At 68.4% G+C, this 56,178-nt stretch carries 55 protein-coding genes and 4 pseudogenes (1 of these 59 cut by a window edge); 38 read left to right on the forward strand and 21 right to left on the reverse strand.

Annotated features, from left to right (window positions below; all coding sequences use genetic code 11):
- Window positions 1-558: the start of a helix-turn-helix domain-containing protein gene (locus tag ABT063_RS30540; RefSeq protein WP_351062719.1), read on the reverse strand. It extends 1,014 nt beyond the left edge of the window; only the first 558 of its 1,572 coding nucleotides appear in the window; it begins with the start codon at window positions 556-558; the stop codon falls past the left edge of the window.
- Entirely contained in the window at window positions 555-845 is a 291-nt protein-coding gene (locus ABT063_RS30545) for a helix-turn-helix transcriptional regulator (RefSeq protein WP_351062721.1), read from the reverse strand. Before ABT063_RS30545 ends, ABT063_RS30540 begins: the two co-directional genes overlap by 4 nt.
- Before the next feature lie 382 nt (window positions 846-1,227).
- On the opposite strand from ABT063_RS30545, the gene ABT063_RS30550 reads away from it, so the two are divergent.
- On the forward strand, window positions 1,228-1,467 hold the full coding sequence (locus ABT063_RS30550; protein ID WP_351062723.1) for a hypothetical protein: 240 nt from the start codon (window positions 1,228-1,230) through the stop codon (window positions 1,465-1,467).
- On the opposite strand, the gene ABT063_RS30555 is transcribed toward ABT063_RS30550, so the two are convergent.
- On the reverse strand, window positions 1,424-2,452 hold the full coding sequence (locus ABT063_RS30555; protein ID WP_351062725.1) for a PIN domain-containing protein: 1,029 nt from the start codon (window positions 2,450-2,452) through the stop codon (window positions 1,424-1,426). The two genes, ABT063_RS30550 and ABT063_RS30555, sit on opposite strands and share 44 nt — an antisense overlap.
- Window positions 2,453-2,939: 487 nt before the next feature.
- Here ABT063_RS30555 and ABT063_RS30560 point away from each other — a divergent pair, with 487 nt between their 5' ends.
- Both ABT063_RS30560 and ABT063_RS30565 read left to right on the forward strand, forming a co-directional pair.
- Window positions 2,940-3,695, forward strand: a complete 756-nt coding sequence (locus ABT063_RS30560; RefSeq protein WP_351062726.1) for a replication-relaxation family protein — start codon at window positions 2,940-2,942, stop codon at window positions 3,693-3,695.
- Window positions 3,586-3,939, forward strand: coding sequence for a hypothetical protein (locus ABT063_RS30565; RefSeq protein ID WP_351062728.1), 354 nt, complete (start codon window positions 3,586-3,588; stop codon window positions 3,937-3,939). The genes ABT063_RS30560 and ABT063_RS30565 overlap by 110 nt, the downstream gene beginning before the upstream one ends.
- Before the next feature lie 147 nt (window positions 3,940-4,086).
- On the opposite strand, the gene ABT063_RS30570 is transcribed toward ABT063_RS30565, so the two are convergent.
- Window positions 4,087-5,073: a sensor histidine kinase gene (locus ABT063_RS30570; RefSeq protein WP_351062730.1), complete on the reverse strand. Its 987-nt coding sequence runs from the start codon at window positions 5,071-5,073 to the stop codon at window positions 4,087-4,089.
- A 353-nt stretch (window positions 5,074-5,426) separates the two neighbouring features.
- On the reverse strand, window positions 5,427-6,113 hold the full coding sequence (locus ABT063_RS30575; protein WP_351062732.1) for a response regulator transcription factor: 687 nt from the start codon (window positions 6,111-6,113) through the stop codon (window positions 5,427-5,429).
- 248 nt (window positions 6,114-6,361) lie between these two features.
- On the opposite strand from ABT063_RS30575, the gene ABT063_RS30580 reads away from it, so the two are divergent.
- From ABT063_RS30580 to ABT063_RS30620, 9 genes and pseudogenes are all read left to right on the forward strand, one after another.
- On the forward strand, window positions 6,362-6,922 hold the full coding sequence (locus tag ABT063_RS30580; RefSeq protein ID WP_351062734.1) for a peptidoglycan-binding domain-containing protein: 561 nt from the start codon (window positions 6,362-6,364) through the stop codon (window positions 6,920-6,922).
- A 345-nt stretch (window positions 6,923-7,267) separates the two neighbouring features.
- Window positions 7,268-7,681, forward strand: a pseudogene (locus ABT063_RS30585) (tetratricopeptide repeat protein); the annotation flags it as partial.
- Window positions 7,682-7,929: 248 nt separating this feature from the next.
- On the forward strand, window positions 7,930-8,778 hold the full coding sequence (locus tag ABT063_RS30590; RefSeq protein WP_351062735.1) for an IS5 family transposase: 849 nt from the start codon (window positions 7,930-7,932) through the stop codon (window positions 8,776-8,778).
- A 112-nt stretch (window positions 8,779-8,890) separates the two neighbouring features.
- Window positions 8,891-9,172, forward strand: coding sequence for a hypothetical protein (locus ABT063_RS30595; RefSeq protein WP_351062737.1), 282 nt, complete (start codon window positions 8,891-8,893; stop codon window positions 9,170-9,172).
- A gap of 66 nt (window positions 9,173-9,238) precedes the next feature.
- Window positions 9,239-9,619 (forward strand): annotated as a pseudogene (locus ABT063_RS30600) (MFS transporter); the annotation flags it as partial.
- 125 nt (window positions 9,620-9,744) lie between these two features.
- Window positions 9,745-10,245 carry a hypothetical protein gene (locus ABT063_RS30605; RefSeq protein ID WP_351062851.1) on the forward strand — a complete coding sequence of 167 codons (501 nt, stop codon included), beginning with the start codon at window positions 9,745-9,747 and terminating at the stop codon, window positions 10,243-10,245.
- On the forward strand, window positions 10,242-10,586 hold the full coding sequence (locus ABT063_RS30610) for a transcriptional regulator (RefSeq protein ID WP_351062738.1): 345 nt from the start codon (window positions 10,242-10,244) through the stop codon (window positions 10,584-10,586). Before ABT063_RS30605 ends, ABT063_RS30610 begins: the two co-directional genes overlap by 4 nt.
- Entirely contained in the window at window positions 10,583-11,515 is a 933-nt protein-coding gene (locus ABT063_RS30615) for an ABC transporter ATP-binding protein (RefSeq protein ID WP_351062740.1), read from the forward strand. The genes ABT063_RS30610 and ABT063_RS30615 overlap by 4 nt, the downstream gene beginning before the upstream one ends.
- Window positions 11,516-11,526: 11 nt before the next feature.
- Entirely contained in the window at window positions 11,527-12,387 is an 861-nt protein-coding gene (locus ABT063_RS30620; RefSeq protein WP_351062742.1) for an ABC transporter permease, read from the forward strand.
- Between the two features lie 54 nt (window positions 12,388-12,441).
- On the opposite strand, the pseudogene ABT063_RS30625 reads toward ABT063_RS30620, so the two are convergent.
- Both ABT063_RS30625 and ABT063_RS30630 read right to left on the reverse strand, forming a co-directional pair.
- A pseudogene (locus ABT063_RS30625) lies at window positions 12,442-12,785 on the reverse strand (GNAT family N-acetyltransferase); the annotation flags it as partial.
- Window positions 12,786-12,970: 185 nt separating this feature from the next.
- Complete coding sequence (locus ABT063_RS30630; protein ID WP_351062744.1) at window positions 12,971-13,174, reverse strand: NUDIX domain-containing protein; 204 nt, start codon at window positions 13,172-13,174, stop codon at window positions 12,971-12,973.
- Window positions 13,175-13,447: 273 nt separating this feature from the next.
- On the opposite strand from ABT063_RS30630, the gene ABT063_RS30635 reads away from it, so the two are divergent.
- Window positions 13,448-14,452, forward strand: a complete 1,005-nt coding sequence (locus ABT063_RS30635) for a sigma-70 family RNA polymerase sigma factor (RefSeq protein WP_351062746.1) — start codon at window positions 13,448-13,450, stop codon at window positions 14,450-14,452.
- Between the two features lie 519 nt (window positions 14,453-14,971).
- A complete protein-coding gene (locus tag ABT063_RS30640; protein ID WP_351062747.1) occupies window positions 14,972-15,544 on the forward strand; it encodes a dihydrofolate reductase family protein in 573 nt (190 codons plus the stop codon).
- A 265-nt stretch (window positions 15,545-15,809) separates the two neighbouring features.
- Here ABT063_RS30640 and ABT063_RS30645 read toward each other — a convergent pair.
- A pseudogene (locus tag ABT063_RS30645) lies at window positions 15,810-16,616 on the reverse strand (transposase family protein).
- Window positions 16,617-16,754: 138 nt separating this feature from the next.
- Complete coding sequence (locus tag ABT063_RS30650; protein WP_351062749.1) at window positions 16,755-17,129, reverse strand: transposase; 375 nt, start codon at window positions 17,127-17,129, stop codon at window positions 16,755-16,757.
- A gap of 449 nt (window positions 17,130-17,578) precedes the next feature.
- On the opposite strand from ABT063_RS30650, the gene ABT063_RS30655 reads away from it, so the two are divergent.
- From ABT063_RS30655 to ABT063_RS30670, 4 genes are all read left to right on the forward strand, one after another.
- Window positions 17,579-19,213: a nucleotidyltransferase family protein gene (locus ABT063_RS30655; RefSeq protein WP_351062751.1), complete on the forward strand. Its 1,635-nt coding sequence runs from the start codon at window positions 17,579-17,581 to the stop codon at window positions 19,211-19,213.
- A gap of 301 nt (window positions 19,214-19,514) precedes the next feature.
- Complete coding sequence (locus ABT063_RS30660) at window positions 19,515-21,185, forward strand: ABC transporter ATP-binding protein (RefSeq protein WP_351062753.1); 1,671 nt, start codon at window positions 19,515-19,517, stop codon at window positions 21,183-21,185.
- Window positions 21,182-22,960, forward strand: coding sequence for an ABC transporter ATP-binding protein (locus ABT063_RS30665; RefSeq protein WP_351062755.1), 1,779 nt, complete (start codon window positions 21,182-21,184; stop codon window positions 22,958-22,960). Before ABT063_RS30660 ends, ABT063_RS30665 begins: the two co-directional genes overlap by 4 nt.
- 104 nt (window positions 22,961-23,064) lie before the next feature.
- On the forward strand, window positions 23,065-23,493 hold the full coding sequence (locus ABT063_RS30670) for a hypothetical protein (protein ID WP_351062757.1): 429 nt from the start codon (window positions 23,065-23,067) through the stop codon (window positions 23,491-23,493).
- A 689-nt stretch (window positions 23,494-24,182) separates the two neighbouring features.
- Here ABT063_RS30670 and ABT063_RS30675 read toward each other — a convergent pair.
- Genes ABT063_RS30675 through ABT063_RS30700 form a run of 6 tightly spaced genes read right to left on the reverse strand, consistent with a single transcriptional unit; the run spans window position 24,183 to window position 30,445 of the window.
- The gene (locus ABT063_RS30675) at window positions 24,183-25,142 is read right to left on the reverse strand and encodes a GTP cyclohydrolase, FolE2/MptA family (protein ID WP_351062758.1); all 960 of its coding nucleotides are present in this window, start codon (window positions 25,140-25,142) and stop codon (window positions 24,183-24,185) included.
- Window positions 25,139-25,843, reverse strand: coding sequence for a dTMP kinase (locus tag ABT063_RS30680; RefSeq protein WP_351062760.1), 705 nt, complete (start codon window positions 25,841-25,843; stop codon window positions 25,139-25,141). Before ABT063_RS30680 ends, ABT063_RS30675 begins: the two co-directional genes overlap by 4 nt.
- A gap of 47 nt (window positions 25,844-25,890) precedes the next feature.
- Complete coding sequence (locus tag ABT063_RS30685) at window positions 25,891-26,859, reverse strand: isopenicillin N synthase family dioxygenase (protein WP_351062762.1); 969 nt, start codon at window positions 26,857-26,859, stop codon at window positions 25,891-25,893.
- The gene (locus tag ABT063_RS30690; RefSeq protein ID WP_351062764.1) at window positions 26,859-28,607 is read right to left on the reverse strand and encodes a carbamoyltransferase family protein; all 1,749 of its coding nucleotides are present in this window, start codon (window positions 28,605-28,607) and stop codon (window positions 26,859-26,861) included. Before ABT063_RS30690 ends, ABT063_RS30685 begins: the two co-directional genes overlap by 1 nt.
- A 9-nt stretch (window positions 28,608-28,616) precedes the next feature.
- Window positions 28,617-29,420: a dimethylarginine dimethylaminohydrolase family protein gene (locus tag ABT063_RS30695; RefSeq protein WP_351062765.1), complete on the reverse strand. Its 804-nt coding sequence runs from the start codon at window positions 29,418-29,420 to the stop codon at window positions 28,617-28,619.
- Entirely contained in the window at window positions 29,417-30,445 is a 1,029-nt protein-coding gene (locus ABT063_RS30700; RefSeq protein ID WP_351062767.1) for an amidohydrolase family protein, read from the reverse strand. The genes ABT063_RS30695 and ABT063_RS30700 overlap by 4 nt, the downstream gene beginning before the upstream one ends.
- Before the next feature lie 320 nt (window positions 30,446-30,765).
- Between ABT063_RS30700 and ABT063_RS30705 the strand changes: the two genes are divergently transcribed.
- Window positions 30,766-31,173, forward strand: a complete 408-nt coding sequence (locus ABT063_RS30705; protein ID WP_351062769.1) for a TIGR03618 family F420-dependent PPOX class oxidoreductase — start codon at window positions 30,766-30,768, stop codon at window positions 31,171-31,173.
- Window positions 31,174-31,214: 41 nt separating this feature from the next.
- Window positions 31,215-31,499 carry a DUF1543 domain-containing protein gene (locus ABT063_RS30710; RefSeq protein WP_351062771.1) on the forward strand — a complete coding sequence of 95 codons (285 nt, stop codon included), beginning with the start codon at window positions 31,215-31,217 and terminating at the stop codon, window positions 31,497-31,499.
- 147 nt (window positions 31,500-31,646) lie between these two features.
- Here ABT063_RS30710 and ABT063_RS30715 read toward each other — a convergent pair whose 3' ends face one another.
- Window positions 31,647-32,528, reverse strand: a complete 882-nt coding sequence (locus tag ABT063_RS30715; protein WP_351062773.1) for a purine-nucleoside phosphorylase — start codon at window positions 32,526-32,528, stop codon at window positions 31,647-31,649.
- Window positions 32,529-33,026: 498 nt separating this feature from the next.
- On the opposite strand from ABT063_RS30715, the gene ABT063_RS30720 reads away from it, so the two are divergent.
- The 11 genes from ABT063_RS30720 to ABT063_RS30770 all read left to right on the forward strand — a co-directional run bounded on the left by ABT063_RS30720 (window position 33,027) and on the right by ABT063_RS30770 (window position 42,397).
- Window positions 33,027-33,881, forward strand: a complete 855-nt coding sequence (locus ABT063_RS30720; RefSeq protein ID WP_351062775.1) for a hypothetical protein — start codon at window positions 33,027-33,029, stop codon at window positions 33,879-33,881.
- A gap of 5 nt (window positions 33,882-33,886) precedes the next feature.
- Window positions 33,887-34,876 carry a carbohydrate kinase family protein gene (locus tag ABT063_RS30725; RefSeq protein WP_351062776.1) on the forward strand — a complete coding sequence of 330 codons (990 nt, stop codon included), beginning with the start codon at window positions 33,887-33,889 and terminating at the stop codon, window positions 34,874-34,876.
- On the forward strand, window positions 34,873-35,649 hold the full coding sequence (locus ABT063_RS30730; protein ID WP_351062778.1) for an SDR family NAD(P)-dependent oxidoreductase: 777 nt from the start codon (window positions 34,873-34,875) through the stop codon (window positions 35,647-35,649). Before ABT063_RS30725 ends, ABT063_RS30730 begins: the two co-directional genes overlap by 4 nt.
- A 10-nt stretch (window positions 35,650-35,659) precedes the next feature.
- Window positions 35,660-36,013, forward strand: a complete 354-nt coding sequence (locus tag ABT063_RS30735) for a cupin domain-containing protein (protein WP_351062780.1) — start codon at window positions 35,660-35,662, stop codon at window positions 36,011-36,013.
- 125 nt (window positions 36,014-36,138) lie between these two features.
- On the forward strand, window positions 36,139-37,152 hold the full coding sequence (locus ABT063_RS30740; RefSeq protein ID WP_351062782.1) for a Gfo/Idh/MocA family protein: 1,014 nt from the start codon (window positions 36,139-36,141) through the stop codon (window positions 37,150-37,152).
- A gap of 92 nt (window positions 37,153-37,244) precedes the next feature.
- Window positions 37,245-38,348 (forward strand): inositol-3-phosphate synthase, encoded by a 1,104-nt coding sequence (locus ABT063_RS30745; RefSeq protein WP_351062783.1) that lies wholly within the window; start codon window positions 37,245-37,247, stop codon window positions 38,346-38,348.
- A gap of 33 nt (window positions 38,349-38,381) precedes the next feature.
- A complete protein-coding gene (locus ABT063_RS30750; protein WP_351062785.1) occupies window positions 38,382-38,987 on the forward strand; it encodes a DJ-1/PfpI family protein in 606 nt (201 codons plus the stop codon).
- Complete coding sequence (locus tag ABT063_RS30755) at window positions 38,984-39,724, forward strand: SDR family NAD(P)-dependent oxidoreductase (protein WP_351062786.1); 741 nt, start codon at window positions 38,984-38,986, stop codon at window positions 39,722-39,724. The genes ABT063_RS30750 and ABT063_RS30755 overlap by 4 nt, the downstream gene beginning before the upstream one ends.
- A complete protein-coding gene (locus ABT063_RS30760) occupies window positions 39,724-40,155 on the forward strand; it encodes a RidA family protein (protein WP_351062788.1) in 432 nt (143 codons plus the stop codon). Before ABT063_RS30755 ends, ABT063_RS30760 begins: the two co-directional genes overlap by 1 nt.
- A gap of 77 nt (window positions 40,156-40,232) precedes the next feature.
- Window positions 40,233-41,687 (forward strand): hypothetical protein, encoded by a 1,455-nt coding sequence (locus ABT063_RS30765; RefSeq protein ID WP_351062852.1) that lies wholly within the window; start codon window positions 40,233-40,235, stop codon window positions 41,685-41,687.
- Entirely contained in the window at window positions 41,684-42,397 is a 714-nt protein-coding gene (locus ABT063_RS30770; RefSeq protein ID WP_351062790.1) for a histidine phosphatase family protein, read from the forward strand. Before ABT063_RS30765 ends, ABT063_RS30770 begins: the two co-directional genes overlap by 4 nt.
- On the opposite strand, the gene ABT063_RS30775 is transcribed toward ABT063_RS30770, so the two are convergent.
- Window positions 42,387-43,850 carry a condensation domain-containing protein gene (locus ABT063_RS30775; protein ID WP_351062792.1) on the reverse strand — a complete coding sequence of 488 codons (1,464 nt, stop codon included), beginning with the start codon at window positions 43,848-43,850 and terminating at the stop codon, window positions 42,387-42,389. The genes ABT063_RS30770 and ABT063_RS30775 overlap by 11 nt on opposite strands.
- Window positions 43,843-44,496: a TylF/MycF/NovP-related O-methyltransferase gene (locus ABT063_RS30780; RefSeq protein ID WP_351062794.1), complete on the reverse strand. Its 654-nt coding sequence runs from the start codon at window positions 44,494-44,496 to the stop codon at window positions 43,843-43,845. The genes ABT063_RS30775 and ABT063_RS30780 overlap by 8 nt, the downstream gene beginning before the upstream one ends.
- A gap of 247 nt (window positions 44,497-44,743) precedes the next feature.
- Between ABT063_RS30780 and ABT063_RS30785 the strand changes: the two genes are divergently transcribed.
- The 6 genes from ABT063_RS30785 (at window position 44,744) to ABT063_RS30810 (ending at window position 49,479) form a co-directional block, all read left to right on the forward strand.
- On the forward strand, window positions 44,744-45,022 hold the full coding sequence (locus tag ABT063_RS30785; RefSeq protein WP_351062796.1) for a phosphopantetheine-binding protein: 279 nt from the start codon (window positions 44,744-44,746) through the stop codon (window positions 45,020-45,022).
- 63 nt (window positions 45,023-45,085) lie between these two features.
- The gene (locus ABT063_RS30790) at window positions 45,086-45,955 is read left to right on the forward strand and encodes a class-II aminoacyl-tRNA synthetase family protein (protein ID WP_351062798.1); all 870 of its coding nucleotides are present in this window, start codon (window positions 45,086-45,088) and stop codon (window positions 45,953-45,955) included.
- 68 nt (window positions 45,956-46,023) lie between these two features.
- Window positions 46,024-47,151, forward strand: coding sequence for a nucleotidyltransferase domain-containing protein (locus ABT063_RS30795; protein WP_351062799.1), 1,128 nt, complete (start codon window positions 46,024-46,026; stop codon window positions 47,149-47,151).
- 196 nt (window positions 47,152-47,347) lie between these two features.
- Window positions 47,348-47,845: a hypothetical protein gene (locus ABT063_RS30800; protein ID WP_351062801.1), complete on the forward strand. Its 498-nt coding sequence runs from the start codon at window positions 47,348-47,350 to the stop codon at window positions 47,843-47,845.
- Between the two features lie 3 nt (window positions 47,846-47,848).
- Window positions 47,849-48,661, forward strand: coding sequence for an ABC-2 family transporter protein (locus tag ABT063_RS30805; protein WP_351062803.1), 813 nt, complete (start codon window positions 47,849-47,851; stop codon window positions 48,659-48,661).
- Window positions 48,662-48,732: 71 nt separating this feature from the next.
- Window positions 48,733-49,479 carry an ABC transporter permease gene (locus tag ABT063_RS30810; RefSeq protein WP_351062854.1) on the forward strand — a complete coding sequence of 249 codons (747 nt, stop codon included), beginning with the start codon at window positions 48,733-48,735 and terminating at the stop codon, window positions 49,477-49,479.
- 54 nt (window positions 49,480-49,533) lie between these two features.
- On the opposite strand, the gene ABT063_RS30815 is transcribed toward ABT063_RS30810, so the two are convergent.
- From ABT063_RS30815 to ABT063_RS30825, 3 genes are all read right to left on the reverse strand, one after another.
- Window positions 49,534-51,171 (reverse strand): GMC oxidoreductase, encoded by a 1,638-nt coding sequence (locus ABT063_RS30815; RefSeq protein ID WP_351062805.1) that lies wholly within the window; start codon window positions 51,169-51,171, stop codon window positions 49,534-49,536.
- 106 nt (window positions 51,172-51,277) lie between these two features.
- Window positions 51,278-52,552: a DegT/DnrJ/EryC1/StrS family aminotransferase gene (locus ABT063_RS30820; protein ID WP_351062807.1), complete on the reverse strand. Its 1,275-nt coding sequence runs from the start codon at window positions 52,550-52,552 to the stop codon at window positions 51,278-51,280.
- 314 nt (window positions 52,553-52,866) lie between these two features.
- The gene (locus ABT063_RS30825) at window positions 52,867-54,051 is read right to left on the reverse strand and encodes a condensation domain-containing protein (protein ID WP_351062809.1); all 1,185 of its coding nucleotides are present in this window, start codon (window positions 54,049-54,051) and stop codon (window positions 52,867-52,869) included.
- Window positions 54,052-54,468: 417 nt separating this feature from the next.
- Here ABT063_RS30825 and ABT063_RS30830 point away from each other — a divergent pair, with 417 nt between their 5' ends.
- Complete coding sequence (locus tag ABT063_RS30830; RefSeq protein WP_351062811.1) at window positions 54,469-55,782, forward strand: MFS transporter; 1,314 nt, start codon at window positions 54,469-54,471, stop codon at window positions 55,780-55,782.
- Window positions 55,783-56,178 lie beyond the last annotated feature (396 nt).

The following is a 56,178-nucleotide window of genomic DNA, read 5'->3' on the forward strand; positions in this document are numbered from 1 at the left end:
CACCGGCGCGGCGGGGCGGGACGGACGGCTCGCCGGGACAGCCGTGGCCGGCGGGGCCGGTTGCGGCGCGCACGCGGCGGGGTCCAGGTGCTGCGGGAATCCGGCGACCTGGTGGCGGGCGGGCTGCCCGCACAGGACGCACGGCCGGGGCACTCCCAGGTCCTCGACGTCGTCGGCTTCCGGCGCCGGGTACGGCTGATCAGCCGTACCCGGCTGCTCCGCAGCCCTCGCAGCGTCGCCGCCCGACGTGGCCGGCCCGGCTTGAGGGAGATCGGTGTGAGCAGCGGTTTCGGCCTGCCGGGCGGCATCCAGGTCGGCGAGCTTGGCCTGAGCGCCTTTGAGGAAGTAGGCGTAGCGCTCACGGACGTCACCGGCCGGGTCGCGGCCCGCTTCCCAGCCGCCGACCGTGGAGGGGCTCACCCCCAGCGCCCGGGCCACCTGCGCGCGGGAGAGCTCCAGCGCTTCACGCAGGGCGCGGCGCTGCTCAGCCGGGGGCAGTTCGGCCTCTTTGCGGGCCGCGGCGAGCAGGGCGTCGATCGCCTCGAACTGCGGCTTCACCGCGCCTCTCCCTTCACGGGCGGCCGTCGCCGTCCGGCACGGCGCTCGTCGGGCAATGCCTCGCACGCCCGGGTCGGGCCCGCCAGGAAGTCCAGGACATCCATGCCGTAGTGCACGGCCAGCGCCTCGCAGTCGGCCAAACTCCAGGCTGCGACTCCCGACTGACGGCGGCTCACCTGCGCCTGCGTCACTCCCAGCGCCTCAGCCAGTCTCGCCTGCGACTCACCCGAGGCATGCATCAGTGCCGCCACCACCAGCCGCACCCGTTCCGGCAAGGACATTCCCATGGCTCTCACCCTACCAGGGTCATGCGATTTATGCATCATTTATGAGTGATTCGCATAGCTTTCTTGCGGTGGCCCGCGGCCCGGGAGCGCTGGGCACGGCCGGGCGGCAGGAGGCGGGCGCCGCGGTGCATCGGGGCTCCGCGCCCGGGCACACCGCCGCGGCCAGGTGTCCGAGAGCGGAGTCTGTCCCCACTGTGATCGCGTGGTACGGGTCAGGGCACCAGCGGATTGTCCCGAGTGAGCTCGATGGTGTGCATCTGGCGGCGCAGCTGCGCGGGCAGGGATGGCAGGTCGTTGTCGACGATGATGACCTGGTGCGGGCGTGCGTGCGGCGTGTCGCTGCGGGCGCCGGCGATGTGGTCGAGGAAGTGCGCGTACAGCCGTGCGATCAGCTGCTGGTCCTCGTTGCCGTATTCCCTCCAAGGCGCACATCGCCACCGTGCTGGGGCACTTCGCGCCGCTGACCGCCGCCGACCTGAGCGGGGAGATCGGCGCCGAGATCCCCGAAGACCTCTGCGATCTGCTGATCACCACCGACATGCTCGCCGAAGGCGTCAACCTCCAGCAGGCCGGCGTCGTTATCCACTACGCCCGGCGCGGAAACGCAGTTGGGCCTCGATGAAGTGCAGGCCCTGCTGCCCGCCGCGCGGGAGAGCGCCGCGGAGACGCTGCCCGACGCCGTCGTGGACCCGGCCCGGATGCGCCGGTCCGCACCGCCCACCACGGAACTGCGTCTGAGCGCCGAAGGCCCCCACGACCAGCCCTCCCCCGGTCTCGGGACGCTGATCAACATGGAGGCAACAGGGCGGAGGCCACGAAGCGGTCGTCGGGCACGTCCAGGTCGAGCCAGTTCGGCAGCCCGTCGCCCTTGGGTTCGATGTGCTCGAAGATGGCGTGCACATCACCGGCCACCCGTCCCGTACGCCTCGCAGCACGTTTCCGTTGGTTCGCAGGCCTTTCAGGCGGCGCTCGGCCTTCTTCGCCGCATCCCGGATGTCGGGGTTGCGGCCGGCGAGCTTGTGGTCGTCCAGCTCCCGCAGGACAACGGGCAGCAGGTGGACCATGTACCGCTTCCCGAGCAGCGGCGTGTAGATCACCACGTCGGGGTCATCGAGCAGCATGTTCGTGTCGACCGCTACACGCACCGCCCAGGCGTCATCCGGCAGGAGCTCGCCCAGCTTCCGGAGCGTGGCTACGGCCGCCTTGACCTTGTCGATGGCCTTGTCGATGGCCTTGTCGATGGCCTTGTCGATGCTGGCCGGCACGGTGGTGTCCCGGGGACGTTCAAGCCAGCGCTGCAGCAGGGCAAGGCTCCCGTCGAGGCGCTTGGTGACCTCGGGCGTCGGGTGCGGGAACAACAGCCGGAACAACGGTTCCCACTCCCGTACGCGCCCCAGCAGTTGCATCCTTCGCGCCTCGAGTTCGGGGCCGCTGGGTACCCAGCCCCACTTCGCGGCACCGACGTACACGATGCCGCTGGACCGGCGGTTCGGGTCGATGTTCCGGATCTGCGAGTCCGCGAGGATTGCCAGGAAGTCAGCTTCGATCAGCTCCAGGTCCGCCATGAGACGGTCCAGATACGTCGGCGGGGCTTGCGTCGATGCCATCAGCCGATGATGCCGCACGCCTCTGACAGCCGTTTCCGTCCACGAGATTCCCGTCCGCAGCCGCCCGCCCAGGCCCTCCCACGACGATCCCGCCGCTCTGCCGGCGGGCTGGCGCGGAGGCCCCGCCGACGCGCAACCGAGACACGCGCGCGCGATCCCCTCGCCCGCCGCCGGGCCTGTCCCAACCCACCCACTTCTCTGTTCTTCCTGCTGCGGGGCGTGGACTCGGGGGCGTAGAGGGGATGTCGGCCTGCCGACCACGACCTCACCAGCGTGGTGACCCGCTGGTTTGCGGGCCGGTGCGCCCGAGTGCGCGGCCGGTTGTCGGCCGGGTTGTCGGTGGGGATGTCGGCCTGGTCGACGGCATGTCGCTTCGTAACCGTGGTCGGGCCTCAGGGCTCTGGTCGGGGCCGGCTGCTGGCCTGTCCGGGACGCGCGGCGCCGGGCAGGACGGCGCCGCACCGGACGGGAAGCGGGCGGATCCGTGATGATCGGCGTGGATGCGGGCAGCGGGGACCGGCTGGCGCTGGGCGTGCTGACGCAGTACCGGATGGCCACCACCGAGCAGACGCACCGGGTGATCGCCCCCTCGGTGCGCATCGAGCAGACGAGGCGCAGGCTTGCCAGGCTGCGTGCCGAGGGGCTGGTCGACCGCATCACCCTGCCGCAGGCCGGACGGACCCGGGTGCGGTTCCCCACCCTGTACGGCGTGCAGCTCGCCTCCGAGTGGCCCGAGCTGCGCGGGCACCGGCCCTCCAGGACCGTGTCCGATCCGACCGCCGTACGGCTGAAGGCCGGCCACACGCTGACCGTGACCGAGACCGCGCTCATCTTCCTCGAGGGCGCCCGCCGCCGCGGCGAGCTGTGCCGGCCGCTGGACTGGATCCCCGAGGTCCACCACCCGATCGGGAGCGGCGAGGCCGTCATCCCCGACGCCCTGCTGTACTACCGGCGCGGCCCCGTCGACGGCGACAACGGGTCGATGCTGCGGGCGCTCGTGGAAGTCGACCGGGCCACCATGGGCCCCGAACGCCTCGCCGCCAAGCTGACCTCGTACGCCCGCCTCTACCGCAAGAAGGAGTCACCCCCTGATGCCGGTGTCCGCCAGGACCGCCACCAATCTCCGCGAGGCCATGGCCCGGCTGCTGGCCGGCGAGCCCCTGCACACCGACGGCGCCCTCACCAAGGAGAACCTCGCCCGAGAAGCCCAGGTCAGTCACGCGACCGTCCACCGCGCCGATGACATCCTCGCCGAGTGGAACGCCAAGGTCACCCGACCCGTCCTCCGCACCCCCGGCGAGGTCGCCCGGGACGAGACGATCGCCGAGCTCCGCAAGCAGCTTCGCGAGGCCAGAGCCGAGATCACGCAGCTCAACGGCAAACTCGACGCCCTCGCTACGGTATCCACGGACCTCTACCACGAGAACCTCGCCCTGAAGAAGCGCGACAGCGACCGCAGACTCGCCCCTCTCCCCTCCGCCAACTGACAAGCTGCGTAAGTGCCCGCTTCTCAACTCGTCCGAGGATCTTGCCGTCCCGCTCGCGCAATGAAGCCGGAGCTGGTCGCAGGTGCCCATCCCTGCCGGCTCACAGTGGTGTCCGGCACGGCTCCTTCTGAGGATCTCGCCCATCGCTCACGGCAGAGTGTCCTGGGTGGGGAGGCGGAGGGTGAAGTGCGCACCGTGAACGCTGGGTGTGAGGGTGAGGGTGAGGGTGCCGTGGTGCGCGGTGGCGATGCGGTGGGCTATGGCCAGGCCGAGGCCGGAGCCGCCGGCGTCGCGGGTGCGGGCGTCGTCGAGGCGGGTGAAGCGCTCGAAGACCCGCTGGTGGTCCTCGACCGGGATGCCGGGGCCGTCGTCCTGGACGTCCAGCACGGCTTCGCCACCGTCAGGGTCGTGGCTTAGGCGGACGGTAATGGTGCTGTTGGCGTGGCGTTCGGCGTTGTCGAGGAGATTGCCCAGGACGCGGGCGAGCAGGCTGTAGCTGCCGTACACAAGGACAGGGTCGGTCGCGATGTGCGGGAGGAGGGTGAGGTGGGAGGGGGTGGGCCGGCGCGTGAGTTCGTCGCGGACCAGCTCGGCAAGGTCGAGCACGCGGCTGTGGGGTGGGGTGGCGTTGGTGGCGTCCAGGCGGGCCAGCAGGAGTAGGTCGGTGGTCAGATGCTGCAGGCGCAGGGTGTCGCCCAGGGCGTCGGTGATGACTTGCGGCCAGTTGGCGTTCTCTGGCCGGTTCAGGGCGAGCTCGAGTTCGGCGCGCAAGGCTGCCAGAGGTGTCCGCAGTTCGTGGGAAGCATCGGCGACAAACTGGCGCTGCTGGTCGACCGCAGCCTGGAGCCGATCCAGAGTGTCGTTCATCGTGGTGGCCAGCCGGGCGATCTCGTTTCCGGCCCGGGGTACCGGGACCCGCCGGTCGAGGTGATGGGCGCTGAGGTCGGCGAATTCAGAGCGGATGGCTTCGACGGGGCGCAGCACCCGACCGACCGCGAGCCATGTGCTGCCTGTGATCAATAGGGTGAGCCCCAGAGTGCCTCCGGCCAGGGACCACATGATGGTGTTCAACCGGGTCTGGTAGACGTCGAGGGAATGAACCACCTGCATGTCTTCGTCGAAGTGGCCTCGCATGGGCGGGGATTCCTGGGGGTCGGTCCACGGTATGAGTGACAGTGCAGGTTCGAGTCCTTCGTCTGTATCGCCTGCTGAGAGACAGATGGTGAATCTGTGTTCGCCTTCTGTCATGTCGAGAACCGGATGCCGACTACAGGGCGGGGCGACTCCCGGGGTGTAACCGCCCGGCGGACTGAGCGAGATGGTCTTTTGCTGGGCCTCCTGGAAGAGCGTCATCTTGACGGTGATACCGACCGAAACGACACACGCGGTCAGCGGGACCAGCGTGATGCATGCGGTTAGCAGGGTGATCCGTATGCGCATCGTGCGCGGACGGAGCCACCGCAATATCGGCCGGAGACGCGGCCGTCTCATGGGTGGGCGCCTTCTACGGCCTCCAGGCGGTAGCCGATGCCGCGGACAGTGTGGATGGTGCGGCGCCTGAAAGGGGTGTCGACTTTGCGGCGCAGGGTGCTGACGTAGACCTCGACCACGTTCACGTCGCCGCCGAAGGTGTGGTCCCACACGTGCTCCAGGACTTCGGTCTTGGAGACGGTCTCGCCCCTGCGGCGGGCCAGGTATTCCAGGACCGCGAACTCCCGCGCGGTCAGCGGCACCGGCGTGCTCCCGCGCCGGCAGCTGCGGGCCGCGGGGTCGATCTCCAGGTCGCCGACCCGGATGACGGCGGGGCGTTCGGGGCTGCCGCGGCGCAGCAGGGCCCTCAGCCGGGCGGTGAGGGCGACGAAGGAGAACGGCTTGGTGACGTAGTCGTCGGCGCCAGTGTCCAGGCCCTCGGCCTCGTCGTACTCGCCGTCCTTAGCGGTCAGCATGAGCACCGGAGTCCATACTCGGGCTTCCCGCAGCCGCTTGCAGAGCCGGTAGCCGTTCAGGCCGGGCAGCATCACGTCCAGGACGATGGCGTCGTAATCACTGTCCAGCGCCAACTCCAGCCCGTTAAGCCCGTCATGGGCCATGTCGACGGCGTACCCCTCGCCCACGAGCCCGCGCCGCAGCAGTTCAGCCAGCCGCGGGTCGTCCTCCACCACCAATATCCGCATGGCACACAGGATGACCCACAGGCGCGGCGGGGTTCCTGAAGAAGTCTTCAGGGACCTTCAGGGTCCTCACAGCTCCCTCATGGCACCGTTCCTCCACAGCAATGGGGGAAAGCAGCAGGGCGTTTTGAGGACCACTCGCCCGCTTCGGTACCAACGTCGCTCGTGCGTCCCAGCGGGGAGGCGCAGCCTCGGTTTTACCCCGTCGCGTGAACAACACACCGCACGACGTCAACGGGAGGGAACCACCCATGAGTCTTCGATCAGTACGCGTCCGCTTCGCCACCGGCGTAGTCGGCGCCTTGGCGGCCGGCGCGCTCACCCTGAGCGCGTCCCCGGCCTCCGCCGCAAAGAGCGATGGTTTCGTGCGCGGCTACGACACCTACAAGGGCGACTGGGGCGACGAGGGACCCATGGCCTTTGGCTTCCAGGAGCACAACGAATCGAACGCTGTGTGCCTGTGGCAGAAGATCCTGTGGGCGGAGGGCGCCACGGAGGAGAACGGCACATCCTTTGACCAAGCAGACGTCGACGGCGAGTTCGGCCCGAACACGGATGCTGCGACCAGGTCGCTGCAGGCCAAGTGGAAGCTGACCATTGACGGCGAGGTAGGCAACAACACCTTCGGCCGCGCCGACGACGAGCTCAGGGTGACGGGCGGCAGCGAGGCCAGGGGGAAGCAGCTCAACATGACGTACTACGGCGACAGCCACAGCTTCTCCGTGGTGCGCAACAGCGAGGGCAAGTACTCCTTCAGGGACGGTGACGACATCTGGCGCATCGCCGGATACGACTACCGAACCTGTAGCTGACGCTCGTCCCTTAACCGCGTAATCCGCCGGGCGGCAGGGAAGGTTCCGCGCAACCTGCGGCAGGCCATGGGCGCTGACAGCCCCTGGCCGGACTTCAAAAGGACAGACTCCCAGAGTCCGGCAGTTACAGACTCCGGGAACTGACTGGTGCCCGTACCGGACGTAGCCGGTACGGGCCCTGACGTGTAACTGGCCACCTCCCCCAGCAACCGCGCCCCCGCCTCTTTTGCCTTTGCCTTCTTCGTGGCCCCGGGCCTGGGGTTCCCGGCTTCCGGACCAGGCGTGACTTTTGCCCATGTCGGCCATGCCCTGGACGTGGGTGGTCACCGGGCCGGGAGGCACCGGTTGACCGCTGATAGGGGCACGAGCGTCAGTCCATCTGGCAAGGTTGCCGACAGCTGGTGCCACGTCGAGGGCGGCGCGGAGGCCCTGACTCAGTACCGTGCCCTGGTCGATGACCGCACCCGCGTCCACGGCCCCACTCACCCCGAGACCCTGCGCGCCCGTCACGGCGTAGGTGTCGACCTCGGCCGCCTCGACCTCTGGGAGGAGGCCCTCGCCGAGTCCCGCGACGTCTGCGCCCTCCGCGAGCGGGTCCTCGGCCCGGACCACCCCGACGCGCTGGGTGGCCACAGTGACGAGGCCCATTGCCTGGAGCAACTCGGGCGCGAGCACGAGGCAGCTGAGCTGTACGGGAGGGTAGCGGCGTTGCGGCAGCGGGCGGCCGACGAGAGGATTGAACGCTTTGAGGGCGAATAGGTTGCCGTACTTCGTCAGCCCGGTACCCCCAGCTCCGCCACGAAGGATGAAGTTGGCCAACGCTTTCTGAGACAGATCGCTCAGTGGTTGAGTCGGTACTCATGCCTCGGCACCGTCGTCTCAGGTGAGACAGCACAACCTCTGAGTGGGCGGTTCGTGAGTCTTTGAGTGGCTCTGCTGTCGCCTGATGGTGTGGCGGCGGGGCGGAATCTGCCGGTCCGCGCTTGTTGGTCTGGTGATGCGACCGGGTGAGTGAACGCAAGCCGTACCCGAGTGACTTATCGGACGAGCAGTGGGCGTTGACCGAGCCGGTGATCACTGCGTGGAAGGACCGGCACCGCTCGGTCAGCGGCCACCAGGGCGCCTCCGACATGCGGGAGATCGTGAACGCGATCCTCTATCAGGGGCGGACCGGCTGCCAGTGGGCCTACCTCCCGCACGACCTGCCGCAGAAGAGCGCGACCTACTACTGCCTCGCCGCCTGGCGGGACGACGGGACCGACCAGGTCATCCATGAACTCCTGCGATGCCAGGTCCGTGAACGCTCCCGGCGATTAGAGGACCCGACCCTGGTGGTCCTGGACACCCAGAGTGTCCACGTGGCCGCCGGGGTCCCCGCCGCCACGAGTGGCCACGATCCGGCCAAGCGGGTGCCCGGCCGCAAGCGCGGCCTGGCCGTGGACGCCCTCGGCCTGGTCATCGCAGTCGCCGTCCTCGCCGCGAACACCCATGACAACGCCGCGGGCATCGTCCTGCTGGACCAGGTCGCCGAGCACGCCGGCGGAACCGTCCGCAAGTCCCTGGTTGACCAGGGCTTCAAGAACCAGGGCGTCCTGCACGGCGCCGGCCTGGGGATCGACGTCGAGATCGTCGAACGCAACCCGCAGGACAAGGGGTTCGTGCCGCAGCCGAAGCGGTGGAGGGTCGAGCAGACCTACGGGATCCTGATACTGCACCGGCGCCTGGTCCGCGACTACGAGCACCGCCCCTCCTCCTCCGCCTCCCGCGTCTACTGGGCCATGACCCACGTCATGACCCGACGCCTCACCGGCGCGAACGCCCCCACCTGGCGCGAAGAACGGGCGGTGGCAGCGTGAACCTCCGACCCCTGCTCGATGCCCTGGACCTCCAGGAAGACGCCGCCCGGGCCTGGCCGAGGACCTTCGCACGCAGATCGACGGCCTGCAGACCCGGTCGCGGGAGGCCGAGATGCACCTGGAGCACCTCGCGATCACCCGCAAGACCGTCACCGGCCTCGCCGACCGGCTCCCGGCCGTCGCGCCGGACCTGCCCGAGCACCCGGACTACCCCCGCATCCTCGCCGCCTTCAACCACGCGACCGGACCGCTACGGGCCAAGGACGTCTGCGAAGCCCTCGGCCACGAACTGCTGCCGAAGAACGTCGAAGGCACCCGCGCCAAGCTGAAACGCCCGGTCAAACTCGGCATCCTCACCGAGGCCGATACTGGCAACTTCGCCCGGAAGCAATAGCCGACGGAACCTCCGCCAGCAACCTTGCTCCAACCTCAGCCGGACACGGACATCACCTTACGAACCGCCATCTCACTGTGGCTGTTCGCCCTGCTCATGGTCCCGATCGGCATGTTCGGCATGACGATCAACGTCACCGCCAACAGCAGTGTCCAGATGAGCACCGACCCGGCCATGCGGGGCCGTGTGATGGCCCTGCACATGATGGTGTTCATGGGCGGCGCACCCCTGGGCGCGCCGATCGCGGGCTGGATCACCGACGCGTACGGCGTCCGGGCGGGCCTGGCGGTCGGCGGCGCGATCGCGGCGACCGCGGCCGTCGCGATCGGCCTGGTCCTGGCGCGGGTGGGGGGCCTGCGGCTGTCGGCGGGCTGGAACCACGGGCATCCGCGGGTGCGCTTCGTGCCGCGGGAGCGGCGGGACGAGCGGCTGGTGACCGTGGCCTGACCGTCGTAAACGTCGCGGCTCCCGCCCCCCAGTACCGGCAAACCTCCGACTTGCCTATCAGGAAAGCCAAGAGTAACTTTCCTGGTAGGAAAGTAATCGGGGACGGGAGGGCGATGGCCGTGAGCATGCCGGTGGATGCCGAACAGGCATGGAAGGATCTCCAGCGCATCCGAGTGCCGCAGGAGCGGGTGTACGACGAGTTCGAGCGCTCCGTGTCCGGCGGGCGCGGCATGACCTACGGCACGGCCGCGCTCATGTGGGTGTTCCTTGCCGGCGTGGGCATGGACCTGCCCCAGTGGGGCGTCGGACTGTTCATAGCCGCCTACGCCGGCCTGTTGAGCGTGCTGGTCGTGATGAGCAGCCGCAGGAGCCGGATGCAACTGCACCACACTCGCTGCCCCGGGCGTACGTGGGCCGCGTTCGGTGCGGCGGCGGTGCTGGTCGGCGGGACGATCGTGCTGTCGGACCACCTGACCGAGCCACTGGAGCCGATCTACGCCGGCCCCATCCAGGCCACGGCCGCGGTGGCCGTGTACCTGCTCTCCCTCGGTCCCGCCAACCGCTGGGCGGCCGACTCGGTGCGGAGCGGCGGCGAACCGGCGGCCGACGAGGAGGCGGGCCGATGAGCACCCCCGCCGGCTTCGACGAGCTGATCCACCCCGCCACCCGACTGTCGGTGGTCGCGCTGCTCGCCGCCACCGAGTGGGCGGACTTCGCGTTCGTCCGCGACAGCCTCTCGCTCAGCGACTCCGCGCTCTCCAAGCAGCTGCACACCTTGGAGAGGGCCGGATACCTGGAGACCCAGAAGGAGGGCGGCGGCCGCAACCGCCGTACGAAGGTACGGCTGACGGACCGCGGTCGCACCGCCTTCGAGGGACATGTGGCGGCACTCCGGGCCATCGTCGACAGCGCCGGACCCGCGACCGGGGCGGCACCACAGCAGCCCCACGCGGAGGCGGGCCGATGACGACGTTCGGGCGCACCGACGTCCAGCCCGTGATCCAGGTACGCGATCTGACCATGGCGTACGGCGATGTCGACGTCCTGCGCGGCATCGATCTGGACATCCACCGCGGCGAGGTCTTCGCGCTGCTCGGGCCCAACGGCGCGGGGAAGACCACCACCGTCGAGATCCTGGAGGGCTTCCGGCAGCGCTCCGGCGGGGAGGTGAGCGTCCTCGCTACGGATCCCGAGCGGGGCGGCGACGCGTGGCGAGCCCGGATCGGCCTGGTCCTTCAGTCCTGGCGCGACCACCGCCGCTGGCGGGTCGCCGAGCTGCTGAGGCACTTCGCGACCTACTACCCCGACCCGCGCGACCCGGCCGAACTGCTGGCCCTGGTCGGCCTCACCGACCAGGCCGGCCGGCAGGTGGACCGGCTGTCCGGCGGCCAGCGCCGGCGCCTCGACGTCGCGCTCGGCATCGTCGGCCGCCCCGAACTCCTCTTCCTGGACGAGCCGACCACCGGCTTCGACCCTCAGGCGCGGCACGAGTTCCACGTCCTGGTCGAACGGCTGGCCCGCGACGAGGGCGTCACCGTCCTGCTCACCACCCATGACCTGGCGGAGGCCGAGCGGCTCGCCGACCGGATCGCCATGCTGGTCGGCGGCCGGATCAGGGCCTGTGGCACACCCGCGGAACTGGCCCGGCGAGCCGCCGCCCAGGCCAAGGTCCGCTGGACGGCCGACGACGGGACGCCCCGCCGCGAACGCACCGAGGACCCCTCACGGCTGGTCTGGGAACTCCACCGGCACGCGGCCGGCCCGATCGCCGACCTGGAGGTCCGCCGCCCGACGCTGGAGGACACCTATCTGCACATGGTGCACCGGGAGGCCGATGGCACGGATGGGGCCGACGGCACGGACAGGGCCGCGGACGAGGAGGCACCGGCCGCATGAGGGGGACGCACATGACGAACAGGACGAACAGCTGGCGTGCCGGGCTGCAGCGCGGCGGCATCGAGCTGCGGCACCTCCTGCGCAACGGCAAGGAGATGTCCGGCCATCTGGCCAACGTGGTCGTCGCGCTGCTCGTCGCCGCCTACATCGACGACGACGTGCCCGGCACCGGGACCCCGATGACTCATCTGGTGCTGGCGGGCTTCGCCGCCTACCTGCTGTTCCAGGTCGGGCTGATCAACCTCCCCCAGATCCTCGTGACCGAGCGGGAGGAGGGCGCCCTGCTGCGGCTGCGCGCCACGCCCGGCGGGATACCGGCCTACCTCGTCGCCAAGTGCCTGGTGGTGGTCGTCGTGGCGGTCGGCACCCTGGCGCTGCTCCTGGTCGCCGGGGCGCTGCTGGTGGACGGACCGCTGCCGCACGGGCCGGGCGCCTGGCTGACGCTGCTGTGGGTCACCACGCTCGGGCTGCTCGCCGTCGTACCGCTCGGCGCGGCCATAGGCGCCGTACTGCCCAACCCCCGCGAAGCGCTGGCGTTGATCATGCTGCCGACGATGGGGCTGCTGCTCACCTCAGGGGCGGTGTTCCCGATCACCGCGCTGCCCGTGCCGGTGCAGCACGTGGCCGCGGTCTTCCCGCTCAAGTGGATGGCGCAGGGCCTGCGTTCGGCGCTGCTCCCGGACTCGGCACGGACCGCCGAGGCGGCAGGCTCCTGGGAACTGCCCATGGTCGCCCTGGTCCTGACCGCCTGGGCAGCCCTAGGGTTCCTCCTCGCGGTGCCCCTCCTGCGCCGCGCCGCCCGCCGCGAGTCCGGCTCCCGCCTGTCCGCGCGCCACCGCAAGGCGGCGCAGAGCGGCGCGCTGCCCGCGTAGGCGGCCTTGCGGCCACCGGGCTACGCCGTGGCCTGCCTCGACGGCACGGCCCACCTAGACCCTGCGGGCCAGCACCTGCCCCGGCCAGTCGTTCGTCCCCCTGTAGGTCTCGGTGCGGACGAAGCCGTTGCTCTCGTAGGAGCGGACGAGCTTGCCGCCGTCGCCCGCGTAGCAGTCCACCCGCAGCAGCGCGACGCCCGCCCGCCCGCCGGGTCACCTCGGCGGCGTGCGCGAGCAGGGCGCTGCCCACGCCGAGCCCTGTGAAGCGGCGGTCGGGGGGTGGCGGCGGGCACGCCGTCGACCTCGGCGATGAAAACGTTGCCCTCGTCCATGTGCCGGGCGACCGACTCCACCGTCTTCGGGCGCTCCGAGAGGGGCGTCGTCCCCCACTGCCCCGTGCCTATAGGCGCGCCAACTACCCTGCGCAAAAACCGCCACCACACTCAGCTCACTGCGCAGTACAAACAGCCAGCTCAGCCCACGTACCACCCGTGGCCGGCCCCTCAGCCCCGCACCGGCTGCCTCCACGAGGCGAACACACTGCCCAGTACAGCTGAGCAACAGCACGCCACAATCAAGATCATTAAGTAAGCGCAACAGCCACGACACACCGCAGTTCGCGACGCAGTGCGGCAAGCGGCGTCTCGTCCTGCTCGATCCCTCCGCCCGGAGCTGCCCACACCACCGTTCCCGCCAGCTCCGGAGTCGCGAACCGACAGAGAAGGATGCGGTCGTCCTCGTCGAGGATTGTCGCGCGTACTGAGTGACGCAGGTTCACGGATGGCATCCGGACACGCTAACCGCCTGGGTCAAGGGTGATGCGATCAGACAGGTGGGCCGAGCCCAGTAGCTCACCGTCACTGGCCACAGAAGCTGAGCCAGAACCCGAGAACGGACAGCACTTGTCCGCGGATCTGGCAGGCAGTCGGCGTCCGCCGGGAATCGAAATGTTCACGGATTCGGACAGCACCGGCAGGCAGCGGTTCTGCTGATGCGACTTCACGGCGTGGATCGAGCCGTTGAAGTGCTGATCTTGTCAGATCTGGCTAGGGTGTCGGCGGTGTCTGTGACCAGGGATCGTGACGACGTGGCCGAGCGGCTGGAACCCTTCCGCCGGGAGCTGACGGCCTTTTGCTACCGCATGCTCGGCTCGGCCTTCGAGGCCGAGGACGCCGTCCAGGAAACCCTGGTCCGGGCCTGGACGAAATTCGACGGCTTCGAGGGCCGCGCGGCGCTGCGCACATGGCTGTACCGGATCGCCACCAACGTCTGCCTGGACATGGCCCCGGCCGCCCAGCGCCGGGCCCGGCCGATGGATCTGTTCTCGCCGGGCTCGGCCACCGCGCCGAAACTCGCCCAGCTGGAGGAGAACATCTGGGTAGGGCCGATCCCCGACGAGCGGGTGCTCTCCGGGAATCCCGCCGAGGTCGCGGTGGGCCGGGAGACGATCCGTCTGGCCTTCGTCTCGGCGCTGCAGAAGCTCCCGGCCCGCCAGCGCGCAGTCCTGATCCGGCGCGAGGTACTGGCCTGGTCGGCGGCCGAGACCGCCGAGCTGCTGGAGGCTTCCGTCGCCTCGGTGAACAGCGCCCTGCAGCGAGCGCGAGCCACGCTCGCCGCAGGCGGCGGCGTGCCGGAAACCGACACCTTCAAGCCGCTGGACGAGACACAGCAGGCCCTGCTGGCGAGGTACGTCAGGGCGTTCGAGGCGTTAGACATCGACGGGCTGAAGAGGCTCCTGCACGAGGACACTGTCCTCAACATGCCTCCCTACCAGATGTGGGTGCGGGGAGTCGTGGAGCTGGGCGAGTGGTGGCTCGGCGCCGGCTGCGGCTGCGGCTGCGGCTGCCGGGGATCGCGGATGCTCCCCGTGGAGGCGAACGGCACGCCCGCGTTCGCCCAGTGCCGGCCAGCCGAGGACGGCAACGGTTGGACCCCGTGGGGCATCACACTGCTGGAGATCACCGACGGCCGGATCAGCACCATGACCAACCACATGAATGTCGAGCGGTTGTTCCCGCTATGGGGGCTGCCCATGCGCCTCACCGCCCACACCGCGGGGATCTGACGACTCGCCGCCCCCGCCTTCGGCACCTCACTCAGCCCGGTCAGCGCCAGCAGCCGCAGCAGAGGCCAGACACCGCGCAGCACCAGGTCCCGACCGACGCGCCGCGCGGCCAGGCGTAGCTGGGTGAGGTGGTCGAGATCGGCCGGCCTGGGCCGCTCGAGAGCGGACACGTCACAGACGACGACCGCCACGTCCGGACGGTTCGCCACCAACGCGGCCAGCTGGTCACAGAGGGCCAGCCCAGCCCCGGGAGGGAGCCGACCGAGGGTGAGCTCCACGGTCTTCATACCGGCTCAGACTGCCGACCGGGCGGGGATTCACCGGCCGCACGACCGCCTGCTCGGCGGCCCGCCGAAAAAATTTTTGGGATTCTCCGTCCGATTGCGATGAGTTCCGTCGGCGCGCCCCGTCTGACCCGGTGCAGCAACCGAGATGGTTGGTGCGCTGCGGCCGCGAGTGCGGCCAGAGCGTGCACGACCGAATCCGCTTGGAACAGAAACAAGCCACGGAGGAACTTCCATGCGTACCTTGATCAGCACCGCGTTCATCTCGCTCGATGGCGTTCTGGAAGCCCCGGGCGGCGAGCCCGGTTACCGGAACTCTGGGTGGACCTTCAAGGACATCGAGTTCCTCCCCGAGGCGTTCGACATCAAGGGCCGTGAGCAGAAGGAAGCCACCGCGATACTGATGGGCCGCGTCAGCTACGAGGCGTTCAGCCCGGTGTGGCCGGACATGGAGGATTTCGCCGACTACAAGCTGATGCCGAAGTACGTCGTCTCCACCACTCTCACTGAGGACGACCTGGTGTCGAACTGGGGCGAGACCACGATCCTGCGCTCGCTCGACGACGTCACCGCGCTGAAGAAGACCGAGGGCGGCCCGATCATCGTCCACGGCAGCGCCGCCCTGAACCAGAGCCTTTCGGACGCCGGCCTGATCGACCGTTACCACCTGCTCGTCTTCCCGCTCCTGCTCGGAGCGGGCAAGCGTCTGTTCAGCGCCACGGACAAGGACACCCAGAAACTGAAGCTTGTCGAGCACGAGGCCTACGCCAACGGCCTTCAGAAGAACGTCTTCGACGTCGTCCGCTGACAAGACTCCCGCGCCCGCCCTGCCGCCGAAGTGATCGATGCAATCGCCTGGAGGTTTCAGACCGGGGGCGCGTGGGCGCGGAGTGTCCCGCAGAACCCACGCTCGGCCCCGTGCTGTCCGTTCCCATGAACATCGAACACGCCGACCGCGGGGCGCCTCCCAAACTCATGAACGACCCCTGTCGAATCTCGGAACAGAACCAGTGAAGTGATGTCCGTTTCCCGGTGAGGTTGGTGCAGGGCAGCTGGTCGCGGGGCTTGGTCGGCTACTGCTTCCTGGTGAAGCTGCCGGTGAGCCTTTTCCATCCTCGGTCTGAGCTGGTGCGATGCAGGCAGAGGACGGCCCGGACAAGGCTCGTGACGCGGGTGGTCGAGCATCGGAGCTTGCGTAGGAGCCGCCAGGACTTGAGGGCGGCGACGGCTTGTTCGACGAGGGCAGGGATCTTCGCGTGGGAACGGTTGACCGCCCGCTGTCCTGTGGACAGGGTCTCCCATCCGCCCCAGAAGGGGACGCGGACCGTGCCGCCGACTCCGCGGTATCCCTTGTCGGCCCAGCAGGGGACGCCAGTCTCGGCAAGTGCGTCGATGATGCCGTGCTCGCGGGCGGCTCTTACGTCGTGTACGGCTCCGGGCAGGGCGGGTGAGGCCCACAGCAGACGGCCGCAAGGGTCGGCGATGACCTGGACGTTCATCCCGTGCCTCTTGTGCTTGCCGGCGAAGAAGGGCTGGTCGGCGGTGATCCGGTCGATCGGCGGGAGTGTGCCGTCCAGCAGGACGTACGCCTTCGTCGAAGCCGTACGGGCCGCCTCTGCCAGGGTCGGGGGCGAGCGAGGCCAGAAGGCCGACAGCCTCGGTGTTGTAGCGGTAGGCGGTGGTGGTGCCGATGTCGAATCCAGCAGCGAGCCGGGCGTAGGGGTGGCCGTTGCGGAGGGGGGCGAGGGCGAGCAGGGCCTGTCGCCCGGCGCTCAGGCGCCGCCGTCGGGTGCCGAGCACCGGCGGTGTTCTCGCAGGCGGGTGGTGAGGAAGCGCAGGGCAGAGCTGGACAGGTCCAGCCCGGACGGGTAGACAAACACGCGAAGCCTCTGGTGGAGACGGTTCTTCTTGGTCGGAAACCCATCTACCAGGGGCTTCACCGTCCTGTCAGCCCAACTACCCGGCTCGCCCCGCAGGTTGGAAACGCCTCACTCCCACCGCTCAACGTGTTCCCCAGGTCAAGCGTCAAAGTTTTGCTGGAGTACTAGCCGGTCGCGGAAGTCGGACAGCACACTGTGGTGAAAGCCGGGGTCGTCCAGCTTCAGGGCGAGCGCGTACTTGAAGTCGATGCGGCAGCGCACTGCCTCGGCCGCCTGACGGTCCGACAAGTTGAGCAGGCACGCCGACGGTGGAGAGCTGCGCAGGCGATGACCCGGGTCTGCCGTCGCGCGGGTACCACGCCTCGAAGTCCTCGTCGTGCCAGAGACCGTCCAGCCGTCACGCACCCAAATCGCTGTCGTACCACGCGGGTTGCTCGCCCCCGCGACCTGCGCGGTCAGGGACGGGACCTGCTCACCAGAACGGGGACGGACGGACACCGGACACCTCGACATCTACCCTCCTGATCATGCGGTCGCGCCCGGGAATCTCAAGATCCCCGGCAGAGTCGCTCAACGGAGGCCGCAACGCTCGCGCTCATCGCCGCGCAGAGCGCAGAACGGTGTCGGGGTGGTGTCGATGGCATGCGCGCCTGGCCGAATCCTGTGCTTGACAAAAGCCTCGGATCTCTTGCAACAAACCTGCCGGGTGACTGAATTAGAGATCGCCGCAAGTGATACGGATCACACCTCTGTGCGACATGCTGCAGTCCGAAAGTACGGCAGGTAATTTCCATGACGTCGAGTTTCTGAAAGTGTATTGTTTCGCTGAGTTTCGACGCGCCAGGCTTGACAGGGTCCTGTCAAACTGTACATGAGAGTTGAGTCGGCTTACGCGTAGTGCTTATTGATTGAAGGTGCGGCTGTGCCGCACCCTCCCGTCCTCCCCACCGACAGGAGATTCTATGGCGACCGATACCGTACAGATTCTGTCAGCAGTGGCATTCCCCAGTCAGACTTCTCGGGATTCGCCCCATAGCGCTCTTCGTTCGACTCCGCTAACGCAGAATATCCTGGACGTGTGCCATCGGCATCGCCTCATCGGTCGTCTCGCTCGGGAACTGGAGGCAGCGCAGACCGCCTCCGCAGAAATCGTCACCGCGGCGCGAGAACAGCAGCGGAATATCGAGTCAAGGGCTAAGGAGCACATCAGGGAAGTCGTTCGGGTGCAGGAACACCTTCACGCCATGGGGCACAGATCCGCCCTCCTGAAGGGCCCCAGTGCGCATCTGGTGAGCGGCTCTTCCATACCGTTACGCCATTTCGGGGACATGGATCTCCTGGTGCTTGGTACCGCGAGGGCTGACGCGTCCTCGGTGATCGAGCCGCTTGGCCAGTTGGGGTATGAGCTTATTCCCGAGTGGCCCTGCGGAATACACGAGGCAGGTCACTTCGTCCGGGGTGACAGCGCAGTCAGTTACAGGATGGATGGAGAAGGCCTGAAGCAGGATGCCTTCATGCTCGACGTTCATCACGGCTTTCCCTTCTGGGGATTCCCGGATGTTCCTCCGGTGGACCTGACTTCTCCCGGACGTATTGACATCGATCCGCAGGGGCTGGGGCAGCGAACGGATCGCTGTCTCGTAGACTATGCGGCGCTGGCGGAAGAGGTGCGTTGCATTGAGACGCCCTTCGGTGACGTTACGGCGCTTTCCCCGGAGGCCACCGCGCTGATCTCTTGCGGAAACGTCTTCAAGGACTGTCTCAAACCGCATTGGCTGGTGCAATCCTGCGTCCTGCTCGGTGAGGTGGCGGAGATTGTGGACCTGGTCGGCCTTCCGGGTTTCCGTTCTGACCGTTTTGCGAAACTTGCGGTTGCCTGGTCTGCCACGGATGCGATCGCCTTTGTCACGGAGGTATACGAGAGCCTCGTTGGCGATGCTCCCGACGTCCTGCGGCGCAGTGCCAGCGGTACCGCCCACTGTCTGACGGTGTGGAACCGGGACCACCACCCGGTGATCTTGCGTACCACGAAACAGCTGAACAGCATCGAAAATCGAATCGAGCGGTTTCTCACGATGCGGGACTACGTGGCGGAACTCGGCGAGAACGTCGTCACGGCAGCGAGCACGTTCGGGCCAGGCTCGGTGATCACTCTGGGAAGCGAGGGTGCCCGGGCGTTCACCCACCGGCGACGTGGTAGGACCCTTGAGACGGAGATCTCGCTGGCCTGGGGTACTGATGCGCTGGTCATGAAGATGACCATCTTGAATCAGGACGCGGAAGGGAGCGAGTGCGTACTGCTGAACTTCGGTGATCCAGCTCTGGAGATATACCGACCAGAAGACGGCTCGTCGCCGCGAGTACGCAATCGCGCGCCCAGCGGGGCGCCCGTGGCTGAGCAGGTGACGGCCAACTGGAGGAGCGGCGGGGACGGAACGTCGATTCTTCAGGTGGCGATCGGCTGGGACGTCCTGCCGAGCCGTTCTGACGGTGAGGTCAGCTTCATTTGTGGGCTGCAGGATCTGGTCGCTGACGACCACAGTCGGAACGTCTCCGTTTTCGCACCGGTGAGAGTCGTTCGGACGTCGGAGCAGTGAGCTCTCTGACAACAGCCGTGCCCCGGCCCCGCCGCACCAACGTGACGGGCCTGGTCAACGCCGTCCACCAGCACCACAGTCAACCTCACCCCGTCAGATGGAGGGTTCGCCTGTGAGTAGCGCCCCGCCCGCCCCGTCCCGTCTGGATTTGCGGTGGTCCTCCGCTCGCAGGGTCGTCGAAGAACGCCGCAGCCTTCTGCGGTTGTTGCGCTATTCGGGCCGGTGGGCTTTGGCGGGTGTCGGGGTGACCATGGTGGTCGGTGTGGCGGCTGGTCCGCTCACTGCGGTGTTCTCTCGGCACATGGTGGACTCGATGGTCGCGGGGGACGAGCTGGCGGCGCTGGTCTGGCCCGCTGCCGGGTTCGCCGCCGCCATGCTGGTCCGCCAGGCCGGCGAGATTTTCAGCGTGGCGATCAGGGCGGTCGCGAGCAAGCGTATCGACGGCCACGTCCGTTCCGAGGTCCGGCGGATCGCGCTGCGCGGCGAGACCATCAGGCACCTGGAGGACCCAGGCTTCCACGACGTGGCCACGCGCGCCGGGGACCAGGGCCTCACCTGGCGGGTGCGTTCCCCGGGGACTGCCGCCGTGGGACAGGCTGAGGTCACCACCCGCATACTTGCGGCCCTGTCCATGGCCGTGGTCCTGGCCGCCTACTTCCCGCTGTTGGCCGTCTCGTGCCTGGTGCTTTCGCTTGTGGTGCGGTGGATGATCCGCCGGCAGTGGATGTATCTGGAGTCGGTGAAGGACGCGGCCACTCCCGAGCGGCGCAAGGTGGATTTCTGGGCCGATCTCGGCGCGAGCCCGAAGGCGGCGCTGGAAGTCCGGCTGTTCGGCCTGGCGGGCTGGGTGAGCGAACGGCGGCTGGCTGCGCACTACGCGTGGATGGCCGACTACTGGAAGATCCGTCGTAAGGTGCTGCGGAGTCAGAAGACCGCCGCTGTGCTCGCGGGCCTGTCGGCGGGCCCGGCGCTGTTGGTGCCCGGTCTCGCCGCGGTCGACGGCGACATTACCACCGGTGAGCTGACCTCCTGTCTGGTGGCGGCCTGGGGGATTTTCGCGATCGCCAACATGGGCCCTGAGGCGTTCGACATCGAGTACGGGAAGACGGCTGTGTCGGCGCTGGGCACCCTGCGGCGCATGTCTCCCGAGCGGCGGGCCGGCCCTCGGGCAGCCCCGCCTGTGGCCCCGGTGGTGCGTTTCGAGCGTGTGTCCTTCACCTACCCGGGGGCCGAACGGGCCGTGCTGGAGGACCTGGACCTGACCATCCGTCCCGGTGAGCGGCTGGGCGTGGTGGGCGTCAGCGGCGCGGGCAAGACCACCTTGACGAAGCTGCTGGCCGGGCTCTACGAACCGACCTGTGGCCAGATCACCGTGGACGGCGTGGATCTGCGCACGTTCGAGGCGGACGCCTGGCGGCGCGGAATGACCGCCCTGTTCCAGGACTTCGTGCGCTACCCGCTGTCCGCACGGGACAACGTCACGCTCTCCGCGCCGGGAGACCCCGGCCGTGACGACGAGATCGCGAAGCTGGCTCAGGCCGCGGGCGCGCAGGCTGTCCTCGACAACCTGGAGTCGGGCCTGGATACCGTGCTGTGGCGGACCGGCAGCGACGGGCGCGACCTGTCCGGCGGCCAGTGGCAGAAGCTCGCGATCCTCCGGGCGCTCTACGCTGTGGCCAGGGGCCGGCGGCTGGTCGTGCTGGATGAACCCACCGCGCACGTTGACGTGCGGGCCGAGGCCGAGTTCTACGAGAAGGTGATCGGCTCGGTCGGCGACGCCTCGGTCGTGCTCATCTCCCACCGCCTCTCCACGGTGCGGCACGCAGACCGGGTCGTGCTGCTCAAGGACGGTCACATCGCCGAAGAAGGCACGCACGCGGAGCTGCTGTCCGTGAACGGGGAGTATGCCCGGCTGTTCCGGCTCCAGGCGTCGCGGTTCCAGCAAGGCGAGGCGACGGAGGGACACGCATGAGCATGCGGGACAGCGCACGGATGGTCCGGCACACGATGCGCCTCAGCGTCCGGGCCGACCGGCGGACCACCGTGACGGTCGGGGTGTTCGTGATGCTGCAGGCCGGGCTTGCGGCGGCCATCGCCTACTCCCAGCGCCTCGTCGTCGACGCAGTCGGCACCGAACCGGCCACCGGCCTGTTGGCCGCCGTGGCCATCGGCACCGTCGCCTACACACTCCAGCTGGTGGGGGCACGCGTCTCCCACAACTACCGCAACGACCTGTGCAACCGCGTCCAGATGCAGCTGGAGCAGGAGATCACCGAGGCGACAGCCCGCATACCCACCGTCGTCCACCTGGAACGGGCCGACTACCTCAACCGCGTCACCATGCTGCGCCGCGGCACGCTCGCGCTCACCAACACCGGCTGGGCCGCGGCCTACGGCCTGTCCGCCCTGACCAGCATAGTGCTGAGCTTCTGGCTGCTGGCGGGAGTCCATCCCCTGCTCGCCGTGCTGGCGGTGTGCGCCGTGCCCATCCTCCCCCTGACCGACCGGGCCAGACGGATACAACGCAAGGCGATCGACGCCACCTCCGAACCACTCCGGAAGGAGGCAGCCCTCCACGACCTGTGCCTCGACCCGGAGCCGGCCAAAGAGGTCTGGATCTCCGGAAACGGCCGGGAGCTGGACCGCCGCGCGGTCGGCCTGTGGCAGGAGGCAGCCCGCCAGGAATCACGCGCCCAGTTCCGCGGCGTGCTCGCGGAACTGGCGGGCTGGACGTTCTACTTCGCCGCGCTCGGCGGGGCGCTACTCCTGGTCGGACACCTGCTGAGCACCGGAAGCGCCACGGCGGGCGACGCCGTCCTCGTCATCTCCCTGGCCGGTCAGCTCCGCCTCCAGCAGTGGACGGCCGTCCAGGGCATCACACAGGTCGCCGACGGCGGGCGCGTCGCCGAGCACCACCGCTGGCTTCTCGACCACGCGCGGACGACGGCGCACGGCAGCCTGCCCGCCCCACGGCGCCTTCGACAGGGCATCGAGCTGCGGAACGTGTCCTTCACCTACCCCGGAACCCGCACGCCCGTACTCCAGGTGCTGAACCTCAACATTCCGGCGGGCTCCTCCCTCGGTATCGTCGGGCTGAACGGGGCCGGCAAGAGCACCCTGATCAAACTGCTCACCGGGGTACACGAGCCGACCTCAGGCAGCATCCTGGTGGACGGCACCGACCTGCGGACCCTCGATCCCGCGCAGTGGCGGGCGGTGAGCACCGGCGTCCTGCAGGACTTCGCCAAGCTCCAGGTACCCGTCCGGGAAGCCGTCGGCGTTGGCGACCTGCCCAGGATCGACGACACCCACGCCACGGCCGGGGCACTGCGGCGAGCCGGCGCCACCCACATCGTCGACCAACTGCCCCACGGCGCCGACACCCAGCTGGGCAGAGTCTTCGCAGGAGTGGAGCTGTCCCACGGCCAGTGGCAGCGCATTGCACTCGCCCGCGGCCTCATGCGCCAGACCCCACTGCTGCTGCTCTTGGACGAACCCACCGCAGCGCTCGACCCGCAGGCCGAGCACGACCTGTTCGAGCAGTTCGCCGAGCAGACGAGGGACTCCGCCGCTCGCGGCGCCGTCACCGTCCTGGTCTCGCACCGGTTCTCCACCATGCACATGGCGGAGCAGATCGTCGTCGTGTCGCAGGGCCGTATCAGTGAATACGGCACGCACGCCGAACTACTCGCGGCGGGAGGAGAGTACGCCGACCTTTACCGCACGCAGGCACACGCCTACCAATAACCCCGACATTCTGGGATCAAGAGCCGCACTGGTTTTCTCAACGGTGATCATTCCCGGTCCTGTTGTGGAGGACGGAAGTGAGGCGGGCGGTCTACTGCCCTTGAATGCGTGGTGCCGTCATGGTGGCTCGTTGGTACGTGCTGTGGACGCGCCTCGCCTGCTTCCGGCAGTCCGGGCACCGGCCCGGACGAGCCGTCGACACCGTCTCGGCCACCCAACTGCCGGACGAGTCGCACACCCGGTCCACCCGCACATCGATCCCGGAAAACAGCGCATCCTCAACCGTCGTGCTCGCCACGGCAGAGAACACCTTGCCGAAACGAATCCTCGTTCCCGCCGCTGACCTGGACATTCACGGAACTGCGGACAGAGCCGGAAACCAAGAATCCTCATCAGCCCTGGGCTGCGTCGAGGACGATGGCCAGCAGCGCGGCGGTGAGGAGTCCCAGGGTCTGCTTGGTCACGGGGTCCGTGGCCTGCTGCCAACCGGCCGAATCGGCGGCGCCGATGCGCACCGCGGCAGCGGCGGGTGACAGGCCTTAGGCGGGCCAGCACAGGCCAGGTACGAGCAATAGCACGGCGAACAGGACGCGCGAGCCCTTGCCGGCTTCAGCACCTCCCGTGGCAGAAAGAGCGGCAGGGCAGCCATGGCGAGCACCGGGTACGCGCTCGCGGCGGTCACGGGCGCAGGTGACGTCCGCTCGGCCGCCCGCCGGAGTCCGCGTTCCCCCGCCGACGGCCGGGAAGTGACCGCCAGCTCCTGGTGCCGAGGAGCGGCGGGACTGCTGCTGACCACCGTGGGCAGACGCGTACTGACCGGCGACGACGAGCACGACCCGAGTTTCGACCTGCGCGGTGTGGAGCAGGTCCTCGTATCGGGAGTTCGGCAACGACTCCCTGTGCCGCGGCACGCTGGGGCTCGTCGAAGCCCTGCACACCGCAGGCCGGCCTTCTGTTGCGGTGGGACGACCTGCTGACCAGAACACGCCACGAGGCCGACGTGGTGGCGGTGCATGCTCGATGGAAGAGTGCGCACCGGAATGCCCGGAACACCTGGTCTCCAGGTCTCATGGACGGCGCCGCAGACGCCTTGCCGGCGGCCCTGCCAGCGGCCGTGGCCGCGTGACATCAACTGCGTCCTGCTCGGGGCGGTGGCCTCGCAGCAGGTGCCCGCCGCCTGCCGGTGTGGACGCCGGGCCGCTGAATCGGCCGGACCAGCGTGTCACTCCGCCGTGCGGAAGTCGTCGAGGGTCCCCTCCAGAACGGAATGCACGGCATGCGAATGAATGCTCTCCACCGCACGCGACTCCACCCGCACGCGGCACGAACCGGGCCAGGCGGCGTCCGACCGTTCCAGCAGCGCGGAGACCACGTCGCGCACCACGTCCTCGGAGAACTGCGGCCGCGTGTGCGACCGTTGGACAAGATAGTGCTCGTCGGGGCGTTTAAGCAGCTCGTGAACCACGTGCGCGCCTTCGCACATCGCGGCGTAGCAGTCTCGCGTGGAGGGCCCGTCCTCTCCGTCGACCCACACGGTGGCGGTCGCACGCTGGGAGTGGGTGAACGGCACGACATCCCGCATGATTTGGTTGGCGGTGTTCACGCCGTGCGTCTCGGCGAGCGTCAGCGCCGTCGAGCCCCAGCTGTACGCCTGGGTGCACGGGCAGGCCGTGATGACGGTCGCCTCCAGGCCGGTGCGGGTCCGGACCTCGCCGGCCCGCATCCGCCCGTCGCCGAGCAGCATGAACCGGTCGTGGGACAGCTGTTTGGAGACCGGTGTGCGGCGCGGCACCAGCACTCGGCCCACGAGCCGCACCCTCGCCTCTTCGGTGCACTGCCTCTCGGCGACATCACGGGTCAGGGCGTCGACGAACGCGGCGAACGTCGGCCAGGGCCGGGCGGATACCTCGTACACCGACTCGATGAAGCGTGACATGTGCGCGCCGCGCCGCCCGGCGGGGAGCGTCACCGTGAGTGAAGCCGAACCCGTCACGGCACATTCGTCGGCCTCCTGGACGAAACTGCCGATCGTGACGGCGAAGTCCTGGTCGTCGATACCGGCTTGGACCGCGCGCCCACGGCGATCCGACCGTTGGTTGGCAACATCGGTCATGGAGTCCAGGAACTCCGGAGCGTCGAGCAGGTCGCTCTCGGAGATCTCCCGGTACTCACGTGCGCTCACTTGGTGGCCACCCTCTGCGTTCGTTGGCGGATCGGGATAGGGGCCCCGGCCGGACCTGCGCCGGACATACCGGCCACCAGGGCGTCGAGTTGCGGACACAGCTTCTCGAACGTAGCAGCAGCCGGTCCGTCGCTCGGCAGCAGGCAGCCGCCGGAACTCGCGGCGACGTCCTGGTACGCCGCCACCTGCCGCGCCAGCAACTCGCTGTCGACGAACCTCCCCTTGTCCTTCTCCCGCTCGTTGATCCGGGCGAGCGCGGTCTTCACCGGCACGCATGGGAAGACCGCGAGGTCAGGTGCGGGGAACCGCTCGGCGATGGCGACGAGTTCGGCCTCCCGTTCCGCCATGGCGCGGGCGAAGACGATGGCCTGGTAGACGTACCGGTCGCAGAGAACCACGGCGCCCTGTTCCAGGCGTGGCGCGATCTCGTCTTTCACCTGCTGCAACCGGTCGGCCATGACGAGCAGGCTGACCGCCAGGAAGTCGACGGACGCGCGCCGCTCTGCGTCCGGGTCGTACATGAAACGGAGCATCAGCGGATGCTTGCGCGTCATGTCGGTGGGCATCCGGGTCTCGTGGGTGACCACACCGCGCAGGCGCAGGTGCTCCCCGACGAGGCGCAGCAGCGTTGTCTTCCCGCTCCCGTCGACGCCGCAGAAGGTGACCAGCCGTCCGGGATACTCGTGCCTGTCAAGCCGCAAAGAACCTCTCCGTCCGTCCGCGTGCGGTCGGGGCCATGACCGTGTACCTAGCCCGGCCGGCCCATCCGCTTGAGCACCCAGTCGACCGCCACCACCGGCTCGTAGCCGGTGCCGCCGACCGCGTCGCGGCAGGTCGGCACCACGTCCACGAGCGTGTCCAGGTTCGGGTAGGAGAAATAGGCGAGCGAGACCCGGTCCGTTCCGGCTGCGGTACTGGGCGGGTTCACGACCCGGTGCAGTGTCGACTTCCAGCGGTCGTTCGTCCAGCGTGCCATCAGGTCCGACATGAACACCACGAAGGCGCCGGGCCGGTGGGGCACCGGCGCCCAGGTGCCGTCGGGTGCTTGGATCTCCAGTCCGCCCTCGCTTCCGTCCTGGTAGAGAAAGGTGGGCCCGGCGATGTCGGTGTGCGGCACCTGGCGCAGCTGCGTGGCCTGGGGCGGTGTCAGCTGCGGCGGGTAGTAGTTGAGCGACAGATACGAGCAGTGCGGCGTGAAACGTGACACGAACCAGTCGCTCTCGAGACCGAGCGCTCGCGCGCAGTGGCCGAGGAACTGGTACATGAGCCTTTCCACGGCGCCGAAGTAGCCCCGGGTGATGTCGTGGAAGCGCAAGGGCTCGTCCGGCCACAGGTTCGGCTTGAGCAGCGTGGCGGCACGTTCCGAGCAGCCAGCCGCCACCGCCTCCTCCGGAGCGTCGAAGCGGTTGAACTCGAAGGATTCCCACAGTTCCGGCGGCGTCACTCCGGCGGGCACCGAGTCCTCCGCCGAGCAGTAGCCGCGGTACCGCGACGGTGGGTCCGCAGCGGCCCGGAGCTTGGTCGGCAGTGGCTGGTGGAAGAAGGCACGGGTGTTCACGAGCATGCCGTCGATCATGTCCGGCGGCACGTCGTGACCGACGAGGTAGGCGACGCCGACGTTCTCGAACGCGGCCCGGATCTCGCTCTCTACCCGGGCCGCGTGGTCGTCCGTGCCGGCGCCGGACAGGTCGATCACGGGTAGCGTGAGCTGCGCCATCAGCCCACCTCTGCGGTGCCGCGGGTGGAGGGGGGACTGCCGACGGGCGCCCGGCTGACCAGGAAATCGCCGATCGCCAGGAAGTCCATGCCAGTGCGCAGATAGGTGCGGACGGCGTCGGCGGGGCTGAGCACCATGGGCTCGTCGTACGTGTTGAACGACGTGTTGAGGACCAACGGCACACCGGTCAGCCGGTGGAACTCCGTGATCAGCGCGTGATATCGGGGATTCATCTCGGCGGACACCCTCTGCAGCCTGCTCGTGCCGTCGACGTGCAGGATAGCCGGGACCATGGGGCGCTTCTCGGGCCGGACCGGAAAGGCGAACGACATGTACTGCTGGGAACGGGAGCGCCCGCTCACGTCGAACCAGTCGTCCGCGAACTCGTCGAGCACGCTCGGCGCGAAGGGGCGGAAGTACTCGCGGTGCTTGATCCGCAGATTGATCAGCTCCCGGGTGCCTGGACGGCGCGGGTCGCCGAGGATGCTGCGGTTACCCAGGGCACGCGGTCCCACCTCCGCGGCGCCCTGGAACCAGCCGCCCACGTAGCCGGCGGCCACCAGCCCGGCGACGGTGACCGCCGGTGAGGCCAGTCGCTCGAAAGTCAGCTCCGCGTCATTGAGGGCCTGGGTGATTTCCTCCTCGGAGAACGCCGGGCCAAGGTACGGGGTGGTCATCTCGTACCGCTCGGTCACCCCGCACTGCGTGTGCGCGACGTGCAGAGCCGCGCCGAGCGCGGTGCCACCGTCGTGCGCCAGCGGTTGCACGAAGATGTTCTCGAACGTCCCGGCCGCCGCGAGGCGTCCGTTGGCTATGCAGTTCAGGGCGACGCCGCCGGCCAGGCAGAGGCTCTCCGAGCCGGTCGTGGCCTTCAGGCTCTCCGCAAGCTCGACCAGCGTCGCCTCGGTCGCCGCCTGCAGCGCGGCCGCGACCTGGGCATCGCGGGTGTCCACCAGATCGCCCGGCCGATGCCGGGGGCCGAAGAACTTCTCCAGTTCCGAATAGTCCTCATCGCGGAAACGCAGCACGTCGAGGCTGACCTCGAACCGGCCGTCGGCGCGCCGGAGGAACTTGGTGAACGCCTCCGCGAACCAGCTGGGCTCGGAGAAGGCAGCCAGCGCCATCAGCTTGGGCGCGTCATACTCGCCGAGACCGACGAACTTCGAGAACTTCTCCCACAGGAACCCGAGCGAGTTCGGGTAGTGGAACTCATCGATCTTCTCGATGCGGCTGCCGACGCCGTGCGCGAGCAGCCCGGTGGAGTGCTCGCCTATGCCATCGAGGGAGATGATCGCCGCGTCCGCGAAGCCCGAGGGGTAGAAGGTACTGGCCGCGTGCGCCAGCTCGTGCGACACCCAGTGGAAGCGGTCCGCGAGGTCGAAGCCCGCCAGCTCGCCGAGGAGGTCCGGAGTCCGGCGCAGCCCCTCGAGGAAGATCTTCTCTCCCTCGGCCGTACCCCAGCTTCCGGCGGTGGCAGGCTCGTCGAGCAGCGGCTGCCGCAGTCCGGGGTCGAACGAATAGGCGACGTGGGTGACATCGCTCCACCGAACGCCTGCCGTCGCGAGACTGTAGGCGATGGCGCTCGTGGGTAAGCGGTCGACGGTGTCGACATGCGCCGGCTTCGCGTGCTTGACACGGTTGAAGCGCTCCTCCTCAGCGAAGGCACGCAGCTCTCCACCGATGACGACGCAGCAGGACGATTCGTGGTATGTGGCATTCAGACCGAGCACCACCGGTTCCGACGACACAGCGCCTCCTTAATAGGTCAACGGAAGTACCAGGCAGCGGGTCCCGCCGCCGCTCTTGAGGAACTCCGACACATCCACCACGTGGACCCGGAAGCCCCGGGACTCCAGGCTCCGGCGCAGCCCGGGCGAGCAGTAGTGCACGACGAGATCCCGGCCGACGACGACCGCGTTGACGGCGAACCCCACCGCGTCCTCGTCGGACACCGGGATCATGTCGTGCGGCAGCTTCTCGATCCGCCGCCGGCTGTCCGCGGAGAAAGCGTCCGGCACGTAGATGCCGGTACGTTCATCGAGCAGCGCCAGCGAGACGCCGATGTGGAAGAAGCGCGGATCGACCAGCTCCAGGGACGCGATCCAGTCGACCTCGGAGAACAGCTCCTTGATGTACGGAAGGGCGCCCTCGCTGGTCCGCGGGCCGTATGCGGCCACGCCGACGCCTGAGTTGATGCTGACGTCGCCGAGCCCTTCGAAGACGACGTCGTCCGGCAGGAACCGGATATCGTAGCCATGCTCCTCGAACCACCGCCGGAAGTGCCCGGCCTCGGGCTGGCGTTCGGGGTGGCGGAAACGACTGCAGATGAACATGCGGCCGTACACCGCGCCACCATCGCCGGTGAACACCATGTCAGGAAGGCCCGGCTGAGGGGCGATCACTTCCACTCGGACGCCGAGGTCCTCGAGCTTGGTACGCAGCGCCTGCCACTGCTCGTGGGCCGCGGCGCGGTCGACCCGAACGCCGAGGTCCATCCACGGGTTGATGACGTATTCGATCTCGAAGTGGTCTGGCGGGCAGAGCAGCATGGAATGAGTCATGACAGGTTCAGTGCCCTCGCTCCGTTGATGGTCAGCATGTCGGCGATCGTGTCGAGGTCGTAGAAACGCTGGGCCTCGGCCAGGAACTCGGCCTCGGCGTACATGTCGCCAGAGCTCAGAGGCAGGAAGACGTCACCGATGTTGTCCGTGCCCAAGGCGATGCGCACGCCGGATTCGAGCAGTTCGCGCACCGGCGCCAGCGCGTTGTGCAGGTAGTTGGAGACATCGGCCGCTGCGATGCTGAGCCCGGACCTGGGGCAGATGACCATCGTGACATCCGCGTCCCGCAGCATCCCCGCCACCCGGAGCCGTTCGGTGCGCGGCTTCGCGGCGAGCGTGATGCCGTGCACGAATGAAATGGGGTGGGTGTATCCGCGTTCCCGGGCGCGCAGCGCGGCTTCCGCGGCAGTCCGAGTCTCCGTCTCTTCGGGGTCCAGGTACTCGTCGACATGGACCTCGATCGGCTTGTGGACCTCCTCGGCGATGGTGAACGCGAGGTCGCAGTACTCCGCGGTGCGGTCCGGATGGTGCTGCGGGAGGCCGCTCACCATGTCGATGTCGGGATGCTCGCAGACCTTGCGGAAGGCGGTCAGCTCGCGTTCGTCATCGAGCACCGGCACCAGGTGGAGCGCGGCGAGCCGCAGGGTGAGCCGGTCGGCGAAGTCCCGTTTGAGGGCTCCGAAGATGTCCACCACGGCACTGCCGGTGGCGTCGGACGTGGTCACGCAGGTCGCGCAGCCGCGACCGCCCGCGGCGACCAGTTCCTCAAGATACGAGGCGGCTCGAGAATAGGCGGTCTCACTGTATTCGTCGGCGGTCCGCAGACGTGAGTCAAGAACGTGAATCTTATCGGTGAGCGGCAGTTCACCGAGTCTTACCGGATGGTCGAGCGAGAACTCAGCGGCGATGTCGGCTAAAAGCGGGAGTTCAACCACCCGCGCAATGTCCAGATGACTATGGGCATTTACGACACCGCCACGATACCGTACCAGATCCTCGAGTTTTGCTCGGGAAGACGGGTCCACATTGGATCCTCTCCACGGCACCGCCAGCCAGGTAGCAGCAGAGCATCGATACCGTTTGCAGACACAATGAATATGATACTTCAACTTCCACTAGCAGCCAGGAAGCCTACCTTGACATGCTGGCGCGTTGTCAATCCCCCATGACCTGTGAATACGTACTCGGAGGGCCCGGAACCCATCGCAGTGGCGAGGGGCTGGCCAGAACGCGCACTCTTGACAGGTCGAACCCATGCGTGGTGATCTCATGATGATCCACCGAACGGTTTTCTGGCTGCGACGACGCCAATTCCCTTTTCATCTCTTCCATGGAGGTCTGCCTCATGGATGCTGGAGTACGGCTGGGCGAAGATGCGATCCGGCTTGCTAAAGCTAAGACCTATGCGACGGTAGTCACTCTGATGCCCGACGGCCGCCCCCAGGCACAGCTCACTTGGGTGGACACCGACGGAGAACACATTCTGGTCAACTCGCCGGCGAGCACACAGCGGGTCCGCAACATTGCTCGCGATCCTCGCGTCTCGGTACTGCTGGTATCACCCACCGATCCAATGGACCGCGTCGAGGTCCGCGGCCGGGTGATCGAAGTGGTCCGCGGCGCGTCCGCCGCGAAGCACATCGACGAACTGTGCCATCAATACCTCGGCATTCCCTACACGGAGATCAATGACTCTGACGAGGAACGGGTTCTGCTCAAAATCGCGGCGGATCGCGTGGTCGAGCCAGGCTGAACATCATCAACATCGCGTCACATGACAATTCTGGAGGGGATGTGGAGACCACCGAGGCGGCCGCGCCGCGCCTGTACGTCGCCTATCTGGGCGGGGATCCGACACCGGGACGGCTGACCGAGGACCACGAAGTGGTGTTCGTCGTGGCATCGGATGTGAAAGCCGCGCGCAAGGCCGCTCGGCAGAAGTGGGCCGGCTTCGGCCCGGCGCACGTGGACTCGATCGTGGAGGTGTCGGTCGTCGACGGCCACGCGGTCAGCATGACTCCGACCGACACCGACCAGAGCCTGAACTTCGACCACACGTTCGAACCTGCGGACGACTGACCCGGGGAACGGGCCGACACCATCACAGCCCGCTCCCTGGCGAGGCGGAACAACGGGTGGCGTCATCGCACGCGGGCGATGACGCCACCCGCACCTCGTTGCGGCCCTCCGGCTGGACGACATCCGGGCTGGTGAGGTCGGCCGGAGTCAGTCGAGCGCCTTGACGACATCCGCGATGACGGGCGCGATGCCGGGCATCGCCCGGGCCCCTACCTCCAGGCACTCCTCGTGCACGACCTTCGCCGGGGACAGGCCGGCGGCGATGTCGGTGACGATCGAGATGCCCAGCACCTTCGCGCCGAGGTGGTGCGCGGCGATCGCCTCCAAAGTGGTGGACATGCCTACCAGGTCGGCGCCCTGCGACCGGAGCATCCGCACCTCGGCGGGTGTCTCGAAGTGCGGCCCCGGCACGGCCGAGTAGATGCCTTCGGTGAGACTCGGATCACTCGCGCGCGCCAAGTCGCGCAGTTCGGGCTGGTAGACCTCGGTGAGGTCCACGAACCTGGTGCCCCAGCGCTCCGAGAGCGGCTGTCCGGTAAGCGGTGAGGCGCCGAGCAGGTTGATGTGGTCGGCAATGAGCACCGGCTGGCCGAGTTTCAAGTCGGCGCGGATGCCGCCGGCCGAGTTGGTGATGATCACCGTGTCGCAGCCGGAAAGGACCGCCGACCGCACACCGTGCACGACCTGTTGGGCGTGGTATCCCTCGTAGAGATGGGTGCGGCCCTGCAGCACCAGCACGGAGGAATCCCCGATGCGGACCGACGCAATACGTGCCACGTGACCGGAAACCGATACGTGCGGGAAACCGCACACCTCGGCCATGGGTATATCGTGCACCACTTCGCCGAGGTAATCCACGAGCGAGGCCCATCCGGTACCGAGAACCACCACGGCCCGGTGCCGTTGATTTCCGGTCGCCTCACGGATGTAATCCGCGGCAGTCTGAGCGAGTTCGAAAGCGGTTTCATTCTCTGACATGCCGGTGATTATGACACGGGATGGATCAATTACCACAGCCGTGCAGTCCATTTTTTGCGGAAGCCTTCCCTGTTCCTTCCGCGGAGCCGCAAAGCAGTCGGCCGAACAAACGTGGAGCCCTTTGACTGACGAAAGCGGCAGTCAACGCCCCGTCCGGCACGCTCCCATACAGTCATGCGCATCAGACACACGCGGTAAACCAAATATTTCCGGCCATCGTGGCGCATGTTATGCGCCACTCACGCCATCCGCGGCGGAGAAACTCGCCATCGCCTGCAGGGACTATCCGCATGAAACATGGACAGATCTGGACACTATTCGATGTTACGTTCTGGCGCTCGGCGCGATCCATGTGCTTCCGTAGAGGTGAGTGGGAGTATTCCTTCGCCGAAGTGGCGCTCACCCCGGAAGGCCGCGTATTCGGGCAGCACGACTCTTTGCCCCACCAGCCGATACGGTGCTCCGCGCGTAGGACCCGGCTGCTTGCCGTGGCGTTGGTGAATACCATCGCCCGCTGTAAAACGCGTGATGGACAACTGGAAGGTCAGTGTGAAAGACACCGACACGATCGTAGACACCGCACGCTTCCCGCGGCTCGATCAATTCGACTTCGACAGCGACTTCAATGCCGAGCTGGACGACTTCCCCCGGGACGCCGTGCCCTCGTTCCTGAGTGTCCTGCCGGAGGACCAGTACCGGGTGGCGCTGGGTGCGGCCTGGCTCGCCTACAACGAAGGCGTCATGCTCGGCGAGCGGGACTTCGTGATCCCCGCGGCCGAGATGTTCGCCGACAACCCCGCGACCCGGGACCGTGCCGCGCAGTTCGACCGAGTGGTGGTCGAGGAGGAGTTGCACATCCTCGGCTCGATGCGTGCCTGCGAGTCGGTACGCCTCCAGCGCGGCCTTCAGGACCTGCGCTTTCCGCACTGGCACGTCGCGGACGCGCTCAACGACGTCCAGGACAGCGCCGCCCGCCGCGGCTACGGCGATCTCGCGATGCTCGCCATATGCTTCACCTTCGAGGCGACGATCAGCAGTTCGTTCCCCCACCTGTCGCGGGACCGTGTCATCCAGCCGTCGCACAGCGCATGGGTCGCGCGGCACGCCGAGGACGAGACCGAGCACACGCGCCTCTTCCTGCGCACCATGCCCGACTTCTTCTCCTCCCTGAGCTACACCGACCAGAACCGCTTCGTCGGAGCGATCAACTCCACGCTGGTGGCCATGTGCGTTCCCGGAGCCAGCATCTGGCCCACCGTCGGTGAGTACTTCGGGCTGCGCTACGAGAACGAGGTCGTCGCAGATCTCGTCGCTCCGGTCACCTCACTGGAGCGCGTACCCGTCGTCAGTCTCAATCTGCACCGCGCGCTGCTGCGGCAGCCGGCGCCCGAGCCAAAGGAGTAGGGGCTGTGCTGAAGGGCCCGATACTCGCCTGTGGCTCAGTCAACGCCGACATACTCGGCGTCGTCGATGAGTTCTGCCTGCCGGGCGGAGCGGCGATCGCCGACCACGGTTGCTTCGCTCTGGGCGGCCATGCCGCGAACTTCGCCGTGACAGCGGCCCGCCTCGGCGCGCCTGTCGAGCTGTCTGCGGCGATCGGCGACGACCCCAACGGTGTGTGGGCTGCGGACATACTGGACCGCGCAGGCGTGGGACTCGACGCGGTCACCCGCTCCGCGACGCACACAGGCGTGGTGTTCGTGCCCGTGCACCGGTCGTCCGGTGAGCGCGGTCTGTACCTCATCCGCGGAGCGAACGCCGACTGGCAGCCGCCGGAGGAGGCCGTAGCGGCCCGTTGCCCGCTCGCCGTGGTGTTCGACCCCCCGGTGCACGCGACCGCCTACTTCGCGGACAAGTTCCCGGGCCGGTGGATTTTCTCACCGGGAAGCCTCGCCGAGTACGTCGATCTGTCGGCGCATCTTCCGGTGATCCGGACCTGTGCCCTCTTGGTCGTCAACGCCTTCGAGGCGGACCTGCTGGGCGCCGGCTCGAAGCCGGAGGCGGCTGCCGGTGTGCTGCACGACATGCTCGGTGTGCCGGCCGTCGTGACGGCGGGCGCCGACGGCTCCTGGCTCGCGGACGGGGAAGGCGTGGTGCACCACCAACCAGCGTTCGCGGTGGACGAGGTCGTCGACACCACCGGCGCGGGTGATTCCTACCTGGCCGGTCTGGCCTGGGCGTTGACAAACGGCGTGCCGGTCCGACCGGCCATGCGCCGGGCCTCCGCGGTCGCCGCTCTCGTCCTGCGAGCCCTTGGCGCCACCGCATCGGCACCGACCGCGGCCGAGGTGGAGCTGCTGCTGCGGACAGTGCCTGAGCGGCAGACCGCGCCGGTGCCGAACGAATCAACCCGCGCGCCGGCGTGTCCGGCAGCCCGATCACATGGTGAGGACGGATGAGCCCAGTTCCTGTCGCCCTGGTCACCGGTGCCGCCCGCGGTACCGGCGCGGCAATCGCCGAGCGGCTCGCTTCGGACGGCTTCGGCATCGCGCTGTTCGACATCGACGACGAACTCTCGGCCAAGCGGGCCGCCGATCTCTCGGCACGCTTCGGCACGGCGCACGCCTACCACGTCGATGTCCGCGATCGCGAGGCGGTCGAGGTGGCCGTCGCGAAGGTGATCGACGACCTCGGGCGTATCGACGTGCTGGTCAACAACGCGGCCGTTATCTCGTTGCGGGAGTTCGGCGCCATCAGCGACGAGGAGTGGCACCGCATGATCGACACGAATCTGACGGGGCCGTTCATCCTCACGCAGGCGGCCCTCCCACACCTGCTCGCGCAGCCGAGGTCCCGTGTCATCAACATCGCGTCGAACCTCGCCAAGCACGCGTATCCGCTGTATGCCCACTACGTCGCGGCCAAGGCGGGACTCGTGGGGCTGACCCAGACACTCGCGGTCGAGTTCGCCGGCACCGGTCTCACCGCCAACTCCGTTTGCCCGGCGATCACGGACACGCCGATGATGGACCAGGTCGTCGACGAGATCCGCTCGCGGACGCCGGAGTCCGCCCGGGAGGACATCAGGCGGAGTCTGACGGACGACATCCCTCTGGGCCGCCCCACCGCGCCGTCCGACGTGGCTGCTGCGGTCAGCTTCCTGGCCGGTGCGGACGCCGACTTCATCACCGCGCAGGCGATCAACGTCAGCGGCGGCCAGCTGCGCCTCTGAAGGGAAGACCATGACACTGCCACGGCCGTCCGGTGCCACCGCGACGATCCTTCTGGGGGACGTCCGGCTGTCGGAGTATCCGACACCCGAGGGGGCACCGATGTCCACTGTGCGGCTCATCATGCCGGAGGCCGCCGAGCACGATTGGACCGGCGCTCGGGTCAGCTGGCGGCTCTACCATGTCCTGGCCGGCGAGCTGGACTTCGTCGTCGGCACGCAGGAGATGCACGCGAGCGCCGGTGACGTCCTGTTCATACCGCCGGGCACCCGCTACCGGTACCGCAACGGGGGCGCCGGCGCGGCCGAAATCATCCTGTGCACCTCGCCCGGTTACGACCCCGCCGACGAACTCCCCACGCCGTGAATGCTCTTGCAGGAATTCCACAACTCCACCTAAACTCAACTAAGTTGAACAATATACGACAAGGGCTTCAGGTCTCCGGGAACACGGCGGCCCGGCGGGGCTGAGCACATGACAGCGGAGGGTTGATGCGCGTAGCTCTGGTCGGCACCGGATTCGGTTCGGTGCATCTCGAGTGGTTGGGCGCCTGTCCGGATCTCACCGTGGCGGCGCTGTGCTACCGGAAGAACCGCTCACGCGCCGTCGCACTCGCCGAGCGCTACGGGATCGAGTGCGTCACCGACGACGTGGCAACCCTCGTCGACCGGCGCCGGGTCGACGCTCTTGCCGTCGTCACGCCCCCGGCCAGTCATGAGGAACTGCTGACCGCCGGGCTCACCGGCGGACTCACGGTGGTCTCCGACAAACCCCTCGCGCAGGACACGGCGAGTGCGGCACGGCTCGCCGCCCTCGCCGACGCAAGGGGCCAGCGGGCACTCGTCACTTTCCAGTGGCGTCAGCACCCTGCGCTGTGTGCGCTGCGACGGGCCGTCCTCGACGGCGACCTGGGCCCGGTGTTCCGCGTCGACCTGGAGTTCCACCATGACTTCCTGGCGGGCCCGCAGACCGTGTGGCCCTGGCGTCACCGCAAGGCGTCCGCAGGCGCCGGAGCCCTCGGCGACCAGGGTGTCCACCTGTTCGACCTGCTCCGCTGGCTGCTGCCCGGTCCCTGGCGGGTGACCTCGGGCAGCGCCCGGACCATATGGCCGCAGCGCCAGCACGGAGAGGAGACCGTCCACTGCGAGACAGAGGACGTGGCGGAGGTCCGGCTGACGTCCGAGGACCGGGCGGTCGACTCCCGGATCCTGGTCTCCCGCGTCTCGGCCGGCCACCGCGCCGTGCGCGTCGCCATGCACGGCGACAGGGGGACCGCTGTCGTCGAGCTCAGCCCAGACGACGGCCAAGCGCGCTCCGTCGTGAGCCTCGCGGACACCGGCGGTGTGCGCACGAGCGACTTCCCGCCGGACGCGATGAATCCGTACCGCCTGCTCACCGGGACCACGGACGATCCCGACCTGCGTGCGGCCACCTTCGAAGACGGTCTCGCCGCTCAGCTGCTGCTGGACGAGGCGCTGAACGCCATCGCCGGGGGCGGTCGGTGAGCCGGAGCCCTATCGCACTCGGCGCGCGGCCGGTGAGACCAATTCCCTCCACCGAGCCTACCGTCGCCACACTCTAGAGAAGGACTGATTCTGTGACGGCTCCCATCCGGCTGGCGACCGCCGGTGTCGGCAACAACATATCCGCGCTGTTCCAGGGCATGGAGTTCTACCGGAAGCTCAGCGCCCAGGGCCACCCCGAGAACGGCTTCCCAGGCGTCAAGAACGCCCGCATCGGCGGCATCGGCGTTAGCGATCTGGAGTTCGTCGCCGCGTTCGACCTGCACGAGAACAAGGTCGGCCACCCCTTCCACGAGGCAGTGCTGGCCGAGCCGAACAACTACCCGTTACTCGACGTCCCGTTGCCCGAGTGCCCCTTCACCGTACAGCCGGGTCTCACGCCGGACGACGCGGACCCCAGTTCAGTCGGGTTCAAGCGGGTCACCGAAGTACTGGCCGAGTCGGGGGCCGAAGTGCTCCTCTACTCGCTTCCGACCGGCCTGCAATGGGCCGCAGAGGCCTACGCGCTGGCGGCCCTCGAGGCGGGCGTCGCCTTCGTCAACTGCACGCCCGAGGTGGCGGCCCGCTCGGAGAACCTGATGTCCCGCTTCGAGGCCGCGGGCATACCGCTCGTCGGCGACGACCTCGCCAGCCATCTGGGCGCCTCGGTGGTGCACCGCGCGCTGCTGGGACTGCTGAGCGAGCGCGGCCTCACGCTGACCAGCTCCTACCAGCTCAATCTCGGCGGTAATGAGGACTTCCGGAACCTGCGCGACCAGGGGGCCAGCAAGCGCCAGTCGAAGATCAACGCGCTGGCCCAGGAGGGCGTGGACACCTCCAGTGTTGAGATCATCCCCTCGGCCGGCTTCGTGTCGCATCTGCGCGACAACAAGGTGGCCATGCTCAACATCGAGGGGCAGGGCTGGGCCGGTACGCCGGTCTCCATCGACCTCAAGCTGAAAGTACAGGACTCCAGCAATGCGGCCGGGGTCATCATCGACTTGGTCCGGATCGCCGCAGTGGCCCGGCGAGCCGGCGCCGCCGGCTTTCCGGCCGCCGCTGTCCGCGCGCTGAAGTCACCGTACGGCGGACACCCGAAGTACACGGGCGCCGACGTCGCACACTCCTTGCGCGCCCTCGAAGAGGCCGTGGCACGGCAGGCGGACACACCGCACCCCGGCGTACCGGAGAAGGGCTAGGCCCGGGATGGGATCGGACAGCCGGAGGTTGGCATGCTGCTGAGCGTTCTCGCGTACGACGGTGTCGACGACCTCGATCTCTTCGGCGCGTACTCGGTGCTGTGCAAGGGCGCGGACGCTGCCGCCGGGCGTGCTCCGGCGGTCTCGGTCCGGATCACCGCGGCGGACCGTGCGGTGACCACCTCCGCCGGCGTCCGGATCACTGCCGAGGACGATCTCGCCACGCTGGTGTCGTCGGACGCGGCAGTCGTGCCGGGGGGCCGCGGTGCCGTGGCGGCCGCGGGCACAGAGCAGGTCCTCGCCGCGCTGCGCGATGCCCACGCGCGGGGATGCCGTCTGTACGCGGTGTGCTCCGGGACGCTCCTCATCGCGGCCGCCGGTCTCGCCAAGGAGCGGGCGCTGGCGGTGCACCACGCGAAGGCCGATCAACTCCGCGCCGCGGGGGCACGCGAGGTGTCCGCGGGACTGGTGCGGTCGGACGGCATCTGCTCGGTGGGCGGCGACCGCTCGCCGTCGGTCAAGTCGGTCGACGCGGCCTTCGCCGTGCTCGCGGATCTGCTGCCGGACACCGTGCACGCGGTGTGCAGCCGGATGGAGCTGATACCCGGCCGCCGGGCCACGGCAAGGCTCGTCCCGTGACAGGCCGGCGCCGGATCCTGATCACCGGCGCGTCGCGGGGTATCGGCCGGGCGACCGCGAAGGCGCTGGCCGCCCGCGGGTTCGATCTCGCGCTGTGGGCGCGGACCGAGCGGGATCTGGCCGACACCGCGCGCGAACTGGCCGCCGGCGGCACGAACGTCCGTACCGCCGTGGTGGATGTGGGCGACGCCGACGCGGTGCGGCGGGCGGCCGCAGCGTCCTGCGCGGATCCCGGCGGGCTCGCGGGGCTGGTACTGAACGCAGGCGCGGGCGTATGGACACCGCTGTCGGACCTGGGCCCGATCGAATGGCATCGAACCATCCGTACGAACCTGGACGGCGCCTTCCACGCTCTGACCGCGGCGATGCCCTCCCTCATCGCCGGACGGGGACTGATCGTTGGGCTCCTGTCCGACTCCGTACTCCACCCCTTCCCGGAACGCGCCGCCTACAGCGCGGCGAAGTCCGGCATGCGCGCCCTGCTCGAAGTGGCCCGCCGCGAACTGCGCCAGAACGGCGTCCGGGTGAGCCTGGTACTACCCAGCCGGGTGGATACCTCCTTCCAGGGCGCCCACCGCGAGGCCGGCCCCGGTACCCGTCCGGGCGCGCTGTCCGCGGCCGATGTCGCACAGGTCGTTGCCGCGCTGTACGAAACACCGGCCCACGTGGAGATCCGCGAGACCCACGTCGCGGCGACGACCTCCACGTTCGGCCCCTTTCCCGAACGGAGTGAGTAGTGAGCAACATCGCACAGTCGGTCGTACCGTCAGGCCATTCGAAGCCGATCGGGCGGTACTCGCCGGGCCTGTCCTGCCGGATGACCGGCTCCTCCCGCATGGTGTTCGTCTCGGGGCAGGTGGCCACCGACGCGCAGGGCACCGTGCTGTCGCCCGGCGATGCCGGCGGGCAGGCGGAGGCCGTCTTCGACAACATCCGAACGGTGCTTCAAGCAGCCGACGCGAGCCTTTCCGATCTGGTGAGCGTGCAGATCTTCCTGGCCGACGTGGTACGCGACTTCCCCGCGGTGTCCGCAGTGCGCAACCGGGTTCTCGGCGAGCCGGCACCGGCCAGCGTGCTCGTTGAGGTCTCCCGGCTCGCCGAGGACGGCTGCCTCGTAGAGATCAGCGGCGTCGCCATCGTCGACGACAGGCCCGGAGCGGCCCGGTGAGCGGCGCCACGGCAGACGGCGTCCGGTCACCGGGCCCGCCGGTGACCGCCGCGGCCGCGGGCAGTGCCGGCTTGAGCATGCGTTCCAGTGCGGACGGCTGGCGCGGCGTCATCGGTGAGGAATTTCGTCCTTCGTACGTCGGAGAGCTCGCCCGAGCGGTGGTCGACACAGTCCGTGCAAGCGGCCCGTGCGACAGGGTGCTCGTCACGTACGACGGGCGGCGCGACGGCGAGGCGGCTGCCCGGCACGTGGTGGCCCACTGCCTCGACGCCGGTCTGCGGGTGCGTCTGGTTCCGCACCTGCCCACGCCGTCGGCCTCACGGGCGGTGGCTGGCGGAACCGTCGACCTGGCGCTGCTCGTCACGGCGAGCCACAATCCGCCTGCCTACAACGGCCTGAAGGTGAAGGTGTCACCGGGCGGCTCGCTTTCCCGCGCGGCCGAGCGGGCCGTCGAGGCACGGTACGCGGATCAGGTAGGCCGGAGCGGGCCCCGTGGCCTTCCCTCCGCCGCCTGGGTGGACGAGGAGGACGCCACGGGTTGGATCGACGAGCACATCGACCACGTGTGGCGGGTCGGGGCGCCCGCTGTCCGGCCGGCCCGGGTGGTGGTGGACGGCCTGGGCGGCATCGCCGGAGAGCCGGTGGCCGCGCTGTGCACACGGCTCGGCTGGACGGTGCACCGGATCGGCTGCGCGGTCGACGAGGACTTCGGCGGCCTCGTCCCCGACCCGTCGATGCCGCAGGCACGCCAGCGTGCGGCACACCGGGTCCAGGAGGTTGGCGCCGATTTGGGCATCGTGCTCGACGGCGACGGTGACCGGGTCTATCTGCTCGACCGCACCGGCGACACCGTTCACCCGCACGAACTGTTCGGCATGCTGCTGGAGCACCGGGGGAGAACGGGCCGTGGCCACCCGGGAAGGCCGGTCGCGGTGACGGTGTCCGCCGGCACCGCCGCACGCCACGGCGCGGACCGCCTCGGCAAGCCGGTGCGCGAGTGCCCGGTCGGCTTCAAGCACCTCTCACCACTGCTTGCGGGCGGGGAGATCGACGCGGCCTGCGGAGCAGTCGGCGACATGGCGTTCGCCGAATTCGGCATCGACCGCGATCCGCTGTCCATCCTCGTGCTCCTGGCGGATCTGCTCGCCCGGTCCGGTGCGGCACTCCACGAACTCACCGCCGACGTGCGGCGAGCGGTCGGCCCACTGGAGTGGGTCGAGACGCGGATCGGCATGCCCGCCGCCCCGGAGCTGCTGATCGCTACGGGGGCGTCCGCCGTGGCCGCGCTCGGTATTGGCGACGTCATGCGGACAACCGCCGTCGACGGCATCAAGCTGTGGGTGGCGGACGGCCAGTGGCTGCTGCTGCGACCGTCGACGACCGAGCCCTTCGTGCGGGTGTACGGCGAGTTGCTCGGGCAGCGCATCGGCGCCGCAGATGTGCACGGGGCCGTCGCCCGGGCCCTCGACGAGTCGGTCGCGGCGGTGCTGGGCACCGGGGACGATACCGGGCTAGGGGGTACGCCCCGGTGACCGCTCACCCGTGGGAGCTGGTGCTCGTCCGCCACGGCCAGACCCCCTGCACGCTCGCCGGCCGCTTCTGCGGTGCGCACGACCCCGCCCTCACAGAGGTCGGCCAACACATGGCCGAACGGCTCGCGACGCACCCCGCGGTGCGCAAGGCGGACCGGGTCGTAACGAGCCCCATGACCCGCGCGGTGGCCACAGCGGGCCTCGCGCTCGCGGGCTCGGGCCGGAACCCTGCCGTGGACGACCGGCTGCGCGAGCTGTCGTTCGGCGGCTGGGAGAACCGGCTGCCCCGTGAGGTCGGCGAGGCGGAGGGGGACGCGCTGGCGCGCTGGCGCGGCGATCCCGCTCTCCACGCCCCGCCTAACGGGGAGTCGGGGCTGCAGGTGATGGCGCGAGCTGTCGCTTGCGTACGTGAGGTCATGGGCACGGCCGGCTCGGTCGTTCTCGTCTCCCACAAGGCCCCGATCCGGCTCGTCCTGGCGTACTTCCTGGGCATCCCGCCCGCTCGGTACCGTGACATCGGCGCGGTACCGGTGGGGTCCGTCTCCCGGCTGCGGCTGACGCGGGACCGGGCGGAGGTGCTGTCGCTCGGCGACGTGTCGCATCTGCCGGAGGACTGGCGCCTCGACCCAGACCGGGCGTGCCCCCTGCCGGAGGGCGGTCTGCTGCCCACCGGGGGCCGCGGCGACGGCTCGGCAGGTGTCACGGAGTGAGAGCCGCGGGGCCGCCGGCGCTGTGGAACGCGTCCAGGCGGCCAACGGACGACAGGGGAAGGTGGCTGTGCGAGACGGCATGAATCGACAGGCGTTCCAAGTCCTTCAGGAAACCTGATATCTCGTCCCGGGACAGGAACTCCAGCCCCGCTCTTAGGGCGACCGTCATTGTTCCGGGTCCGCTCTCCCACACGCTCAAGAACAGCTTCATGTCCTCGTGCCGCAGCCTGCGCTTGAACTCCAGTCGCGTGCCCGCGGCCAGTCGGTGCAGCTGGCCGGTGCCGGCCTCCGGGCCGGGGGCCGCGCCCTCGCGCGGCGGCTGCTCCTGCGCCTGCGGCAAGGAGATGTTGACGGCACAGGCCAGGTCGGCGGCTCTGCCCGTCCGCTCCCGGAAGCGTTCCAGCGTCCGGGCGAGGTCATCTGGGTCGTACTGGCCACAGAGCCCTGCGAGCAGGACGGTCTGCGAGGTCCGGTCGACGATCTCGGAGATGGTCAGGTCCGCCACGCGCACGCAACTGGGGAAGTCCTGCACGACCGTTCCGGACAGAGGTGTGGAGTTCTTGTCGAAGCGGTTGTGGGAGAACAGCAGGAGTCCGACCTCGGAGGTGCCCGACTTGATGCCGAGGAGCGCTGACGCCAGCGCCACGACCACCGACCACGTGGTCGCCCCGCAATGGGCGGCGATGCGGCCGACCGCCTCGTGGAGCGCCCGCGAGTGCATGAAGATCTCTTCGTGATCGGCGTTCGCCTCCCCGCTGCGGGGGCGCAGCAGAGCGGGAGGGAATCTCTCGATCTGTTTCTCCCAGTGCTTGACGGCCCTGAGGGATCTGCGCCTGCCCTGTTCCCCGGCCTCAAGGGCAGCCCTGTCCAACGGCTGCAGGATGTCCTGCGACGGCATCCAGTCCGCCGTGCCCGCCGCGAGCATCTCCGTCAGCTCCTGCGCGATCGTGTCGGCACTGTGGCGGTCGGCGGCCATGTGGAACAGCACCATGACGGCGTATCGGGGAACGCCCGCGTCGGTCACGATGCCGAAGCGGCAGGAGAGCTCCGGAAGGGTGAATGGCAAGGCGGTCAGCCGCTCGGTGAGCCGGGCGGCTGCGTCGCGGAGGCATTCTTCCCCGACCTCGGCCACTTCCACGCGAAGGGTCCCCTCGGCGACGACCACCTGCCGGGGAACGTTCCGTTCATCGGAGCAGAATCGGGTACGCAGCGTCTCGTGCCGCTCGACGAGCCTCGTCAGGGCGGCCATCACCGCATCCAAGCGGCATTCGGGCACTGCGACCAGGCGCTGAAGGTTCAGGTGGTTAAAGTGTGGGGCCTGCGACGCGACGGCCTTCCATATCCACTTCTGGCCCCAGGTCAAAGCGGAGGAACCGGAGCGCTCCCCGTGGAACGTCAGCGTGCGGAACGAGCCGGTCGAGTCCCCGCGCATCCCGGCCGCGCTCTCAGACATGGCGGTAGACGCCGAACGGGAGGTCACTGTCGTGGATGACGGCCTGGACCGGTGAGGGCTTGCCGAAGAAGTCGTCGCAGGCGGTCTTGACCCCGGGCAGGCCATTCCAGGCCTTCGGGTTGGCTTCCAGATCCGCGTAGTCGTCGATGATGAGTACGGCGCCCGGGCTGAGCCGCGGTACGCAGTGCTCCAGGCTGGTGACTATCGACTCGTAGAAGTCGCCATCCAGGTAGCCGAACGCGATGGAGTCCGGCAGAGAATACGGCAGGGTTTCTTCGAACCACCCTTCATGGATGGCCGGGTGCCTCTTCCCCCAGCGGGCGTGCGTGTCGAGTACGTCGTCCGGAGATGCCCGTAACTCTCCTTCGACCACATGGTCCGAGTCGTGTGCGCCGGGGCTCGGCATTCCCTGGAAGGAATCGTAGACATGGATCTCCCGGGACAGGTCGCCGAGACTGTCCAGCACTGAGCGGGTCCAGACCGCCATCGCTCCTCTGTGGCAGCCAAGTTCGACGAATGTCCCGGGCACGCCGGACTCCGAAACCTCCTGGATGTACGGAGTAATGCAGTTGATGCGCTCCTCGGAAATCGTCAGACCGTGGTCAGCGAGCAGCTCTCGGCTCAATTCCCGAAGCGAAGAATCCATGAGGTCTCCAGTCCCGTTGCTCTGCGGTCCGTCCCAGACCTACCCGGTCTCGCCGACCACGATCGGTCCATGATGAGGCGGTCCTCGAACCGACCCGATGCTAGCGTCGTCCAGACCTTCGTCAAGGGGCTGAACGAAGGTCTTGACGAACTATCGGGTGCATGCCAACGTTGATCCATGTGCTGTCAAGCACCTTGTATCGAGCACCAGTTGAGCGCTTGGCGGCGTAGCCAAGGAGAGCCCATCAGTGCCAGAGGTAGCCGAACCCGAAGCGCCGGAGGACCGGGGCATCGAGATGCGTCTTCGCGCACTCGTCCTGGAGGATTCAAAGACAGGTCAGTTGCGGGATACCCTGACCTTCGACACTGATCTGTGGAATTCCGGAATGGATTCCATGGCCAGCGTCCGGCTCCTGGTCGCGATCGAGGAGGAATTCGGGATCGAATTTCCCGATGAATTGCTCACCCGGTCCACGTTCACCAGCATCACCACTATGGCGTCGGCCGTCCGTTCCCTGCGGACGTGAGTCACCCGCTCTCCGTGTCGGCCCGGTGAACGCACGGACAGCCTCTCCCGGAGGGACAGCGCAGTGAACTTGTACACGGAGAGCACCACGGACGATCCGTTCCCGTCGGCACCGGACGGGGGCGACGCCCCGTGGTCGGTCCTGTTGTCCACGGGAAGCGACGAGCGCATCTTCACCGGCCTGCGCCATGGTCTGACCCGCCTAGCCGCCGCACACCGGCCGATGCGGCTGTTCGCTCCGCCTGTAATCTCCGAGGACATCGTGTCGCGCGCGGGCTACACCGAGTCGTTTCCTCATCTGCTCGGCAAGGTGTACGCACGGAGCGACTCCGCGGCCGGCCGGGACGGCCGGGGCGAGGAACCCACGGGCCTGACGCTGACGCCCGCCGTGTGCCATCACGTCTACCCACTGTTGTCCGGTCACCGCATCGACGAACCGCGGTTCTTCATGGCCGAGGGCGACTGTTACCGGCATGAGGCGACCGCGGAGCCCGGTCGCCTGCGCAGCTTCAGAATGCTCGAGGTCGTCATGGTCGGCCCGCCCGCGCAGTGCCGTTCCTGGCGTGATGCCATGCTTGGTCGGGCGCGTGACTGGCTGACGGCTCTCGGCCTCGACCACACGGCGGAGGTCGCGAACGATCCGTTCTTTGGACGGGCGGGCATCCTCCTCGGCCGTGCTCAGCTGGAGGAAGAGCTGAAGTGGGAGCTGCGGGCCGAGGTGGACCGCGACGTGCGGCAGGCAGTGGCATCGTTCAACTACCACAAGGACCACTTCGGTGAGGCGTTCTCCCTCGTCGGCCCCGCCGACGAACGGGCACACAGCTCCTGCGCGGCGTTCGGACTCGACCGGCTGGCCCTGGCACTGACGCTCCGGCACGGAACGAACATGGACGACTGGCCGGCGGACGTCAGGTGCCTGCTGGACCCGTCGTGACGCCCCCTCCCCCGGCTACCCGGCCGGGCCGGTGCGACTCGGGAACTTCGACGAAGGTAGTCACTCGGATGAAGGTCGAAGACAAGCTGCTGCTCTGGCTGGCACGCCTGGATCCGGACGAGGATCGGATCCGGGCGTGCAGAAAGCTTCTCGGCGAACATGCCGTGGATTTCGACTGGGGACACTTCCTCGACCAGGCTGCCCGGCACCGGGTTCTGCCGCTCATCGCTCGCAACCTTCTGCGCCACCATCTTCACCTTGGTGACCGGGGATTGGCCCTGGTCCCCTACCAATGGCTCTTCGAGAGCGCCTACTACGGCAACCGGAGCCGCAACCGCGGTCTCGCTGACGCTTTCGGCACGGTGATCCGTGAACTCACCTCCGCCGGAATCCGTTACGCAGTCCGTAAGGGCCCGGTCGTCATCGAGCGCTTGTACCGTGATCCGGGACTGCGGCGCATGTCCGACCTCGACCTCCTCGTCGAGCGCGAGGCCGCGCCGGAGATCGGGTCCCTCCTCAAGAGCCTCGGCTACTCCCAGGGACGGGTGTCGGAGAACGGGCAGGCCGTGGAGGAGTACAGCCGGACGGCGCGGATCTTCTGGCGCATGAACGTGAATAACGAGCTGCCGTACGTGAAGATGGCGAACGTCGACCACATCCAGGCGTTCCACGTAGATCTCTGCCTGAACATATTCCAGCCGCTCTCCGAGAGCTCGGTGGAGGTCGCGGATCTGCTGGACCGCAGAATCGGCACGGTCGTGTGTGGCGAGAACAGCTACGCGCTGGCCCTGGAGGACCAGTTCATCGATCTGTGCGCCCATCTCCACAAGGAGGCCACGACCCTTTTCTACATCGAGGAGGGGACCGACCTTCATGTCGTCAAGTTCCTCGACGTCGCCCTGAGCTACGCGGATATACAGGACCGAGGGGCGTGGCCATCGGTGTGTCGGCGAGTGGGTGATTACCACGCCGAGCGCAGCGTCTACTACGCGCTGCACCATGCCTCGCTGCTCTACCCGGACCTGGCCCCCCATGCCGGGTTCGACGAGTTGCGTCCAGCCGACTGCCGCTATCTCGACGAGTTCGGAGAACTGGACGGCAAGCCCCAGAAGTGGAGCAGTTCCTTCCTCGATCGGCTCTTCGACGCAGGTCGCAGGCTGGACGCCCGGGACGTTACCTCGATCCCCCGACTGTGATCGGCGATCCGGCCCCGTACAGCGTTCGTCATGATCAAGGACGCCACGACGTTGCAGAGAACGAAGGCGTGATGTCATGGCTCAGGCTCCGGTCATCGAGGCGCACGCTCTGCCCCGGGCCCCCGCACGACCGCGCGCCGTCCGGGCCTCGGCGGTGCTCTGCGCTCCCAGAAGCGCAACGCGCACAATCGGGGCGGTGTTCGGGCAGCGGACCCGGCTGTGCTGGGACCTGCCGGTGCGGGAGCCCTTCACCGTCCTCGGCGGCATCCAGGGCGTCGGGGAGGGCGAACACCGCGCCCGTCTCATGGAGTTCGACGCGCTGCTGGAGTCACCCTCCTTCCGGGACACCCGCGTGCGTCGCCCCTGCCTCGGCCGGCGCGTCCGCTGCGATCCGGCCTCCGACCTGCCGCACGACCCACCAGTGGTGTTTCTCGACGAACCGACCATCGGCATGGACGTGGTGGCGCGGCTCGCCGGACGCGGTCTGATGAGTCACGGTCGGATCGTGCTGGAGGGCTCGCTGGACGAGATACGGCGCCGGTTCGGCGGTGCCTGGCAGGTGCGGGTCACCCTCACCGAACCCGGCCTGCCCGTCGCGCCCCTGCCCGGCACAGGTCTGCTGCTCCGCAAGGGGCCCCGGCTGGTCTACCTCCAGGGCGCCGAACCGGCCGAGCCTGCGCTGCGGAGCGGCTGATCGATGACCACCGTGACCAGCGCGGCACGCGTCGCCCGTATCACCCCCCTCGGCGAACTGCTCGCCCCGCCCCGTATCACCGCCGGCCTGCTGCGCCTGGCCGTGCAACTCGTGCTGGTGGTCGCCCTGTGGCGGGGGCTGTACAGCCACACCAGCTCCGGAACCAGCGCAGGACTGACCCGCGAACAGGCGGTGACCTACGCCGTCCTGGCCGTTCTGGCCTCCCGGCTCCGGAGCCTCGACCGCTCCGCCGGCCGGGACACTGTCCTCCAGCACATACATTTCGGGTCGATCGTCTACTGGTTCCTCCGCCCGCTCTCGCCACGCCGCTACTACGCGCTGCGCGCCCTCGGCGACCAGCTCTACGGGCTGCTGTGGCTGCTGGCCGGCTACGCGATCTCCTGCGCCGCCGGGGTGGTGGAGCCCCCGGCCTCGGCCGCCGTCGCCGCCGTGTCGGCGCTGAGCCTGCTGCTCGGGCAGTGGGTGCTGTACTACTTGATGCTGATGATCGACCTGCTCTGCTTCTGGACGGTGCGCAACCAGGCGGCCCTGCTCATCCTGACTTTCGCCCAGAACCTCCTCTCGGGCATGTACGCGCCGCTGTGGTTCTTTCCCGACTGGTTCATCACGATGAGCGCGTTCCTGCCCTTCCAGGCCACCCTCGCCGTGCCGCTCTCCCTGCACGTGGGCCGGCTACCGATGTCCGACGCCTTTCCCCAGCTCGCCCTCCAGGCGGGGTGGGTGGTCCTGCTCGCCGTACTGGCCCGGCTGCTCTGGCACCGCGCCGCGCGGCGAGTCGTCTCGCAGGGAGGCTGACCGTGCCGAGAAGGGTCGTACCGGCCGTCGCGGTGGCCTGGCAGATCACCAAGCTCAACTTCCGTGCGCAGATGGAGTATCGCGTCGAATTCCTGATGAAGGTGGCGGTCGGCGCGGTCTGGCAGATCTCGGTGGTTGTCTTCGCCACCGTGCTGCTCAACCGGTTCTCCGGGATGGGCGGCTGGTCCGCCGCGGACGCGCTGTTGATCGCCGCCATGCGGATGCTCGCGCACGGGCTGTTCGTGCTGTTCTTCGGCCGAGTCCACTATCTCGCGATGCTGGTCCAGGAGGGGCTGATCGACGCGTGTCTGCTGCGTCCCATGCCCGTCTACCGCCAGATGCAGCTGAGCTTTTTCCCCACCAACGCCATCGGCGATCTCCTCGTCGCCGTGAGCCTGTTCGCCGGGGCGCTGGCGCGTAGTTCGCTGGAGTGGACGCCGGTCCGGATCGCGTTCCTGGCGGCGGCCGTCCTGGGCGGAATGCTGCTGGAGGCGGCCCTGTTCACGGCGCTGTCGAGCGCGGCACTGCACTTCCCCGCCACCAGCCACTGGAGCAACTGGCTGGAGGAGCTGATGGGGACCTTCGGCAGTTACCCGCTCAACGTCCTGCCGAAGGCCGTCTCGGGCGCCTTGACCTACGTCCTCCCTCTGGCGTTCATCGCCTACTTCCCCGCCGGAGTGCTCACCGGTCACGGTTCGGCGCTGGGCGTGCCGGTGTGGGTCGCCGCCTCCTCCCCCTTCTTCGGCATGGCCTCCTTCGTGGGCGCCCGTCTGCTGTTCAACCGGAGCCTTCGCCACTACACCGGCGTCAACGGCTGAAGGCACCGGGCCGGCCTTCGAACTGCCGTCGCCGGCGCCCGTCGTACGAACGCGTCAGTACGTTCCGTTCCGCACAAGCCCTGCCGCATACCGGCCTGCCCTGGCCGAGATCGCCATGATGGTGAGCGTGGGGTTCTGCCACGCGGCGGAGGGGAAACAGGCGCCGTCAGTGACGAAGACGTTCGGGCAGTCCCAGCAGCGGTTGTGGGGATCGACCACGGATGTGTCAGCGCTGGAGCCCATCCGGGCGCAGCCGAGATCGTGCACGTTCAACCCGGGCACGGTGAGCGCCTCCGACATGGCAGTAATACGCAGCCCCGCGATGGCGGCGGCCTCTTCGATTCTGCGTCGCATCGCAGCGTACAGATGCTGCTCGTGGGACCCGTACGCGCACTCGATGACCGGCATCGGAACGCCCCACTGGTCCCGCCGATCGCTCAACCTGACCCGGTTGTGCCTGTATGGCAGCATTTCCCCTTGGGCGTCGATGCTGCCCAGAGTGAGCCCCTGCGAGGTGAGCCGCTGCAGGTTCACCCACATCCCGAAGGGGCGCACGTCACCGTGATCTCCGGGTCGCGGCGGCACGACCAGGCCGCGCTGGCGGGGTGACCACTCGTAGCCGACGGCGTGCGAGTAGCCGTCGAGTACGCCTGTGGCCGACACCACGGGGTGGTCCATCAGTCCGCAGCCCAGCCAGCCACTGGAGTTGCCGAGCCCGAAGGGGTGGCGCGGGCCCCGCGAGTTGAGCATGAGCCGCGCCGTCTCGATGGTGCCGCCGCACAGGAAGACCACGCGGCCTGTCGCATGGTGCCGGGTTCCCTCCGTCGTGTCGACATAGCAAACGCCTGTCGCCCGGCCCGTCTCCGGGTCCACGGTCACCTCGGTCACGAAGGCGTTCGGCCGCAGCAGCAACCGGCCCGTCCGCTCGGCCGCCGCGAGGGCCGCGGCCTGCATCGTGAACCCCGGCCACTTGTCTCCCCCGCTCTCCGGCGGGATGTACCGGACCGGGACGGGGCGAGCGCCCGTGCGTGCGTAAGCCGTCTGGAAGTCTCGTTCGGCCGGCGTGAGCGGGTGCGGTGCGTGCTGGTAGACGCTGTCGGGGAGCTGCGGGATTTCTTCGGCGCTGCCCCGTAATCCCATGAGTTCCTCGACGGCGCTGTACGCGTCCGCCAGTTCCTCGTATCGCACCGGCCAGGACAGAGCGCAGTCATCAAGGTCGGGCGCGTCGAGTTCCCCGGGCGATAGTCGCAGCGCCGTGCCGCCCCAGGTCAGCGAACGTCCGCCGACCTGCATGCCTCGGATCCAGTAGTACGGCATGTCCGCCGGCGTCTGGTAGGGGTGCTGCGCGTCGTCGACGAAGAGGTGCGGGCCGCGGGGGACGAAGCCGGGGTGCCGTCGCTGGACGTGCCGGCTCGTCCACAGCCGCTCGGCGTCGTTCCCGGAACGGGCGAAGGCACTGCCGTCGAGCTGTGCGGTGAATCCGCCGTACTGGCTCGTGTCAGCGTTGGCGTTCGGACCGCGGACCTGGGGCGATCGGTCGGGAACCTCGTCGGCGGTCCGCGGCGGACCGGCCTCCAGGACGAGCGTGCGCAAGCCTGCCTCGGTCAGCTCCTTCGCCGCCCACGACCCCGCAAAGCCGGAGCCGACGACGACAGCATCGTATCCGACGTCGGCGCCACGGTCCGTCGTCACTGCTGCACCTCCGTGATCACTGTTCTCATGTGTCTGAAGTGGACAGCACATGACGTCCCCGAAGAAGGACGGCATCGCGGTCCGCCGCTTGTTTCGTTTGGCAGCCCTAGAGGGGGGTGGCGGATTCACGGCTGGCCGATTCCACCGCGCACAGGCTTGCCGCCTCCCGTTGCACCTTCTCGATCGCTTCGGGCAGCGCGTCGAAGGCTTGGTCGGGCGCGAGCAGCACCGGGTGGTGAAGCGTCAGCACCTCCAGGTGCGCCCGCTCCGTCTCGGGCAGGCCGCCAGCCGGCCCGTCCAGGCGGCCCGGATCGCGGCCTTCGAGGAGGAACCGCCGCTTCGTGCGCGGCCGGTAGAGCGGGTGCCGGTACATCGGGGGGTAGGGAGCTTGGAAGGGAAGACCGGTCTCGGCCGTCAGCGCGCGGGACACTGTCGTGGCTGTGACTCCGCCGAACGCCTCCCGGTCGATGCGTACGGCGTATTGGTAGTAGGTCCGCTCGGTCACGGATGGCAGTGCCCGCACGGGCGTCACGCCGGGCAGCTCTTCGAGGAGCTTGTCGACGACGGCCGCGTTCTCGGCGCGGCGCCGGTTCTGCTCGGGCAGGGCCTCCAACTGGGCGTCCAGCACCGCGGCGCAGAGTTCGGACATGCAGTAGTTGGTGCCTGCCACCGAGCAGTCGGCGACGAGCTCCGACTCGCCTTCGACAGGGTGGGGCGCGAATCGGCGGCCGTCCGAACGGAGCTGGGTGAGCCGGTCGGCGAGGGCGCCGTCCTGGCAGACGACGGCACCGCCCTCGCCCGAAGTCAGCAGCTTCCTTTCCTGCATGCTGAACGTGCCGGCGGCGCCCCACGTGCCCACCCGGCGTCCCCGCCAGGACGCTCCGTGGGCGTGGGAGCAGTCCTCGACGACAGGAATCCCGTGACGCTCACCGATCGCCAGGATCGCGTCGAGGTCGGCCACCGAACTGAAGAGGTGGACCACCACGATCGCCCGGGTGCGTTCGGTGATCGCCCTCTCGATCGCTGCCGGGGACGCGCACAGGGTGGCGGGATCGATGTCCACCATGACCGGGGTCGCGTTCACGGCGAGGACGGTCGACGCGTTCGCCACCCACGTCAGCCCCGGGACGATGACCTCGTCCCCGGCGCCGACATCGAGTGCTTCCAGGGCGATGACCAGAGCTGATGTCCCGTTCGTGGTGGGCACACAGTGGGGTGCCCCCATGAAGTCGGCGAAGCGGGCGGCGAACCGCTCCTCGGCCGATGGACGCCCCTGCCAGGCACCCGGCAAAGACCAGCGGCCGGATTCGAGGACGGCCTGCAGGTTGCGCAGTGCGTTCTGCGCGGGGCGAGGCCAGGCCGGAAGGGCGAAGTCTCCCACCGGCTGCCCTCCTTGGATGGCCAGCTTTGCCATAGCGACGTCCCTCCGGGAACGATGTACACGCGTTTTCCGACATGGTCGAGGGCTGGGTCGGTAGAGGTCGGGGCGAGGGCTGGGGCCCCGTGCGGAGCCAGGCCGCGCGGCGGCGTCGGGGGCGCACGCGTGGCTCCGGCCTGCTCGCGCTGCCACCGCGCCGGTGAAGCCGGCATCGCCCGCGCGGGCCGCGGGAGGAACGCAGCACGCTCCGCGTCACCCCACTCTTCGAGGCCGTCTGCCCCGGCTGCCACGACCTGGTGAGCCGAAGGTGAAGCGGCTCATGGGGTGATGCGCGACTCTCGAGCGAACCGCTCGCGGACACCGGACAGAAAGTCCTCGATCATGTCAGGTGACAGCAGGTTTGTCTCAAGTTTGAGCGCCGCTCCTCCCGTGCGCAGACACGGGTCGATCGCAAGGCCCATAAAAGGCCGGGCGGCACGTCGGATCGGCTCCCGTGAGACCACCGGACGATCCGGAAAGGGCGTCAGGTCGACACCTGCGCCAGGCGACGTGCCGGCTGCGGGGTCGAAGATGGCCCGCCTGTCGTTGAACTCCACGATCAGTGGGGCACCTTCCCGCCAGTCCGGCAGCAGGTCGTCCAGCACCTGGATGTGCTCCTCCGGCGGAAACTGGGCATGCTGGTACGCCATCAGGGAGAGCTCTCGTGTCTCGGCTGCGACCTTCTGCCATGTCCTCGTCGGTTCGGTGCATGGCATGGTCGTCGTGCTCTTCAACCGCGTCACAGAACGCATGCGTGCCGGGCTGAACCTGTTGGCACAGTGCAGTCTGACCAGAAAGGTCTCGACACCGAGTGCTGCGGACACCGCCTTGGTGTACGAGGCCAGCAGCAGCGCCGGCACACCGACCGAGAATCTCCGTGCCACTGCCTCAAGCTGTTGCGAGCTCAAACCCAGCGAGATGCCACCGAGATGGACCGACTCGTCGGGAAGAGCCGGCTTGCCCCGCGCCAAGCTGACGCTCTCCAGGAGGAGGGCGTCTGCCCGATGGTGGGCGATGGCCGCTTCCCTGCGCCGCTCCCCCGGCCTCCCGGACTCCCATTCCACCTGGTCGAGTTGCTGGAAGACACGGGGAAGGGCTGCTCGCTGGCCGCCGGGAGCACGCGTTTCCCGGACCAGTTCGTCCAGAAGATTCTCGAAGCCCCAGCCGTCGACGATGAGATGGGATGCGATCACAGCAAGGCGCTTCACGCTGTCACCGTCGGCCTGTACTCCGATGCGGTAGGCGACCTCGGTGGAGGTGTCCATCACCGTCCGGGGCAGTACGGACAGCAGAGAATTCCCGTCATCGTCGTTCGGCAAAGGATGGGACACCAGGAAAACGGGCACATTCACCCTCTCCTGGACGTCCTGGCGGACAGGGGAACCGTCTTCCTCGGCAAACAACGTCCGAAGAGATTCATGACGCTTCACCACGGTGCGAATCGCTTGCAGACAGTCGTCCAAACGGGGGCGGTGCGGGGTGGGCACAACGGCCTGAAGAAAGGGATCCCGACGCACATAGTCAATGATGTCCTGCTGGGCCCAGGCGAGTCTTCCGGATCTGGCATCGCATCCCGTGACGCTGATGTTCAGCTCCCGGACGCCCTCCGGACTAGCCATAAAATTCCCTCGCTCCAGTCGGCAATGCAGAAGTACCTCCACCCGATGGAGAAACGAAGCGGGTAAACGTCGGCCCGGTTTCGGGAATTCTCCGGACCGTTGGGCTCGGCAAGCGCTTGCAGCCTAGGCACAGCGCTTCCACGGCCGCAAGGGAATCAATTCCGGCCAGGACGGTGGCCAGAAAGCGCTTGCTCGCTGCGAGACACCCGTGCCAGGATGCAACAATTTTGCTAGTGCACCACTGATCAACCAGGGGGATTTGTGCGGCGTTTCACACAGAGGGACATTCACCCGCCCAAAGCCGACACGACTCCCCCGAAATCGATCCTGGCCCGCAATCGCCCATTCCTCCTCCTGTGGTCAGGGGAGTCGATCAGTCTCCTGGGCAGTGAGATCAGCGTCGTGGCGCTGCCGTCACTGGCGGTCCTCGTTCTCGGCAGCGGCGCCGCCGGGGTCGGCGCCCTCGTGGCCCTGCAGTGGCTGCCGTTCGTGCTGCTCGCGCCGATCATGGGCGTCTTCACCGATCGGCTGCGCCGGCGGCCCCTGATGCAGTTCGCCAACGTCGCCCGCTGCATCGTCCTGGGCTCGCTGCCCCTGGCCGCAGCCCTCGGCCACCTCACCCTGGCGCACCTGTACGCCGCCGCGTTGCTCAAGGGCGTCTTCGACGTGGTCTTCCAGCTCGCGTACCAGGCGTACATGCCGCACTTGCTCGACCGGGCCGACCTCGTCGAGGGCAACGTCAAGACCCAGCTGAGCCGGTCCGTCGCACTGACGGTGGGCAGATCGGCCGGCGGCGGCCTTGTGAGCCTGGTAGGCGCCGCCCGGGCGGTCGCGGTCGACGCGCTCTCCTATCTCGTCGCCGCTGTGATGCTGCTGTTCATCCGTAAAGAGGAGCCTCGCCCGGAGCCCGCCGGACGAGGCTTCGCCGCCACGCTCCGCGACATCCGGGGCGGCGTGGCGCTCACCCTCGGCAACCGCGTGCTGCGGTCCCTCACACTGATGGCCTCCTTCGGCAACATGGCGGTCTCGTCGACACTCGCGATGATCATCGTGTACGCGTACCAGGATCTGCACTTCTCCGCAGGGCAGCTCGGCCTGGCACTGAGCCTGGGCAGCCTCTCGGTGCTCTTGGGCGCGGCGCTGTCGCGGAGGATCAACGCGCGGTTCGGGATGGGGCGCACGCTAGTGCTGACCCACGCGCTGCTCGGCCTGGCGTTTGTACTGCTGCCTGCCGCCACGCTGGGCGGCAAGCCGTTCGCGTTCGCGGTCGTCGTGGTCTCCCAGAGCATCTCCGGCTTCACCGGACCGCTCACCAACGTGGCCGTGATCACGCTCTTCCAGAAGGCGACACCGGCGCGGGCGATGGGGCGCGTCAACGGTGTCGCCCTGCCGTTCATCTGGGGAGCCAACGCGCTCGGCCCGGTCATCGGCAGCGCCGTCGCCACGGCGACAGGGAACTCGGTCGCGTTCTTCCTCGCGACGCTGCTGGCCTGGGCCGCCATCGGGTGGATCTTCAAAGGTGCCGTCCAGCGGCTCACCGACGAGGTGCCGGAGCACCTCCGGGTAGCCGTGTGACCACGAGGCAGCGCGGACCGCTGTCCCGGCCGGCCGGCGGGGCCGTCGCGCCGTGACGGCCCCGGCCCCGCCCCCTCTCCCCCGGGTGCACTCCCGCCTTCCGTCCTCCGGCAGGAAAGAAGGCCGCACTGGTCTTCCGCATTGCGGTCGGAGGGGCTGCCGTGTCAATTCGGCTCAGCCGACCAAGAAAAACAGAAGATGATACCCGAAGCCGCCACGGTGGAGTCAAATGACCTCCACAGATGGAACTTGTGCCTCCTCTGATGAATTCGCGCTGGGCCCTTCCTGCCGCGCGCCCCGCAGAGCGCGTGAAGGAATCCGATATTGCGTGCACAACCACACTCCAGGAAAGGAATCAGCCATGTCCTGAAATCGATGTCCACATGTCGGACCATG

The organism is Streptomyces sp. NPDC002838 (assembly GCF_040295365.1).
Lineage (GTDB): Bacteria > Actinomycetota > Actinomycetes > Streptomycetales > Streptomycetaceae > Streptomyces.

Bases quoted from the DNA above. Each gene is read 5' to 3' on its own strand.
- ABT063_RS30545 (WP_351062721.1), bottom strand. From the start codon at position 845: ATGGGAATGTCCTTGCCGGAACGGGTGCGGCTGGTGGTGGCGGCACTG.
- ABT063_RS30555 (WP_351062725.1), bottom strand. From the start codon at position 2,452: ATGGCATCGACGCAAGCCCCGCCGACGTATCTGGACCGTCTCATGGCG.
- ABT063_RS30560 (WP_351062726.1), top strand. From the start codon at position 2,940: ATGATCGGCGTGGATGCGGGCAGCGGGGACCGGCTGGCGCTGGGCGTG.
- ABT063_RS30565 (WP_351062728.1), top strand. From the start codon at position 3,586: ATGGCCCGGCTGCTGGCCGGCGAGCCCCTGCACACCGACGGCGCCCTC.
- ABT063_RS30570 (WP_351062730.1), bottom strand. From the start codon at position 5,073: ATGCGAGGCCACTTCGACGAAGACATGCAGGTGGTTCATTCCCTCGAC.
- ABT063_RS30575 (WP_351062732.1), bottom strand. From the start codon at position 6,113: ATGCGGATATTGGTGGTGGAGGACGACCCGCGGCTGGCTGAACTGCTG.
- ABT063_RS30580 (WP_351062734.1), top strand. From the start codon at position 6,362: ATGAGTCTTCGATCAGTACGCGTCCGCTTCGCCACCGGCGTAGTCGGC.
- ABT063_RS30595 (WP_351062737.1), top strand. From the start codon at position 8,891: ATGCACCTGGAGCACCTCGCGATCACCCGCAAGACCGTCACCGGCCTC.
- ABT063_RS30605 (WP_351062851.1), top strand. From the start codon at position 9,745: ATGCCGGTGGATGCCGAACAGGCATGGAAGGATCTCCAGCGCATCCGA.
- ABT063_RS30610 (WP_351062738.1), top strand. From the start codon at position 10,242: ATGAGCACCCCCGCCGGCTTCGACGAGCTGATCCACCCCGCCACCCGA.
- ABT063_RS30615 (WP_351062740.1), top strand. From the start codon at position 10,583: ATGACGACGTTCGGGCGCACCGACGTCCAGCCCGTGATCCAGGTACGC.
- ABT063_RS30620 (WP_351062742.1), top strand. From the start codon at position 11,527: ATGACGAACAGGACGAACAGCTGGCGTGCCGGGCTGCAGCGCGGCGGC.
- ABT063_RS30630 (WP_351062744.1), bottom strand. From the start codon at position 13,174: ATGCCATCCGTGAACCTGCGTCACTCAGTACGCGCGACAATCCTCGAC.
- ABT063_RS30640 (WP_351062747.1), top strand. From the start codon at position 14,972: ATGCGTACCTTGATCAGCACCGCGTTCATCTCGCTCGATGGCGTTCTG.
- ABT063_RS30650 (WP_351062749.1), bottom strand. From the start codon at position 17,129: ATGTCGAGGTGTCCGGTGTCCGTCCGTCCCCGTTCTGGTGAGCAGGTC.
- ABT063_RS30655 (WP_351062751.1), top strand. From the start codon at position 17,579: ATGGCGACCGATACCGTACAGATTCTGTCAGCAGTGGCATTCCCCAGT.
- ABT063_RS30660 (WP_351062753.1), top strand. From the start codon at position 19,515: ATGGTGGACTCGATGGTCGCGGGGGACGAGCTGGCGGCGCTGGTCTGG.
- ABT063_RS30665 (WP_351062755.1), top strand. From the start codon at position 21,182: ATGAGCATGCGGGACAGCGCACGGATGGTCCGGCACACGATGCGCCTC.
- ABT063_RS30670 (WP_351062757.1), top strand. From the start codon at position 23,065: ATGCGTGGTGCCGTCATGGTGGCTCGTTGGTACGTGCTGTGGACGCGC.
- ABT063_RS30685 (WP_351062762.1), bottom strand. From the start codon at position 26,859: ATGGCGCAGCTCACGCTACCCGTGATCGACCTGTCCGGCGCCGGCACG.
- ABT063_RS30695 (WP_351062765.1), bottom strand. From the start codon at position 29,420: ATGACTCATTCCATGCTGCTCTGCCCGCCAGACCACTTCGAGATCGAA.
- ABT063_RS30705 (WP_351062769.1), top strand. From the start codon at position 30,766: ATGGATGCTGGAGTACGGCTGGGCGAAGATGCGATCCGGCTTGCTAAA.
- ABT063_RS30715 (WP_351062773.1), bottom strand. From the start codon at position 32,528: ATGGACTGCACGGCTGTGGTAATTGATCCATCCCGTGTCATAATCACC.
- ABT063_RS30730 (WP_351062778.1), top strand. From the start codon at position 34,873: ATGAGCCCAGTTCCTGTCGCCCTGGTCACCGGTGCCGCCCGCGGTACC.
- ABT063_RS30735 (WP_351062780.1), top strand. From the start codon at position 35,660: ATGACACTGCCACGGCCGTCCGGTGCCACCGCGACGATCCTTCTGGGG.
- ABT063_RS30740 (WP_351062782.1), top strand. From the start codon at position 36,139: ATGCGCGTAGCTCTGGTCGGCACCGGATTCGGTTCGGTGCATCTCGAG.
- ABT063_RS30750 (WP_351062785.1), top strand. From the start codon at position 38,382: ATGCTGCTGAGCGTTCTCGCGTACGACGGTGTCGACGACCTCGATCTC.
- ABT063_RS30765 (WP_351062852.1), top strand. From the start codon at position 40,233: ATGCGTTCCAGTGCGGACGGCTGGCGCGGCGTCATCGGTGAGGAATTT.
- ABT063_RS30775 (WP_351062792.1), bottom strand. From the start codon at position 43,850: ATGTCTGAGAGCGCGGCCGGGATGCGCGGGGACTCGACCGGCTCGTTC.
- ABT063_RS30780 (WP_351062794.1), bottom strand. From the start codon at position 44,496: ATGGATTCTTCGCTTCGGGAATTGAGCCGAGAGCTGCTCGCTGACCAC.
- ABT063_RS30795 (WP_351062799.1), top strand. From the start codon at position 46,024: ATGAAGGTCGAAGACAAGCTGCTGCTCTGGCTGGCACGCCTGGATCCG.
- ABT063_RS30805 (WP_351062803.1), top strand. From the start codon at position 47,849: ATGACCACCGTGACCAGCGCGGCACGCGTCGCCCGTATCACCCCCCTC.
- ABT063_RS30810 (WP_351062854.1), top strand. From the start codon at position 48,733: ATGGAGTATCGCGTCGAATTCCTGATGAAGGTGGCGGTCGGCGCGGTC.